Origin of the sequence: Ekhidna sp. (assembly GCF_039940915.1) — a bacterium.
GTDB lineage: Bacteria > Bacteroidota > Bacteroidia > Cytophagales > Cyclobacteriaceae > Ekhidna.
The window spans coordinates 1-55,115 of the sequence record NZ_JBDVFO010000003.1; the positions used below are offsets into that span (position 1 = coordinate 1).

Genomic DNA, 55,115 nt, shown 5'->3' on the forward strand with positions numbered 1-55,115 from the left:
CCTATGCCCAAACCACGATTGAGATTTTCCCAACCACCATCAGTGGCTCCATCAGTGGAAATAGTGAGCGGTGTGGTTCAGGTGTCGAACCATTCACGTTGAATGGAAACGTAGGAACGATTTTGAGGTGGCAATCGAGAAGTAAAGATGGTGCGGGAAGTTGGACAAGCTGGAGTACCATAGAAGAGACGGACGATGTGACGAGTGTGAGCCCGAGCCTGACACAATGGAGCAGCGGCGTTCGTACCTACGAAGTACAGGCGGTTGTTCAAAGCGGCACATGTACCCAGGCGTTGGTGCAAAAGACCATAACGGTTCACCCACAATCTGTAGGCGGCACGGTGGATGGTTCAAAAGACGATTTTGGCGTTTCCTCAGGAGTTCTTACGCTCAGTGGACATACCGGCAATGTGGTTAAATGGCAATTAAAGACTACCGAAGATTGGGTGGATGTAGCCAATACATCTATAAGTTTGACATTCACCAATGTCACCGTAGACACGCAATACCGTGCGATTGTTGCCAGCGGCACGTGTGGCGAAATTGCATCCTCCATTGCACTCATCAATATATTGAATGTGCCAAGTTTAGACCTGGGACTCACCACAAGTCTTAGGCCGGGTGTAGGAGATACCCTTACCGCAAGTACCGGACATTCCAATTATCAATGGTTTCTAGATAATATACAAGTTAAAAATGGGGCAGACAATACATTGATAGCAACCACACCTGGAGCATACAAAGTAACAGTGACATCTGTGGGAGGAGCTACCTACACTACAGGGGATGCCATATTGGATAGTCAACTGGAGTTAAATGAAAATGCCATTCTCAGCTACACATACCGCAAGGAAGTGCCCGCCACAAACCCGCCGGATGACTTTGATTTTAACTTAGATGAGCTAAGCATTGACGTGTCTGTCTATGACGGGCTGGGAAGAGCCGTGCAAAACATCAGTCTCAACAGCTCTCCCGATAGAAATGATGTGGTGGCACCGGTGGAGTACGATCCTTTTGGAAGAAAAGTGAAAGAATACCTGCCGTATATCAATGACAATGTTGGAGGAATATATAAGCCCAACGCCTTGGTGGAGCAACCTGGATTCTACTTTGATATTAAAGAATCCAGCAAAGCATATACAGAAACACGCTTTGAAGAGTCTCCACTCAATCGTCCGGTGGAGCAGGGATCTCCAGGAGACAATAGAGTGATTGGTGGAGGAAATACCGTAGCGATGGATTATGAGATCAATGGTGAAAATGAAGTCGTTGAATGGGACAACAGCGATCTGTCGAACCTTTCAGGAACATTCTATCCGCGAGGAGAGCTGTATAAAAGCATTGTGACAGACGAAGATGGCAATCAAACGATAGAATATACCAATAAGCAAGGGCAGACGATTCTGAAGAAAAGTCAGGTGGATGCCACTATCTGGGCAAGCACCTATTACATCTACGACGACTATGGACGGCTGAGGGTGGTGCTCCCACCGGAGGCTGTGCGCCAAATGAGCACGGACGTTTTTGGCAGTAACGATGGCACCTTGCTACTTGCAGACTATACCCTGACGCAGGCCGATGTGAACAGCAAATTCACCTATTTGTCAGGAGTGGTTGTGACAGTCCCGGCAGGATTGACCTTAGGTTCAAATTTTGAACTTGTGCTTCTCAATGAAGTAGGTGTTTCTACCCAAACACGTGATGATTTTGCGTTCTCCTATGAATATGACGGTAGAAATCGGATGATTTCCAAGAAAGTGCCCGGAGCACACCGGGTAGATATGGTGTACGATAGATGGGATCGCCTGGTGTTGACTCAGGATGGGAAGCAACGAAACGATGATGAGTGGCTATTCACCACCTACGATGTGTTGAACAGACCGGTGATGACAGGCTTCATTACCGATTCCAGAGACCGTGCCACGTTACAAACCTATGTTGGAGGACTCAATGATCGATTCTTGACATTCACCACAGCCACAGGAACAGGCGTGACGCGCGGCTATCAAAATGATGCCTATCCATTGAAAGATATCGATACAGGTACCCTCGGTGATATTCTCACGGTTACCTACTATGATCGCTACGATTTCATTGCGCAAACAGACCTGTCCGGGACTTCTTACGACCCTTCAAATACGGAACCAGAGGATAATTTCATAGCGACAGAAAATACCAAGGTAAAAGGACAGGTCACAGGATCTCTTACCAGAGGGGAAGGTGGTGACTTCATTACGACCATCACGTACTACGATGATAAGTATCGACCCATACAGATTGTTTCAGAAAATCATCTCGGAGGAAATGACATCATCTCCAATCAGTACGATTTTGTTGGCAATGTGATAAGAGCGAGAACGAAGCATACCGTTACCCCGGCAAATGCCACTGCAAGCCTTATGCATACCATCATTCGTGAATATGCGTATGACCACAGAGACAGGCTGTTAAGCGTCCATCATCAAATAGATGATAATGATAAAGCGCTCATTGCGACGAATGACTACAATGAGATAGGTGAGCTTGCAGCGAAAAACTTACATGGAGGTGAGCAGACCCTGAACTATGACTACAATATTCGAGGTTGGCTCGAAAGTATCAATGACCCAGCTGCATTGGGAACGGATCTTTTCGGAATGAAATTGCTTTACGACGAGCAAGATGCTACCCTTGGCAATACCCAACTATACAATGGGAACATCTCTGCGATGGAATGGAGCAATTACGATCCAGAGAATACGGGCATAGACGAGAGAGCATACACATATACCTACGACAAACTCAACAGGCTGAAAGATGCAGCTCATTTTGAAGACGGCTCGTCCAGCGCCAACGATTCATACGATGTAGCCATTCCAGAATACGACCTCAACGGCAACATCAAAAGTTTAGTTAGAAAAGATGCTGGAGGGAGTGCCATGGACGACTTGAGCTACTTCTACGATGGAAACCAGCTGACACAGGTGGATGATGCAGGAGATGATGGGGCAGGCTTCACCGAAACCACAACAGGGATCGACTACACGTACGATGATAATGGCAACATGCAAACGGATGCCAACAAAGGCATTACATCGATTACATACAACCACTTGAATCTGCCTACGAAAGTGGTACTATCCCCAACCGGTGAAGACGACAGAATTGAATACCTCTACGACGCAGCGGGCATTAAACTGCAACAGAAGGTTTATGAGGGTGGAAATTTGTCCAAGACCACTGACTATGTGGGAGAGTTTATCTATGAAGCCGAAGGCCCTACTGGAGAAGGAAAGCTACACCTCATTCAGCATGAAGAGGGCAGGCTCATTTACAAGACATTTGATGATAAATGGGACTACCAGTATCACCTCAAAGATCATTTGGGCAATGTGCGGTTGACGTTCAGTACCACGCCAGATATATATCCAAGAACTGCTACGATGGAGCTGAATGAAGAGCAGGATGCATTTGATCCGTGGGTTCAAAGCCCAAGAAATGGGCTGGCGACAACAGGTAACGCAAGCGCCAATGTGATGAGGTTGAATACCGATGTGCAAGGCAATGGTTCTGTGATTGAAGGAATTCTAGGCTTGTCAATCATGTATGAAGTACAGCAAGGAGATAAGTTTGATTTAGAGGTAAAAGCATATTATGAGCAAGCACCTGTGGCAGATGGTTTCTTTGCCAACAATCTTCTATTCAACATGCTGGTGACAGGAAGTACAGGATCCAGTCCATCCAATGAAAATACAATTACGAACAATTCGAACCTGAATGAAACGATTGTAGGAGGAATTCAGGCAGATAAAAACAGTATCGTGAATACCACTGTTCCGAGAGCATATATGAATTGGCTTCTTTTTGACAAAGACACCATTTTATTGAACGCAGGATTCAAGCAAATCGGTAGTGCATCGAACAATAATTGGGAAACGCTCATGACCGACGAACCCATCGAAATCGAGCAAAATGGGTTTTTCTTCGCATACGTTTCCAATGAAACTAATGCATCAAGTATTGTTGATTTTGATGATTTTAAGGTAACGTTGACCAAGACGAATGTTGTCTCGACGCAGGATTACTATCCATTTGGGCTGACGTTTAATGAGTCTCAGAGGACTGCTTCTGTGAAGAACTTCATGAATACTTTCCAAGATCAGGAATACGAAGAGGAGACAGGATGGGTGAAGTTTAAGTGGAGAAATCATCAGCCTGAGATAGGTAGGTTCTTTAATGTTGATCCGCTTGCTGAGGAATATGTACATAACTCAGTGTATGCTTTTAGTGAGAATAAGGTTGTCAGGCATATTGAATTGGAGGGTGCAGAAGCTCAGATAGCATATGTAATCGCAGATGCAATAAAAAATAAGGTCATGGAAAAAGCTATTGAAAGCGGAGCTAATCCAAGTGAAGCAGTAGTTCTTAGTAACACACCTATGGCTTGGTTGAAAAACAAAGAACTATCACAAAACCGTGAGACAGCTTACATTATATCTGCTAATGTGATGCAACAAGGTGGTGAAGATGGATTGCAAGATGCATTAAGGCATGGAATATTTACCGCGTTAAATGCACAAACACTAGGTAAAGAAACAGCTCTTGAGTTAGGAGAAGCGCATGAAAATCTTCCAGATAATCCAGACAACAAGAAAACCATGGATTTACATAATAATAATATTGGTGCAATAATTGGTGCTAAGAAGCCTAATGCTTCACCCAAGGAATTAATGGGATATCTACTTAATGCAATGAAAGCAGGTGGAATGAAAGTAATTGATAATGATGGAAATGTTGTTGGCACTAAACTTACAGGTAAGGATGCTCAGGTTGCATTTTATAACTTGCAAACTTTGAATAGTCAAGGAGTAGATCAGCAAAATCAAGAATCAGACGAGGAAAAAAGTAATTATGGAAGTGAGTAAAAACCTATATCATGTTGTGATCACCATACTGGTTGTTTTTACAACATCTTGTGGTAATTCCAATAGTGAAGCAAGTCAAAGTGAAGTCACTTTGTTGGATGCTGAATACTCTAATAAGCTGTATTCTGAAATAGCACTCAAAGTTGAGGGTGGGGATTCCTCCATTAATCTTACTGAAGTCTTTGATTTTGATTGGAACAAGCTGATTATTCCAAAAGCATACTCAAACCTTGAGTCTATAAAGAAGGAGTACAAAGGGATGAATAAGCAAATTGAAAGAATCAAATATGATGATGCTAGGTCTCTTTTACTTTTCGCAAAAGATGATCAAATTATCAAATATATTTTCCTTTCTAATGTTAAGAGCAATTTCAGTTCTATTCAAGAAGAAAGTGTTAGAATATATGAGAGAGGAGAAAGCCAATTTATGATTGATGTTCAAGTTAATAAGAATGGCAAGACCTCAACGAGGTTAAGGCCTCTTAAGGAATAAAGCTAAAGCACTACAGAACCCACTTAATAGTTTGAGTGGGTTTCCTGTTTTTATAGGATGATATTTTGAAATGTTTATTTTCGATTCATGATTAAATACATAACTCAACTAGCAATTATTTTTCTTTTTACTGGCTCAGTAAATGCACAATTTGAAGGAAGGATTAAATTTGATATTTCCTATCAATGGAAGTTGGATGATGGACTCACCACAGAACAATTCACTCAGTATATGGGTGATAAGATGGAGTACTTTTCAAAAGGTGCTTATTACAAATCCAACATAAATGGGATGATCTATACAACTCAGATTTATTCGCCAAAAGAGAATAGGTTGTATAACGTAATAAATGAAAATGACACCCTAGTTTGGATAAATGCTGCTATCAATACTGACACAGTTTTGAACTATTCAATTGAAGATTCTGATGAAGTTATTTTAGGTTACAAATGTCAAGTATTTGTAATTGAGACAACTAGAGGTACTGGTAAGTATTATTTTTCAAAGGAAATTGGAGTTGACCCTGAACTTTATAAAAATCATAATTACGGAAATTTTGCTCTTGTTACCTCTCGAACAAAATCTCTAAGTCTCAAGATTGAAATTGATAATGAGTCATTTAATATGTTGTTTGAAGCAGTTGAAGTCAAAGACATGAATATAGACGACTCATTTTTTAAAATTCCCGACTTACCAAGCAAAGAAACACCTAACTACTAAAACTCAACCCACCTGCATTTGTTGGTGGGTTTTTCTTTTGATAAGCTTATTCACCTAAAATTAAGTAGGTAATAATCGTCGCAATTCCAGAACTCACAACACCTATAATGAATGACCAAAACTTAGTCTTTAGATTACTTTTTTCATTTTTTAAGGTATACGCATCAAGGATGTTTGCAAGGGTTTCTTTTTGAACATTAACAATTGGTTCAATCTTCTTCTTCTCGTCTTCAAGGTCTTTGAGGATTTTCCTATTCATTAACATTCTTTCTGACTCCGTATTAAGAAAGTCCTGTAAATCATCCATAGATGTTTTCAATTCAGAAATGGCATTAGATGCATTATTGATCTTTGAAAGTTGTTCTTCAAACGATTTTGAATATTTAATCTTGAGACGATTTTCAAGCACCTTTCTTCTATAAAGGAGAATAAAAAACACAACGGAAAAGGCCATTAGCATTACACCGACTGTACCAATAATTACAAGTAGTATGGTTTTTCCTTCCATTATTAGAGTATTTCAGAATTTAATAATGCAAAAGATAGGAACATGAATTGTATTATTAATAACTATATTAGTTATAAGTAATTATTTAATTAATGAGATTAAGAGTACTACTATTAATTGCACTTCTTTCCTCAATTTATATTTCATATTCACAGGTAAAAGTCAAGGGGTATTATAGAAAAGATGGTACTTATGTGAAGCCTCACTATAGATCAAATCCCGATGGCAACCCTTACAATAATTGGAGTTACCCAGGGAACGTCAATCCGTATACTGGTAAAGTAGCAAAGGGTAATCCTGATACATATCTTAAAAACTACTACAAGGTCTATCCCAATTCAAATACTGAATCCAATAGTTATCGGAACTATGTTAAGTGTCTTAGCTATACTGATTATTCGGGCATAAAGAAGAATTACAATTATGATATCTCTAGTGATGATAAGAAAATTACTTACGGATATGTCAGATATTCACATGATGAAGTTTTTAGAATTTATAATCATGATAAGAACCATATAGGGTATGTTCAACTGAGGAAAAAAGGCAAGAGGTATAATGTTTATGATCTCGAAGGTTATGAAATAAAACCGAATAAGAAGTCAGGTAATGAAGGCCTGATTGTGTCATTAATATGAATATTTTACGTGTGCGGTTAGTGTTGAGAAGAAGAGAAATCACATCTTTGCCTATGCGTTTACTGATATGTTTATGCTTAATGATGGGGTGCCTGCACATGCAGGCACAAGTAAAGGTTGATGCGAAAGCAACAGGTAAGCATGCCAATGCACTCAATCGTGCCAAAGGTGCGAGGCAGACTGCCAAGCAAAGAAAGGAGCAGCTGGAACAACTACAGCAGCAAGTAAAAGCAAGAGCAAGTTTTAAGCAGCAATACGACAGCTTGAAGGAAGTATACACGAACGCTTCATTACGAGATAGTATTCAAGTTTATCAAAACGACAGTATCCACGTATTCTCATTCGATAGCCTGCAACAGTACCAGATGGATTCCCTTTTGGTTAGGGAGTTCACAAAGGAAGATTCCTTAGCCATTTCCAGGGAGATTTTGGAAAGCACTGATTTTCCTCCCGAATATCGAGAGCTCATTCTCAATCCCATCGTGTTGGAACCTGAGATAAATACAGAAAATGCAGACAGTCTGGCTTTGGCACAAGCCACCGCAATATTGGAAGAAGATGCACGGAAGTTTCTTCCTGCAGAGTTGGGAGATGCCAACAATCAAAACCCGCTCGATCAGTTGACGAATCCAGCACAAGGATTAGCGATACCCAGCAAACCCAATCCCAACCTAATCAAACCAGAGAAAGCGAGAGAGCTCTTCAAAAAGATAGACCCCAAGCAATTTCAAGAAGCACAGGCAGATATTCAAAAGCTGAAGAAGAAATACTCTGAACTACCAGACACACGCTATCCGGAGGAAGGAACGAAGCGAAACTCACTCGAAGACAAACCATTCAAGAATCGGCTGTACTTTGGAGGCAACCTGAGTTTACAATCCACAGACCCGGTGATCATCAATACCAACCTGCAGCTGGGGTATTGGATAAATAAAAAATGGCTCGGGGGTGTAGGGGTTATTTTCAGGGAGCAGTTCGGCAATGACTCCACATCACAAGTCACTGGCGATGGGTATGGCTACAGTTTTTTTACGCGCTATGACATCCCGAAAGGATTCTTTGCCTGGGCGGAAGTAGAAAGACAGATCAATAAATCACTTTTCGCATCCGAAAGCCCAGTAGGCACCAAATGGGATTCTGCGCATTTACTCGGTGTGGGTAGAGAGTTTAAAATCGGTAAAGTACAGATGCTCTCACTGATACTATACGACTTCAATTATCAAAGCAATGACTTAAATTCCTCACCCTTCGTATTTAGGCTTGGCGTACGTTTCAGTAAAAAGCCAGGATAACTTTTTTGAGGAGGACTATATATAAGGAGTAGCCCAATGGTATGTGTTCTGTTCGACTTTCACTTCACTTCATCAGGAAAAGGAGAGGTAGACTACTTACAATCAGATGTTTTTAAATAGATTTGCGCCTTTAATAGGCATGAAAAGGCCGATTTCCCACGTTATCAAAGGAATTCTAAATTATTCCAATTAATTCATCTTTTAACTTTTTGATATAATCTCAATATATCTATCTTTGCGTTCCCAAAATTTGGGACGATTAGAAATAATAGCGTATGCCAACTATACAACAATTAGTAAGGAAGGGTAGAAAGAAGCTGACTTCAAAGTCAAAATCCCCAGCGTTGGACTCATGTCCACAAAGAAGAGGTGTTTGTACTCGTGTGTACACAACCACTCCGAAGAAGCCTAACTCAGCGATGAGAAAAGTGGCAAGGGTAAGACTTACCAACGGTAAAGAAGTGAATGCTTATATCCCGGGAGAAGGACACAACCTTCAGGAGCACTCCATTGTGCTTATCAGAGGAGGAAGAGTAAAAGATTTACCAGGTGTGAGATATCACATCATTAGAGGTGCGTTGGATACGGCTGGCGTAAGCGGACGTCTACAAAGAAGATCTAAATATGGCGCTAAGCGACCTAAAAAATAATTTGCAGGAATAATGAGAAAAGCAAAACCAAAAAAGAGATACATCCTTCCTGATCCTATTTATCAGGATACCCTTGTTACCAAATTTGTAAACAACCTCATGTTGAGTGGTAAAAAGAGTGTCTCTTATAAAATCTTCTATAACGCCATTGAGCAGGTAGAAGAAAAAACAGGTGAAAACGGTCTGGAAACGTGGAAGACCGCATTGAGCAATATTATGCCATCTGTAGAAGTGAAAGCTCGACGAGTTGGAGGAGCGAACTTCCAGGTGCCAATTGAAGTAAGGCCTGATAGAAAAATTGCTCTTGGTATCAAGTGGATGATCAAATACGCTCGACTAAGAGGAGAAAAAACAATGCAAGATCGTTTAGCTGCAGAAATCATTGCCGCGTCCAAAGGAGAAGGTGCTTCTGTAAAGAAGAAAGATGACATGCACAGAATGGCTGACGCAAACAAAGCATTCTCACACTTCAGATTCTAAGAACCAAAATGGCTAGAGACTTAAGACTTACAAGAAACATCGGTATCGCAGCACACATTGATGCCGGAAAAACCACCACTACAGAGCGTATTCTTTATTATGCAGGTGTAAACCATAAAATTGGTGAAGTACACGATGGTGGAGCTACCATGGACTGGATGGAGCAGGAGCAAGAAAGAGGTATTACCATTACTTCAGCTGCTACCACTGTATTCTGGAAATACAAAGAAGAAGAGTATCACATAAACATCATCGACACACCGGGTCACGTTGACTTTACAGTAGAGGTAAATAGATCACTTCGTGTGTTGGATGGATTGGTATTTCTATTCAGCGCAGTAGATGGTGTAGAGCCACAGTCTGAAACCAACTGGAGACTGGCAGACAACTATAAAGTTGCTAGAATCGGTTTCGTTAACAAAATGGACCGATCAGGCGCAGACTTCCTGAAAGTTTGTAAGCAAGTAAAAGAAATGTTGGGTACTAAAGCAGTACCACTTCAGTTACCTATCGGAGCTGAGGATAATTTCAAAGGGGTTGTTGACCTTGTTGAGAACAAAGCGATTGTTTGGAGCGAGGATGACATGGGAATGACATTCGAAGAAATTGACATTCCTGCTGATATGGTAGATGAGGTTGCTGAATACAGAGAGCACCTTGTTGAGTCCGTAGCAGAATATGATGAAGGATTGATGGAGAAATACTTCGAAGATCCTGAAAGCATCACTAGAGATGAGATTGTAGCTGCTTTAAGAGCAGCGACTGTTGACTTGGCGTTCGTTCCAATGCTATGTGGATCAGCCTTCAAGAATAAAGGTGTGCAAACACTTCTTGATTACGTAATGGAATTGCTTCCATCTCCACTAGATAGAGATAGCATATCAGGAACAAATCCTGATACTGAAGAGCCAGTAACAAGAAAGCCTTCTCCAGACGAGCCATTCTCAGCTTTAGCATTTAAGATTGCCACCGATCCATTCGTAGGTCGTCTATGCTTTGTGAGATCGTACTCAGGAATGTTAGACTCAGGTTCTTACGTATACAATACACGAACCAGCAAGAAAGAGCGTATATCTCGGATCTTCCAGATGCACGCAAACAAGCAAAATCAAATCGACCAACTATACTGTGGAGATATCGGAGCAGTTGTAGGATTTAAGGACATCAAAACGGGAGATACCCTTTGCGACGAGAAAGGTAAGATCGTTCTTGAGTCAATGGACTTTCCAGATCCGGTTATCGGATACGCGATTGAGCCAAAAACTCAAGCAGATGTAGATAAGTTAGGCATCGCGATTGGTAAATTGATTGAAGAGGATCCAACACTTCAGGTTGAGACCAATCACGAAACAGGGCAAACCATTCTGAAAGGAATGGGAGAGCTTCACTTGGACATCATTATCGATCGTCTGAAGAGAGAGTTCAAAGTAGAAATCAATCAAGGAGCTCCTCAGGTAGCATACAAAGAAGCGATCACCAAGATGATCGATCACAAAGAAGTTTACAAGAAGCAGTCTGGTGGACGGGGTAAATTTGCTGATATCGTATTTGAGATCGGACCGAAAGATGAAGATCACGAGAAAGAAGGCCTTCAGTTTGAGAACAAAATCGTTGGTGGTGTTATTCCGAAAGAATTCATTCCAGCAATTCAGAAAGGATTTGAGCAAGCGATGGTGAATGGTCCTTTGGCAGGCTACCCTATCGACAACATGAAAGTGAAGTTGTATCACGGATCATTCCACGATGTGGATTCAGATTCACTATCATTCGAACTTGCAGCACGCGCTGGATTTAAATCTGCTGCTGCTCAGTGTTCGCCAGTGATACTTGAGCCAGTAATGGCTGTGGAGGTAGTTACCCCAGATGAGTATACAGGAACGATCACCGGTGACCTCAACAAAAGAAGAGGTATGATGAAGGGGATGGACACAAGAGGAACTTCTGCAGTAATTAAAGCAGATGTGCCATTGTCTGAACTATTCGGATATGTGACTGATCTAAGAACAAATAGTTCAGGTAGAGCAACGGCTTCATTGACGTTCTCTCACTACGATCCAGTACCTAAGAATATTGCTGAAGGTGTTATTGCAGATGTGAAAGGCACAGCTAGCGTATAACATTAAGCCAAAAGAATCGATAAAAGATCATGAATCAGAAAATTAGAATAAAACTTAAGTCTTACGACCACAACTTGGTTGACAAGTCTTCTGAGAAAATTGTTCGAGCAGTAAAGACTACTGGCGCAGTTGTAAGCGGACCAATCCCTCTTCCAACAGTGAAAGAGAAGTTTACTGTGCTTAAGTCACCACACGTGAACAAAAAAGCAAGAGAGCAATTTCAACTTTGTACGTACAAAAGGCTCGTAGATATCTACAGCAACAGTGCAAAGACAGTAGATGCTTTGATGAAGTTAGAGCTTCCGAGCGGCGTAGACGTTGAGATAAAAGTATAACCCGGTGTTAACCGGAATGGAGAACCAATTGGTCCATATCGATTGGTTCTTTTTTTGTCTAAAAAAAAATAACCGATCAAATTTTGATCGGCATAGGGATTTGCTATCTTTGCAGTCCTTTTCAAAAAAAGTTTGCCTGAGAGGGTAATTATAAGATATAAACGAGTAGAAAATGCCTGGTTTAATAGGAAGGAAAGTAGGAATGACCAATGTCTTTGACGAGAACGGTAAAAGCATCGCTTGTACCCTTGTTGAGGCTGGTCCTTGCGTCGTGACTCAAGTTAAGAACGAAGAGACAGACGGATACAGAGCTGTGCAGTTGGCTTACGGTGAAAGAAAAGAGAAAAATACGCCTAAAGCACTTCAGGGCCATTTTGCGAAAGCAAAAACTACTCCCAAACAAAAAGTTGTAGAGTTCAGAGATTTCAGATCTGAATTTGATGATAAAGTGAAGATGGGCAATGAAATCAAAATTGAAGATGTGTTTGCAGAGCAGGACTATGTCGATGCAATCGGTACATCTAAAGGTAAAGGATTTCAAGGGGTTGTAAAAAGACACGGATTTGGTGGTGTTGGTCAGGCAACGCACGGTCAGCACAACAGACTAAGAGCTCCGGGCTCTATTGGTGCTGCTTCATTTCCATCCAGAGTTTTTAAAGGCATGAAAATGGCCGGTAGAACTGGTGGAGATAGAGTGAAGGTGTTAAACCTGAGAGTATTAAAAGTATATCCTGAGAAAAACCTGGTACTAGTTTCAGGTGCAATCCCAGGCGCTAAAAATTCATTCGTAATACTTGAGAAGTAATCATGAAGGTAGCTGTATTAAATATTAAAGGGGAAGAAACAGGAAGAGAAATCAGCCTGGACAAGAGCATTTTTGGCATAGAGCCAAATGAGCATGCTGTCTACCTTGATGTAAAGAACTACTTAGCAAACCAGAGACAAGGTACCGCTAAGACAAAAGACAAAGGAGAAATCACTGCGTCTACACGTAAGATTAAGAAGCAAAAAGGTACCGGTACTGCAAGAGCTGGTAGTGTGAAGTCTGGTGTGATGAGAGGTGGAGGTACATTCTTCGGCCCACAGCCAAGAGATTATGGCTTCAAACTGAACAGAAAAGTGAAGAAACTGGCACGTAAGTCCGTACTTTCTTCCAGAGCTAAAGAAAAAGCCATTCAGATTTTGGAGGATTTCTCTTTTGAATCTCCAAAGACGAAAGAATTTATCAGTCTTCTTAATAGTCTTTCTGTAAATGATAAGAAGTCTTTGTTTCTAGTAAGTGATAAAAACAAGAATGTATTCTTGTCTTCTAGAAACCTTAAGAAAACACATGTTTCAACTGTTGACGAAATAAATACCTACGACTTGATAAACGCTGAGCGTCTGATCTTGTGCGAAGGAACACTCGAGCAACTAAAAGAAAGATTTAACTAAGATGGGAGTTTTAATTAAACCACTAGTTACGGAAAAAGTATCCGCTCTTAACGAGCATGGTAAGTACGGTTTTGTAGTTGCCAGGAATGCTAATAAGGTTCAGATTAAGACCGAGGTTGAAAAAACGTACGGTGTTACTGTAGAATCTGTAAATACAATGGTTCAACCTGGTGGGTCTAAAAGACGATATACCAAGTCAAGAGTCATTGAAGGTAGAACTCCAGCATATAAGAAGGCAATTGTGAAGGTGGCTGAAGGAGATATAATTGATTTTTATAGCGGAATATAATAGACAGAGATGGCTGTAAGAAAACTTAAACCAACAACTCCAGGACAGAGGTTCAGAATGGCCCCTGTGTTTGATGACATTACCAAGTCCACTCCAGAGCGGTCTTTGGTGACGACATCAAAAAGAAACGGAGGAAGAAATAATCAAGGTCGAATGACCGTGAGAAACGTTGGCGGTGGTCATAAGCGGAAGCTTCGACTTATCGACTTCAAAAGAGACAAGCACGGAGTTCCTGCTACAGTGAAAGCAATCGAGTACGATCCGAACAGGTCTGCAAGAATCGCATTGCTTTACTATGCTGATGGCGAAAAGAGATACATCATCGCTCCAGCAGGACTGGAAGTTGATACGGTTATAAACTCTGGAAAAGGAGTACCTCCTGAAGTAGGAAATGCACTTTTCCTTTCAGAGATTCCTTTAGGTACCATTATTCACAACATTGAGTTGAAGCCTGGTAAAGGTGGAGTGATGGCAAGAAGTGCTGGAACATATGTTCAGCTGGTAGCAAGAGAGGGGAAATATTCCACTGTGAAACTTCCATCAGGTGAAATGAGAATGGTACTTAATACGTGTCTGGCGACAGTAGGTACCGTTTCTAACTCAGATCACATGAGTGTTAGACTAGGAAAAGCGGGTAGAAACAGATGGCTGGGAAGAAGACCAAGAGTAAGAGGGGTTGCGATGAACCCGGTTGATCACCCAATGGGTGGTGGTGAAGGTAGATCTTCTGGTGGTCACCCACGATCAAGAAATGGTCAGTATACGAAGGGGCTTAAAACTCGTCGTCCAAATAAATATTCTGATAAGCAGATAGTTAAACGAAGGAAATAATGTCAAGATCATTAAAGAAAGGACCTTATATAGACTTCCGACTTGAAAGAAAAGTCGATGCGATGAATGACTCAGGTAAGAAGTCTGTGATCAAAACATGGTCAAGAAGATCAATGATATCTCCGGATTTCGTAGGTCACACTTTCGCAGTGCACAACGGAAATAAATTCATTCCTGTTTTCGTAACTGAAAATATGGTAGGACATAAACTTGGCGAATTTGCACCGACTAGGAACTTTAGAGGTCATATCGCGAAGAAGGATAAAGGTAAAAGATAATAGCACCAATGGAAGCTGAAAAGAAATTAAAGAAATCAGTACGAATCAGACTTCAGAAGGAAGCTGACAAGAAATTCCGGGAGGAGAATAAAGGAAAGCTTGGTGCGGTAAAATCGTCACTTCGAAATGTACCTACATCTCCTCGCAAGATGAGATTAGTAGCTGACATGATTCGTGGAGAGCGAGCAAGTATTGCACTCAACATTCTTCGATTTGATGCACATCACGCATCCAATACGTTGGAGAAGCTTCTCTTAACCGCTATTGCTGATTGGCAAGCGCAAAACGAGGACATCAGCATTGAAGAAGCTGACCTTTATGTGAAAGAAATCTACGTGGATAGTGCAAGAATGCTTAAGAGATTGAGACCGGCACCACAAGGAAGAGCTCACAGAATCAGAAAGAGATCAAATCATGTGACTATCGTTGTTGATAATCACAACCAGGAAGAAACTAAAGAAAGCAACAAGTAATGGGACAAAAAGTAAACCCAGTTGGATTTAGATTAGGAGTTATCAAAGGGTGGGATTCTGCCTGGTTCGATAGCAAGTCTTATGCAGACAAACTTGTAGAAGACAATAAGATTCGTAAATACATCATGGCGCGTATGCCTAAAGGTGGGATCTCCAAGATCGTAATCGAACGAACGCTTAAAAGAATTACACTGACTGTTCATACTGCTCGTCCGGGTGTTGTGATAGGTAAAGGAGGATCTGAAGTAGATAAGATCAAAGAAGAGTTGAAAAACTTGACAGGCAAAGATCTTCAGATCAATATTTTCGAAATCAAAAGACCTGAGCTAGATGCGAAGTTGGTAGGTGAGTCTATCGCTCAACAGCTTCAGGCAAGAATCTCTTTCCGAAGAGCAATGAAGCAAGCAATCGCTTCTTCCATGCGAGTAGGAGCGCAAGGGATTAAGATAAAATGTTCTGGTAGATTGGGTGGTGCTGAGATGGCAAGAAGTGAGCAGTACAAGGAAGGTAGAATTCCATTGCACACACTTAGAGCAGATATCGATTATGCAATTACAGAAGCACACACCATTTATGGTAAGATCGGTATCAAAGTTTGGATCTTCAAAGGAGAAGTTTTCGGTAAAAGAGACCTTTCTCCAAATGTAGGTCAGTCAGGTGGTGGTAATAACAACGCACCAGGTGGAGGAGCTCCGAATAGAAGGAGAAGAGAAAATAGAAGAAGAAAGTAAAGTTTTGTAAAGCATGTTACAGCCAAAACGAACGAAATTTAGAAAAATGCAAAAAGGCCGAGTGAAGGGTCTTGCTCAACGTGGGCATAGACTGGCATTCGGAACTTTTGGAATCAAGGCAATGGAGCCGGGGTGGATCACAGGTCGTCAAATAGAAGCCGCAAGGATTGCAATGACGAGAGCGATGAAGAGAGAGGGACAAGTATGGATCCGAATCTTTCCAGACAAGCCTGTGACTAAGAAGCCTGCAGAAGTAAGGATGGGTAAAGGTAAAGGAGCGCCAGAATACTGGGTAGCACCTGTAAAGCCAGGGACTGTTCTTTTCGAAGCTGCGGGAGTAGATATCGAGTTGGCAAAAGAAGCTTTAAGATTGGCTGCACAGAAGTTGCCAATTTCTACAAAATTCACATTAGCAAAAGATTATAAGCCAGAGTAATGAAAAATTCTGAATTAAGAGGATTGAGTCTGGACGAGCTGAAAAACAAGCTTGCAGTAGAAAAGGAGAGCTATAGCAAATTGAAATTTGCACATAGCATTACTCCAATCGAAAACCCAATGAAGATTCGCGAGAATAGAAAGTTGGTGGCAAGAATTCAGACAGAAATTAAGGTCAAAGAATTAAATCAAGTTGCTGAAGCAAGCAAATAATTTTCAGTGATGGAAAGAAATCTAAGAAAAGAAAGAATCGGACAAGTGGTGAGCAATAAAATGCAGAAAAGCATCACTGTGGCTGTTGAGAGAAAAGTAAAACACCCGATCTACGGAAAGTTCGTGAGGAAGACCACCAAGCTCACTGCTCATGATGAGAAAGACGATTGCAACATCGGTGATACCGTGAAAGTAATGGAAACTCGTCCAATGAGTAAGAGCAAGAGATGGAGGTTAGTAGAAATTATTGAAAGAGCAAAATAATGGTACAACAGGAGTCAAGATTATCGGTTGCGGACAACAGTGGCGCTAAAGAAGTGCTAGTAATCCGTGTGCTTGGAGGCACCAAGAAGCGATATGCTTCTGTAGGTGACAAAATTATTGTGACTGTAAAGCATGCACTTTCATCAAGTAGTTTAAAGAAAGGAACTGTCTCCAGAGCTGTAGTAGTACGAACGAAGAAAGAAGTTCGTAGAAAAGACGGTAGCTATATTCGATTTGAGGATAACGCCGCTGTACTTCTTACAGCAAATGATGAGCCTAGAGGAACAAGGATTTTTGGCCCTGTTGCTAGAGAGCTAAGAGAGAAGCAGTTCATGAAAATTGTATCATTAGCACCAGAAGTACTTTAACAATGAGCAACGTAAAATTTCACGTAAAAAAAGGAGATACCGTAAAGATCATTGCCGGAAACGACAAAGGTAAGACAGGTAAAGTGCTGGAAGTAAACACCGCGAAATACCGCGCGATTGTTGAAGGTGCAAACATGATCACAAAGCATGTGAAGCCTTCTGCTGAAAATCCTGAAGGAGGAATTCAGCAAACTGAAGCAGCTATTCACCTTAGCAACCTCAAGGTTGTTGATCCTTCATCAGGAGATGCTACCCGAGTAGGAAGAAAGAAAAACGCAGACGATAAGCTGCAGAGATATTCAAAAAAATCAGGAGAATTTATCACGAATGGCTAGTCCTAGATTAAAAGAAAAATACAGTAAAGAGATTGTTCCTCATTTGAAGGACAAATTCCAGTATAGCTCTGTGATGCAGGTGCCTAAGCTGACGAAAATCGCAATCAATAAAGGTATTGGTGCTGCTGTTTCCGACAAGAAACTGGTAGATACCGGAGTAGAGGAGTTGACTCAGATCACTGGCCAGAAGGCGGTGCCTACAATAGCAAAGAAGTCTGTATCCAACTTTAAGTTGAGAGAAGGAATGCCTATTGGCGCAAAAGTGACTCTTCGAGGAGACAAGATGTACGAATTTCTTGACCGATTGATGACAGTAGCACTTCCTCGAGTAAGAGACTTTAAAGGAATTAGAGAAAAAGGATTTGACGGAAGAGGTAATTATACACTTGGTGTACAAGAGCAGATTATCTTCCCTGAAATCAGCATCGATAAAGTAAACAAAATCACAGGTATGGACATCACGTTTGTGACAAGCGCACAAACTGACGAGGAGAGTCTTGAATTATTGAGATCTTTTGGAATGCCGTTTACTTCAAAGAAGAACTAAGAAATTATGGCTAGAGAAGCAGTAAAAGCGAGAGAAAGAAAAAGAGAAAAACTTGTAGCAAGATATGCCGAGAAAAGAGCCGCTTTGAAAGAAGCAGGTGACTATGAGGCTCTTGATAAACTACCAAGAAACTCTTCGAAAGTAAGATTGCATAACAGATGTAAGCTTACAGGTAGACCTAAAGGCTACATGAGAAGGTTTGGTATCTCTAGGGTGACATTCAGAGAAATGGCATCTGATGGAAAAATACCAGGAGTAACAAAAGCAAGTTGGTAGATTTTCAATCTTCCTTTCGTTTAAAAATATAAAGTATTATTTTTGCACCCCCTTTTTCGAGGGGGATAAGTGTGTTTAAGAAATGGTAACAGACCCGATAGCAGATTATTTAACAAGGATTCGTAACGCAATAGGTGCGAACCATCGTGTAGTAGAGGTGCCTGCTTCTAATTTAAAGAAGGAGATCACTAAAGTATTGCACAGTAAGGGCTTCATCAGAAACTACAAGTTTGAGGATGACGAAAAGCAAGGTATTATCAAAATTGCTTTGAAATACAATCCGCAAACAAAGCAGTCAGCAATTACTAGTTTGGAGAGAATAAGTACTCCTGGACTAAGAAAGTATGCTGGAGCGGAAACCCTACCAAGAGTACTTAACGGTCTTGGTATCGCGATTCTATCCACCTCAAAGGGAGTGATCTCTGACAAAGAGGCGAGGAGAGAGAATATAGGTGGAGAAGTTTTATGTTACGTGTATTAATTGATTTGAGATGTCAAGGATAGGAAAAGCACCAATAAATGTACCTGAAGGAGTAACCATTACAGTTGACAACAATGTTGTGAATGTGAAAGGACCCAAAGGTGAGCTGACTCAGCAAGTAGATCCGGATATCACTTGTAAAGTGGAAGATGGAGTATTGACGGTAGAACGTCCTACAGAACAGAAAAGACACAAATCTCTTCATGGACTTTACCGCTCATTGGTAAACAACATGGTAGAAGGTGTGAGCAATGGATATAAGAAGGAGATGGAGCTTGTTGGAGTAGGTTATAAAGCTGCAGTACAAAACAACGTTTTGGAGCTTAATCTCGGATACTCTCACAGTATATATTTCGCTGTTCCTGAAGAGATCAAAGTTTCAGCGGAAACAGAAAAAGGAAAAAATCCAAAAGTGACTGTAGAAGGTGTTGACAAACAACTTGTTGGTCAGATATCTGCTAAGATTAAGGAACTGAGAAAAGTAGAGCCTTACAAAGGCAAAGGTATTCGCTTTGTGGGTGAACAAGTTAGAAGAAAAGCTGGTAAAACTGCTGCTAAATAATAAACCATGGCAATCACTAAAACAGCAAGAAGAAAAAGACTTAGACTGGGTATCAGAAGAAAAATTTCTGGTACGTCTGATAGACCTAGAGTTTCTGTATTCAAGAGCAACAAAGGCATATACGCCCAGTTGATTGATGATGTAAGCGGAAAGACACTGGCTTCAGCCTCTACCAAAGAGCTTGGAAAAGCAAGCTTGAATGTAGAAATAGCAAAAGAAGTAGGAAAGAAATTGGCTGAAAACGCTAAGAGTGCAGGTATAGAAACTGTGATATTTGACAGAGGCGGATACCCATACCATGGTCGTGTCAAGTCTTTGGCTGAAGGAGCACGTGAAGGAGGATTAAAATTCTAAGAAGAAAATTATGTCACAGAGCAATATAAGATCTATTAAAGCAAGTGAAATCGACCTTCAGGAGCGAGTAGTTGCGATCAAAAGAGTAGCGAAGGTGGTGAAGGGTGGACGTAGATTCAGCTTTTCAGCAATCGTAGTAGTAGGAGATGGAAACGGTGTAGTAGGATACGGACTAGGAAAAGCAAACGAAGTTACCGATGCGATCACTAAAGGAATTGATGATGCTAAGAAGAACTTGGTGAAAGTGCCAGTATTCAAAGGAACAGTTCCGCACGAAGCGTTAGGTAAATTTGGCGGAGGACTTGTTCTTCTTAAGCCAGCTGCTCCGGGTACTGGAGTTATTGCCGGTGGTGCAATGCGTGCAGTGTTGGAGAGTGCTGGAGTACATGATGTACTCGCAAAATCAAAAGGTTCTTCCAACCCACACAACGTGGTAAAGGCGACTTTTGATGCCCTAAATAAAATGAGAGACCCATTTGCTGTTGCTCAGCAGAGAGGCGTGTCTTTAGATAAAGTTTTCAATGGCTAAGACAATGGGAAAAGTATTAATCACACAGAAGAGAAGTACGATCAAGCGTCCTGAGAACCAGAAAAGAACAATTGTTGCTCTGGGCCTTGGGAAAATTAACAGATCCGTTGAAAAAGAATTAACTCCTTCTATTAGCGGGATGATCAAAACGGTTAATCACTTAGTAGAAGTTAAAGAGCTGTAAACATGAGACTGGAATCACTAAAGCCTGCAGAAGGCTCAACAAAGAATAGAAAGAGAATCGGTAGAGGACAAGGCTCTGGACGAGGTGGTACATCCACAAAAGGTCACAAAGGAGCTCAGTCACGTGCTGGATACTCAAGGAAGACAGGTTTCGAAGGCGGGCAAATGCCTTTGCAGAGAAGGATTCCGAAGTTTGGTTTCAAGAACAATAACAAAATTGTATCAAAAGCAATCAACCTTGATGACCTTCAAAAACTGAGCGAAACAAAGAAGTTGAAGGAAGTAACGCCTGAAATTCTGAAAGAAAATGGTCTTGCTCAAAAGAAAGACGTAGTGAAAGTATTGGGTAGAGGCGAATTGAAAGTAGCACTTAAAGTTACAGCACATAAATTCTCAAAAACAGCTCAAGAAGCGATTGAGAAAGCTGGTGGATCTATTACCATAGTAGAATAATGAAGAAATTCATAGATACCATACGAAACATTTTTTCCATCGAGGAACTAAGAACCCGAATCCTAAACACAATAGGATTCTTGGTTATTTTCAGAATAGGTTCGTTCGTGGTACTCCCAGGAGTTGATCCTAGCAATCTTGGAGGAGATGCATCAGGTATTTTTGGATTGTTGGATACATTCTTAGGTGGAGCATTTAGTAATGCATCTGTATTCGCATTAGGTATTATGCCTTATATCTCTGCATCCATCGTGTTGCAGTTGATGACAGTGGCAGTACCTTATTTCCAAAAGCTTCAAAAAGAAGGAGATAGCGGTAGAAAGAAAATTAATCAGCTGACAAGAGTATTAACCATTGCCATTTGTATGGCACAAGGGTTTAGCTACGTTTCTGCAGCTATTCCAGCAGAAGCGATCATTAGCAATACATTCTTTTTCAAGTTTACATCAGTAATCATCCTTACATCAGGTACGATCTTCTGTATGTGGCTTGGTGAGAAAATTACTGATAAAGGAATTGGTAACGGAATTTCGATGCTGATCATGATTGGTATCATTTCAAGATTCCCTGGAAGTATTGCTGCTGAAGCAATCACGAGAGGAATGAGTGAAATGCTGCTGTTTATTTTGGAATTAGTAGCGTTATTCTTCGTAGTACTGGTTACCGTAGCTTTAGTACAGGCCGTTCGAAGGGTACCTGTGCAGTATGCAAAACAAGTTGTAGGGAATAAAGTATATGGAGGTCAGAGACAATACATTCCTTTGAAAGTAAATGCTTCTGGAGTAATGCCGATCATCTTTGCTCAATCCATCATGTTCTTGCCGGCAATGCTCGCAGGGCTTTGGAGAGAGGAAAGTGATTTTGCCAACTACATTGGCACCACATTCTCAGATTTCACTTCATGGCAGTATAACCTTACGTTCGCGATTATGATTATCGTGTTCACGTTTTTCTATACAGCTATTACGATCAATCCGAATCAGATTGCCGACGATATGAAAAGAAATGGTGGTTTCGTTCCAGGTGTTAAACCAGGTAAGCAAACCGCGGATTATTTAGATAATATTTTATCAAGAATCACTTTGCCAGGTGCGATCTTCCTAGCGATTATCGCAATCCTTCCAGCTTTCGCAATGATAGCAGGAGTCAATCAAGGCTTTGCTCAGTTTTATGGAGGAACGTCACTATTGATTATGGTAGGTGTGATTTTAGATACCCTTCAGCAGATTGAGAGCTACCTGCTCATGAGGCACTATGAAGGAATGATGAAAACAGGTAGAGTAAAAGGAAGAACTCAAGCAGCATAATGGCAAAACAAGCATCCATAGAGCAAGACGGAACTATCGTGGAAGCATTGTCAAATGCAATGTTTAGAGTCGAACTTGAAAATGGTCACGAAGTGATAGCGCATATTTCAGGAAAGATGAGAATGCACTACATCAAGATTTTACCAGGAGATAAGGTGAAATTGGAGATGTCTCCGTATGACCTGACCAAAGGAAGAATAGTTTATCGCTATAAATAACAGCTAAGGCTGATAAAGTAGAAAAGAAAATGAAAGTAAGAGCATCCGTAAAAAAAAGAAGCGCTGATTGCAAAGTGATCAGAAGAAAAGGGAAGCTTTATGTGATTAATAAAAAGAATCCAAAGTTTAAACAAAGACAAGGATAATTATGGCAAGAGTTGCAGGAGTAGATATTCCCGATAACAAGCGAGGCGAAATTGCCTTGACTTACATCTTTGGTATTGGAAAGACATCAGCGCAAAGCATTTTAGCTGAAGCAGGTGTGGACCCAAACAAAAAAGTTCAAGATTGGACAGATGATGAGGGTGGTAAAATAAGAACCGCCATTCGAGAGAAGTACAAAGTAGAAGGTGTACTAAAGGGGGAAATCCAAATGAGTATCAAGCGCCTATTGGATATCGGATGTTACAGAGGTCTTCGTCATAGAAAAGGATTGCCTGTAAGAGGTCAGCATACGAAAAATAATGCGCGAACTCGAAAAGGAAAGAGAAAAACGGTTGCTAATAAGAAGAAAGCTGTTAAGTAATAGATAGATGGCACAAAAGAGAAAAGATAAAGCTAAAAAGAGAGTTGTTGCAGTTGATGCAGTTGGGCAAGCCCACATCAAAGCATCATTCAACAACATTATCATATCGATGACCAACGGAACAGGTCAGGTTATCAGCTGGGCATCAGCAGGTAAAATGGGATTCCGAGGATCAAAGAAGAATACGCCATATGCAGCACAAGTGGCCGCTCAGGAGTGTGCGCAAAAAGCATATGATCTTGGATTGAGAAAGGTTGAGGTTTTCGTTAAAGGACCTGGATCTGGTAGAGAATCTGCGATTAGAACCATTCAAAATATTGGTATTGAAGTTACAATGATCAAAGATGTGACTCCACTGCCTCACAATGGTTGCAGACCTCCAAAAAGAAGAAGAGTTTAAGATATTATAAACAGTAATAGATAATGGCAAGATATACCGGGCCTAAGACTAAAATTTCGAGACGATTCGGAGAGCCTATTTTCGGAGCAAGTAAAGCTTTGCAGAAAAAGGCATATCCTCCTGGACAGCACGGACGTGGCAGAAGAAAAAAGCAGTCTGAATACGCAATACAGCTGGCTGAAAAACAAAAAGCGAAATACACTTATGGTGTATTGGAGCGTCAGTTTGCTAACGTTTTTGATAAGGCTTCAAGAAAAAGTGGTATTACTGGAGAAATTCTTCTTCAGTTATTAGAAGCAAGATTGGATAACACTGTTTTCCGTTTGGGAATTGCTCCAACAAGAAGAGCAGCCAGACAGCTTGTTTCTCATAAGCATGTTACTGTAAACGGAGAGATCGTAAATGTTCCTTCGTATACGTTAAAAAATAATGACATCATTGGTGTAAGAGAGAAGTCAAAATCTCTTGAAGCTATCACTGATAGTCTTGCGTCAAATGCACGAAGCTACTCTTGGTTGGAGTGGGATTCTTCCAGCATGGCTGGTAAGTTTCTTAATTCTCCAAGCAGAGAAGAAATCCCTGAGAATATCAAGGAGCAGTTGATTGTAGAATTGTACTCTAAGTAAACACTCAAAATATAAGATATATGTCGATCCTAGCATTTCAAATGCCGGAAAAAGTGGTAATGGATAAAGCAGATGACTTCCATGGCCTCTTTACGTTCAAACCACTGGAAAAAGGATACGGTGTTACTGTAGGTAATGCGTTGAGAAGGATTCTTCTTTCTTCGTTGGAGGGTTATGCGATTACTGGAGTTAAAATCCCAGGTGTATTGCATGAATTCTCTACAGTCGAAGGAGTTGTAGAAGATGTGAGTGAAATGATCCTTAATCTTAAGATGGTAAGGTTCAAAAAAATTGAAGATGTAGCTGATAGCAGCATCACCGTAAGCGTTTCAAACATGAAGAAGCTTACAGCAGGTGACCTGGCAAAAGCAACTACGTCTTTCGAAATCCTTAACCCTGATCACGTGATTTGTCACCTTGACGAGTCAGCTAAGTTCGAAATAGAGCTTACCGTTGAAAAAGGAAGAGGATATGTAGGCGCAGATGACAATAAGCCTGCAGAACAAAACTTTGGCTTCATTGCTATTGACTCAATCTTTACACCAATTAAGAATGTAAAGTATAGCGTTGAAAATACACGTGTGGAGCAGAAGACGGATTATGAGCAGTTGACGTTAGATATCCAAACTGACGGATCAATTCACCCTGAAAATGCGCTCAAGGGAGCTGCTAACATTTTGATTCAACACTTCATGTTGTTCTCTGATCAGAATATGATTCTAGAGACACAGGAAGCTGGTGAGCCAGAGCAGGTGGATGAAGAGCTACTGCACATGAGAAAGATGCTTAAGACAAATCTTAATGATCTTGATCTGTCGGTTAGAGCATACAACTGTTTGAAAGCTGCCGATGTAAGAACGCTTGGCGATCTTGTATCTCTTGAGATTTCTGATATGATGAAATTCAGAAACTTTGGTAAGAAATCGTTGGCTGAACTTGAGCAATTAGTTTCTGACAAAGGTCTTACTTTCGGTATGGACCTTGGAAAATACAAATTGGAGGAAGAATAATGAGACACGGAAAGAAATTTAATCACCTTGGTAGAAAGACCGCACATAGAAGTGCGATGCTTTCAAACATGGCTTCTTCTCTTATCATACATAAGAGAATTAACACGACTGTAGCTAAGGCGAAAGCGCTGAAGAAATACATTGAGCCACTTCTTACCAAGTCGAAGACCGACGATACAAACTCCAGAAGAGTGGTATTCTCGTACCTTCAGGATAAGGAGTCAGTAACTGAGTTATTTAATACTGTAGCGGAGAAGATTGCCAGCAGACCAGGCGGATACACAAGAATCATTAAAACCGGAGCGAGACTTGGTGATAATGCGGAGATGTGCATGATGGAGCTAGTAGACTTCAATGAGCTATTACTAGGAGATGACGCTGCTGGAAAAGCGAAGACTAGAAGATCAAGAAGAGGTGGATCTAGCAAAGCGAAGACTGAAGCTCCGAAAGCTGAAGCAACGGAAGAGGCAGTAGTAGTTGCTGAAGAAGCAGTAGAGGAAGTAAAGGCTGAAGAAGTAGTAGTTGAAGAAGTTGTAGAGGAAGTTGCGGAAGAGACTCCTCAAGTAGAGGAAGTTGAAGCAAAGGCAGAAGAGGCGTCTGAAGAGACTGAGGAGCCAAAAGAAGAGGATAACGAAGAAGAGAAAAAGGACTAGATTCCTAATTAAGAATATTGAAAAAAAGCCAGCTTTTAAGTTGGCTTTTTTTATGAACTATTTATAAAATGTTAGCTACGGATTCAGCCTCTGTAAGTCCGGTGGATTGAGTGAGCAGGTGCTCAGGTAATAGAAAGGCTAACCAATTTGGTTAGCCTTTCTATTTTGTGATTCGTTATTTATTGCTTTTCTACGACGATTCTTCTGACGGCTGATTCACCTTTTGAATCAAGCTTTAGGAGATAAATTCCGTCACTAAGTTCGGATACATCAATTTTTGTTTCATTCGAATCTATTTCTCCTTTTATAACTACATTTCCCGTAAGATTAAGAATACGGTAGTTACCTGTAGTAACAATGCCTGATTTAAGTGTGACATAATCTTCCGCAGGATTTGGATAAATGGATAAAGAGCTTTCCAAAACACTGTTTACAATTAAACTTCTTGTTTCTACCTGACAGGATCCAATAGTCACTAAAACGGTAAATTCACCACCATCTCCAACAGTAACGGTAATTGATGTGCCGGTTTCCCCATCGATGATTTCTCCGTTTCTAAGCCATTGATGCGAATCTCCGTCTGTTACCGTAAGTGTGTAAGTCCCATCGTTGTTGAACGTTTGAGAAATAATTGGTTCATGCAGTGCAGATGTAGTTATTACATCTACTTTTTCTTCAGCAGTAATCCCATTTTCAGGACTTGTCACGGTTAGAGTAACAGTACTGGTACCATCTCCAGAGTATGTAACCACATGAGGCCCTAGACCGGTGGCTGTTGCTGGGCTTGCATTTGCACCAAAGTCCCATTCTATCTGTGAAATGGAACCTGTCGATGTATTGGTGAAAGTAACTTGTTGACCTTCACAGCCGCTCATATTTGCTACCGTAAAATTAGGTACTGCAGGTCCGGCAATTGGTCCTTCCAATTTAAAATCATCTATCGCAATACCTACATCAGTGCTGGCTCTGTCAGATAACCAGTGAAATCTAAACGCGATCTCACCTTCACCACCAAATTCAGAAATATTTGTTTTCTTAGTTTCAAATTGACCATTGGTAGTGCCAGTAAATAGAGGAATGGCCGGCCAACCCTCGTCTGGGTTATTTTCTGCTAATCTGTCGTACCAGTCACTTCTAATTTGAGTATCCAATTGCTTCCATGTTACTCCCAAATCATCTGTATATTCAATGATGAATCCATCCCATCCATCTTCCGTTGCATAATTAGCTGAGAAACTTAACTCATAGTTTCCTAAACTAGAGAAATCAAACAAAGGTGTAAATAAGAAAGCTTCGGATTGATCGACATATTCAGCATTGCTCAATCCCGTTACCCATGCGAAATCACCTGAAGTAGTTCCGTTTTTTCCTGTAATGTTCGAATTGCCTCTTTCAAACCCTGTTCCAGCAATATTGCCAGCAATGAAGTCTCCATTATCTGACTCAAAGTTCCCACCATCAGCTAGTGCATAACTTGAACCTTCCTTAGAAATTACTGATATAAAGCTCGTTTTAATTTCAACATCAGAACCCCCGGTGTAGTTAATAGTCAGCGATACGTCATAGAGACCACCCGTGCTATACATATGGATTGGATTCATATCTGTCGACGTATTACCATCTCCAAAATCCCATAAATAAGATGTAGCTCCGCTTGAGATATATTCAAAACGAACTTCGTCGCCTGGGAAATAGAGTGGGGTAGAATTTGCCACTATAAAGTCTGCAGAAGGGGATTCTTTAGCAATTTCGAAATTATCAATCAATACGCCATCAGAAGCATAGCCCTCATCAAGAAAGTCTGATTCTACATGAAAGACGATCCTGAAAGCAACTGATTCATTGCCAGCAAATTCGGATATATTGTATTGCACAGCAACAGAATTGACACTGTCGAGGATCCATCCTGGCTCATTTTCGAAGACATTGGTGGAAAAAGTTCCCCCACCATCATTCTGGAAGTTGTACCATTGATTTCCCTTTGAATCATTTTTCTGACCAAGAACAGTCCAAGTCTCCCCTCTATCAGTCGTCACTTCTACATTCGCACCAACTGGCCCAGATTCAAATGAAGCCCCTTCTCTTTCACCTAGCTCCATTCCAAGTTCAAATTTCAAAAGATAATTTCCCTCCGTGTCAAGCATGTTGAAGAAAGGACTTACCAAAGCGCACTTATATGCAAATTCGCTATCCTCAATGTCATTTGATAAACGAGTCTTCCAAACATTTGCTGGGGAGCTACTTGTAGTTAGCGCATTTTGAGGTTGACCAAGTTCCCATAAATCCAAGCCTCCCTCTAAAGAAATGGAGAAGAAACCAGCAGCGCCGCTTTCAAAATCACCATCTGAAAGCGTGAATGGAGTAGCAACAGATTGGATGTCTTCAACAAAAACAGAATAATATTTATTGGCTGTCATGGGAGACCTTACTTGTCTTCCTAAACCATCCGATATCCCCTCGAAATAGTATTTAACTTCTCCAGCAGAGCCTGGGTTTGGAATACTCCCACTAAACAGATTTGATGTAGTCTCTGTCATTGCAGATTCATTTGAAGTTTGAAAGTCATCCGTTGAGTAGACAACTTTCAGATTGTTTGTTACAATATTGGTGTCTGTTCGAAGCACTACCTCTAGGGCTATATCGTCGGTCAGGTTATCGATGACTCTCTTATTAATGGAATGATCCAGAACGCTAATAAACCATCCCATGTCCGCGAAGATGTCTAATGAGACACCCGGGTCGAAAATAGATTCGCCGAACCCAACTTGAGGAGACATTAAGGAATTGGGATTTCCTGCCGGAAAGGTTGCTTCATCAAGATGCGAAAAAGAAGAACCACCATCGTATGTTGATGGAGCAAACATCTTAGGTCTGCTACCTAGTTTTTGAACAGCACGAATTCCATCAAAAAATAAGTTACCACCGGTAATTGCATCCCCGACTTGAGTGCTATTATTTTGCAGGTCGAATAGTCTTGTTCCATCTCCTAACTCTACAAATTCGTTATACCTTGCTGATTTTAGACTGAAATAGTCCCAGGTCCCTCTTCCTGTTTGATCGTCAACCCCTTCAACCCCAGCAAAGCCAAGTCCATGACCCAATTCGTGAAGTACTATTGTTACAAAATCGAACTGGCTCGCTGGTGTATTGCCGTCGGTACCAAAGTAAAAGCCAAACGAACTGCTAAACGAACAGTTGATTTCCGGCTCCCCTGGTAAATTAAGCTGCTCACCTGCAATTTTTTCTGCCAACGCTATTGGGTAAAATGTGGTGTCAGAAGGAGCGTTTTTAAAGTCTCTTACTAAAAAAGAAGCTCCGGCGGATCCAAGTACCCCAGCACCTAAATTTGTAAAATTTGCATTGATAACGATATCCACATCTGACGATATGAGACTAGCCCAAATATCTACTGCAAATTGAAAAGCTTCTTGAGCCTCCGCGGTGAATCCATTATAGTTGACCTGAAAATTGGATTTAAATTCTGAATTAACTCTTGCACTTTTTGACTCCCTTAAGTAATTGAGTTTTTCCTGTAACGGTACTCGGGTGTCATATGAATGGGGATCGATAGGGCAGATAATTACCGGAGCTTTTCGGAATTCTTGAGCAGAAACGCTACTTACCGATGAGCCGATTAAAATGATCATTGATAGAGAAAGTAGTAACTTGAACTTCATATTTATTGAATCTGATGAGAAGTTTAATACAAATAATTTTAGTGATCTGCGCTCTAACTTCATGTAAGTCTCAGAAAAGCAGCCAAGAATCATCTTTTAAAGATAGTCTCGAAAAATACAATAGTCTAAAAGACAGGAGCCATTTTAGTTTAAAAGCAGGTTCATGCATGGGTACATGCCCGGTATTCGAATTCTTTTTTGTGAGCGATTCCCTTGTTCTTTTAACTGCGAAGGAGAATATTCTTTCAACAGGCAACTTTTATTACCAGCTTAATGAAAAGGAAGCGAAGGATTTGACTGATTTATTGCTACTTGATTGGGACAAATATGAATCTGAGTATACAACAACCATGAAAGACCTGCCATCCATGGACTTTAAAATCAAATCGAAAGACGGAATAAAAAGAATACGCGTTGCTGGCACCGACCCTGAAATTCTATTCTCGATAAAAGAGGAAATAATCAAAAAAATAGACGCATATGAATGGGAGAAAATGGAAATTTCGAAAAAATAGATTTTTATAAAGGCCACTCTCAGTTGTGGCTTTTTTATTGCCCAATCCATAGCTATTTTTGCTCCCCAGTATGAAATACCCTACGCGTAAGAAAGCCACACTTCTACTTCAAGACGGCACCACATTTACTGGACACTCCATTGGCAAGCAAGGCACCTCGGGAGGTGAGATTTGCTTTAACACAGGAATGACAGGATATCAGGAAATTTACACCGACCCGTCCTATTATGGACAGATCATTGTGAACACCACTTCTCATATCGGAAATTACGGAGCTGTGGATGCAGAGGTCGAAAGTGATCAACCAACCATTAAAGGATTGGTGGTAAATGATTTTTCAGAAATCTATAGCCGCACAAAAGCGAGCGAAAGCCTTCAGGATTTTTTGGAAAGAAATAACACCGTTGGAATAGCAGGTGTTGATACACGTAAAATTGTACGCCACATCCGAACAAAAGGTGCAATGAACGCCATCATTTCTTCTGAGTTAGAAGGAGATGCTTTACAAGCAGAGCTTGATAAGATTCCAAGCATGGAAGCTTTAGAGTTGTCTACTGTGGTTACTACGAAAGAACCTTATGAATTGGGAGCAGAAAATAAAGGTTTTAAAGTAGCAGTGCTTGACCTGGGAATTAAAAAATCCATCCTAAAGAATTTGGTGAATAGGGATTGCCACTGTAAAGTTTTTCCAGCTCAGACATCTTTTGAAGAAATGGAAAAATGGGCTCCTGACGGATACTTCATATCCAATGGCCCAGGTGATCCTGCGGTTATGGATTATGCATCGGATACAGTAAAAGAGATACTTGCTAAAAGTAAACCTACTTTTGGAATTTGCATGGGAAGCCAGATTCTGGCGAAGGCTGTTGGTATCCCCACATATAAGATGCATCATGGCCATAGAGGACTCAATCACCCCGTTAAGAATTTGAACACAGGATATAGCGAAATTACTTCTCAAAATCACGGTTTTGCTGTGGATATGGATGCCTTGAAAAGCTCCAAGGAAGCTGAGTTAACACATATTGACCTGAACCACAATACAGTCGAAGGTCTGAAACTAAATGGTAAGCCAGCATTTGCTGTGCAATATCATCCCGAGTCTTCCCCAGGGCCAAATGATTCAACATACCTATTTGACGATTTTATCAAACTAATAAAAGAGCATAAATAATGAGCGTAATTGAAAGCGTTTTTGCCCGCCAGATCATGGATTCCAGAGGCAATCCAACCGTGGAGGTAGAAGTTATCACAGAATCCGGTTACATCGGAAGAGCTGCAGTTCCTTCAGGTGCATCTACCGGTGAACACGAGGCTGTTGAGCTAAGAGATGGTGATAAAACTAGATACATGGGTAAGGGCGTGCAGAATGCTGTAGATAACGTTAACAATATCATAGCACCGGAAGTTGAAGGACTTTTGGTTGTGGAACAAGCCTACATTGATCAATTGATGATCGATCTGGATGGTACGCCAAATAAGTCAAAGCTTGGGGCTAATGCCATCTTAGGTGTTTCCCTGGCTGTTGCAAAAGCTGGAGCGGACGCTTGTCAGCTTCCGCTATACAGATACATCGGAGGTGTCAATGCAAAAGTATTGCCGGTTCCAATGATGAATATCATCAATGGAGGATCCCACTCTGATGCACCGATCGCATTTCAGGAATTTATGATACGCCCAGTTGGAGCTCCAACATTTACTGAAGCTTTGAGGATGGGTGGCGAAATCTTCCATAATCTAAAAGCAATCATTCATGAAAAGGGCTTGAGTACTGCGGTAGGTGATGAAGGAGGCTTTGCACCAAACTTTGAAGGCGGTACCGAAGAAGCTTTGGAAAGCATTCTGGCGGCCATCAAGAAGGCGGGGTATAAAGCAGGAAAAGATGTCACCATAGCTTTGGATTGCGCATCTTCAGAGTTCTTTGAAAAAGGCGTTTATAACTATAGCAAGTTTGAAGGTGAGAATGGAGCTAAGCGATCGAGTAAAGAACAAGCTGAATATCTAGCCAAACTTGTCAATGACTACCCGATTGATAGTATTGAAGATGGATGTGATGAGAATGATTGGGAAGGATGGAAAATGCTGACTGAAAAGGTCGGGGATAAGTGCCAGCTGGTAGGCGATGATCTATTGGTTACCAATGTGAAATTCCTTAAAAAAGGGATCAAAGAAAAAGCAGCAAATTCAATCTTGATTAAAGTAAATCAAATTGGTACGCTTACTGAGACACTTGATGCCATCGAGATGGCGCACAAAGCTGGCTGGACGGCAGTGGTTTCGCATCGATCTGGAGAGACCGAGGATGCTACGATTGCAGACATAGCTGTAGCGACCAACGCAGGACAGATTAAGACGGGATCAATGAGCAGATCAGATAGAATGGCGAAGTACAACCAGTTGCTTCGCATTGAGGAAGAACTTGGCGATGTAGCCATTTACCCTAGTAATTAATTTAGCCTCTGACAGATAGAAATTTATAGGCCTCTTATGAGGCCTTTTTTATTTCGCTTGAATGGAATCACGTCTTACCGGTACCAAACCGCAGCTTACCGATTTACTATGGAAGCTCTCACTTGATATATGCAGCTTTGGGTATCATTTTAAACTCAAAGGTTATGACACGACACGAAAATTCTAACTCAAAAGTATGGCTAGGGGTTCTTCTGGTATTACTTGGAAGCTATTTCTTGCTACGAAATCTGCACATGATTCCTTCATTTTTACCTTACTGGCTATTTCAGTGGGAAATGATCTTCATCCTCATAGGTGGTACCATGCTAGTGACAGGAAGAAGAGAAGGGCTGGTATTTTTTGGTATAGGAGCGTTCTTTATTTTGCCTGATATTCTTGATATTCCCCGCTTTCGCATGCGTGACTGGTGGCCGCTGATATTGATTGCGTTGGGATTGTCCATTTTTATCAGAAGACGGAATTATAGCAACAGTGAACCCGACGTATCCAGTGATGAATACTTTGAAAGTACTTCCATTTTTGGAGGATCTGATAAAACGATCACCTCGCAGAACCTAAAGGCTGCACGAATCAACTCCATATTTGGAGGCTCAGAGCTAAACTTGATGGGCGCTAAGCTGGGACAAAAAGAGGTGGTTGTAGATTGCTTATGTCTCTTCGGTGGAAACGAAATCACCATACCTAATGATTGGACAGTGGTGAACGAAATGATTGTCCTTTTCGGAGCATATTCAGATAAGAGAGTAACCACATCAGGAACAACTCGGGATCCGGAAAAAGTTATACGACTAAAAGGGATGGTGCTGTTTGGCGGATCTGAAGTAAAAGGTGGATAGACCTGGCAATCGTTTTATAACTTTAGCGATAATTTCACCTAATCAACAATGAAGCACCCAATTCTAAGCGGTTCTGGCTACAAACTCTACACAATGATTTGGTTTGTAGTCATGACTGCTCATGGATCGGTGCTTTATTTTTATTACGATTTTTCCATGGCTATTGCAGTAGGTGATAGCCTTATTTACAATTTGATTTTTGGGGTTATCACACCCGGTCTTTGGTTTATAGTCACATTTGGTAGCTTAAATAAAGATGAACTTTCCCTGATAGGGACACACACCGGAGCTGCATTTCTTACCATCGTTGTTTGGCTCTCGCTATCAAGCTACAGTCTCAAGTTAATCTTTGCTGCAGAATCAGCATATCTCCAGTTTTTGACAGATTCTAAAATCTGGAGGATGATTATTGGAATTCTGTTTTATAGCATAAGCGTCTTGATATTCTATTTGATTAAATATTATCAGGATATGCAGAAACGCTTGAATCGCGAATTGGAGCTTCAAAACTTGCTGAAGGATTCGGAGTTAAGAATGCTGAAGTCACAAATCAACCCTCATTTCATTTTCAATAGTTTGAATTCGGTGAGCGCTCTGACTATTTCTAAGCCTGAAAATGCGCGTGAGATGGTCATTAAGTTGAGTGATTTTCTTCGATATTCTTTAGGAAAAGAAAACAGTGAGTTGAATTCACTCGAGCAAGAAATTAACAATGCTACGCTTTACTTAGATATTGAAAAAGTCAGGTTTGGAGATAAACTCAGGTTTGAGAAAGAACTAGCAGCAGAATGCGCTAACGTCAATGTTCCGAATTTGATTTTGCAGCCGCTCTTCGAAAATGCGATCAAATATGGTGTTTATGATAGTATCGAGCCTATCACCCTTCGGCTAACGTGTGAGCGAAGGGATGGAATGCTTCAGCTCCAAATAACCAACAGTTTTGACCCAACTTCAATTACTAAAAAAGGAGAAGGGATAGGATTAGAAAATGTAAGAAAGAGGTTGGCTTTGGTATATGGGAGATACGATTTACTTGAGGTTGAGCAGGGAGAAAAGGATTTTGCAGTGACAATAAAAATACCAGTGGATGAAGCTAATTAAAACACTGATCGTCGACGATGAGCATCTCGCACGCGAGATTATCAGGGGATATTTGCATGAAGATGAAGAGATAGAGGTTGTTGGTGAATGCAGCAATGGTTTTGAGGGGTTCAAGCAAATCTCTGAGCTAAAGCCAGACCTTGTGTTTCTGGATGTGATGATGCCTAAGCTCACAGGTTTTGAAATGCTGGAACTTTTAGAAAATCCACCGGTAATAATTTTCAGTACAGCTTATGATGAATATGCAATCAAAGCCTTCGAACAGAATGCCGTAGACTATCTTCTGAAACCTTACCCCAAAGCGCGTTTTGAAGAAGCTTTGAATAAAGCGAAAGCTAAATTGTCTTCGAAAACATCAAACCAGGAGTCACTGGCTAATGTGCTGAGGCAGCACGTTGAAAAAGTAGAGACTTTGTCTCGAGTAGCAGTAAGAACCGGAGCGAAGATTGATATAGTATCTGTAGATGAAATAAAATATCTAGAAGCACAAGATGACTATGTGAAGCTGTACACAGAAAAGGGCAATTTTTTGAAGCAGCAAACCATGAAATATTATGAAAATCATTTACCAGAAAATGACTTTTTGAGAATCCATCGTTCCTACATAGTAAGACTCAAGGAAATCAATCGAGTTGAACTCATGGGGAAGGATTCGCATGTGGTATTGCTTCATGATGAGATACAATTGTCTGTTAGCCGATCTGGCTACTCTCGGTTGAAAGAAGTACTTGGTTTCTAGCGCTTTTCATATCTTAAAGATTATAACTATAAAAATAGTTGTATAATTATAAATATAGTTATAATATTGTCTTATGAAGGAATTGACCAAGGCAGAGGAGCAATTGATGCATTACCTCTGGACACTCGAAAAATCGTATCTAAAAGACATTGTAGAGCGGTACCCTGAGCCAGCCCCAGCCTATACTACTATTTCCACGGTAGTAAACGTACTGGTTAAGAAGGGATTCATTGGCTTCAATACCCATGGTAAGTCGCGTGAATACTATCCGCTTATCACAAAAGAAAAATATACACAGCAGTCCATGAATGGACTAATGAATAGTTTTTTTGACAATTCCACTAAGAAATTTGCTTCCTTTTTTACCTCACAAAAGGATTTATCTGTTGAAGAACTTCAGGAAATAAGAAAGCTCATTGATGAACAAATAGCTCAGCGTAAATCATGAACGAAGTGATTGTCTATATCATTAAAGTCATGGCCATTCATGGACTTTTGTACTTATTTTATAAGCTTTTGCTTAGAAATACAGGACGTCACGTCTTCAATCGAGGCTTTTTACTCCTTGCGCTAGTTGCCGCTTTTTTCATTCCCTTCATTGAATTATCGCTACCCGAAGAAGTTCAGGGCCAAGAAGAGATATCGGTGATTATGTGGCTATCTGAGCCAGCGACAGAAATAGAAGAGTTTGACTTGGTTCCTGTGGCTAAGCAAACGGCCAGCTCTTATTGGTATATAGTTCCATGGCTGTATGGTGCCATAGCATTCGTGCTCCTTATCAGGTCTGTCTTCTATCTGGCGCTACTTTCTAGGCTCAAAAGAAATTCAGAATACGTAAAGAAACGTTGGTTCAAACTTTTTAAAATATCACAAGATCGTCCGTTTAGTTTTTTCTCAAATATTTTCATGCCCAGGTCTCTTTTTGAAACCGAAGCTTTTGAGCAAATACTGGCGCACGAATGTGAGCATGTACGGCAGTTTCACTCAATAGATAGACTGTTAACCGATTTTGTTGTTTCGCTGTTTTGGTTCAATCCCTTCATGTATTTGTATCGAAATGCACTCATCGAAATCCATGAATTTCAGGCAGATGAAGTAGTTCTTAACCGGTTCAAAGATCCGGTAGGCTATCAGGAAATTTTGTTTTCACAACTTCAGTCTGCTCAGTACTCAGGTTTGGTGAGTCATTTCAATTTTTCAATGATTAAAAAAAGGATTGTAATGATGAACAAACAACGTAAAAAGTCCGGATGGGTCTATGTTTTGACTGCTCCGGTCACACTTATGGTGGTATTTGCTTTTTCAAGCAAAGAAGCCATAGAGCCGATCGAGAAAGTTGGCAATGAGATTGCCGAGCTTTTAGAACCAGAACCCAATCATGGGATATTTCCAATTTGGGACATGTCTGAACCCCAAGGAAAAACTCAAATAGTTAATGATGTTAGGAGTAGTGTGCCTTCCATTTCACCCGTTCGAGCAGCAGATCTGAAGCGACTTGCATCTGGTTTTGGTATGCGAACGCATCCCATCGACAAGACAAGAAAATTCCATAAAGGAGTTGACTTTTCCTGCAAATCGGGTACAGATGTATTGGTGGCCGCAGACGGAAAAGTATCCTCCTTGGCAGATAATCCTGATGGATATGGCAAAATGGTGTCCATCGATCATGGCAATGGGTATGTAACCAGGTACGCTCAGCTCTCTAGTTTTAAGGTGAAAGAAGGAGACAAGGTCAAGAAGGGTGATATCATTGCACTTTCTGGAAACTCCGGACAATCAACAGCTCCCCATTTACATTATGAGATTATAAAAGATGGGGAACACATTAATCCAATGTCTCTTATTGAAGGTCACAACCTTCGTAAGGCTGATAAAGTCGTAACTGATAAGCAAGGACATACACCAGCTGTTTTACCACTGAAAAACACGAAAGACGTGCGAATGACTTCCGGCTTTGGCAGGAGAATGCATCCCATTGAGAAGGTCATGAAAAACCACAAGGGAATGGATTTCTCATGCCCTAAAGGAACAGAAGTCATTGCCACTGCCGATGGTAAAGTAGTTGCTGTAAAGACTTTTGATGGTGGATATGGAAAATTGATCACAATCTCTCATGGTGATACATATCAAACAAGATATGCGCAGCTGTCTCAGTTTAAGGTTAAAGAGGGAGATGAAGTAAAGAAGGGAGATGTAATTGCCTTGTCAGGTAGTTCAGGAGCGTCAACGGCTCCTCACCTTCATTATGAAGTTCTTCAGGACAATAAGCACGTCGACCCGATTCACTACATCAAGGACTACAATTTTATCGCGAAGATGGGTCGCCAGGAAGAGCAACTAGCTGCACAAGAAAAAGCACTTGCCGAACAGGAAATAATCTTAGCTGAGCAAGAGAAAGCACAGATGCAACAGGAAAGGATACTTGCAGAGCAAGAGCAAATGAATGCATTGGAAGAGGAGAAAAATGCTCAACAGGAAATATTGTTGATCGAAAGAGAAGCAATGCTCCAACAACGTGAGCAAGAGAGAAATCAAGAAATGCAACAAGCTACCTCTCAACTTCAATTGGAAAGAGAAAATGAGGAGCGTAGGCTCATAGAGCTTCAAATATTGAATGAGAAACTTCAACTAGGCGATGATAAGCAGTATCAAAGGATTGAGTTCGATGGAAGCGGAGGAAGTCCCTTGTTTGTAGTGGATGGAGAGGTTGTGAATGAAATTTCTAATCTGGCACCTGATGAAATAAAAGAGGTTACTGTACTGAAAGGGAAGAGTGCCACAGAAAAATATGGTGATAAGGCAAGTGACGGGGTGGTTGAAATTTACACGAAAGACAAGGAAAAGAGTAAGCAAAAAAGGAAGAACAAGGAGAAATCCAAAAACAAAATCAAGCAGGCTCAGGCTGTGAAATTCAGCAGGTCTGAGCTATTGCAAACTCAGCGAGCACTTTCACAGCTTGGATATTTGTATTCTACAAAAATAACGTCACCAGCAGACCGCTAATCAGCGTTACTTTTTCAAAATCTCATTTACTTTATCCCGGTAGGACTGACCTATCGGGATTTTTGTTTCTCCAATTTTTGCTTGATTGCCTTCCAGATACTCCAAATGTGGAATTGAAATAATGAAGGATTTGTGCACCCTGATGAAAATGGATGGAAGTAGCTCTTCAAGTTTTCTTAAGGTCTCGTTGATGATGAGTGTTTTTCCCTCCTTAAGATGAGCTTTCACATAGTCACCAATGGATTCGAAGTAGATCATCTGGTCAAAGTTGATTTTATGGTTCTTTTTATCAGCCTTCAACATAATGAAGTCAGTATGTGAATTTTCAGAAGTATCCAACCTTACCTTATTGACTGCTTTAACAAACCGCTCGAAAGAAAAAGGCTTGAGCAAATAGTCAATGGCTTCAAGCTCAAACCCCTCAACAGCATGATCTGAGTAAGCAGTGGTGAAAATTACTTTCGGTTTTTTTGTAAGCGATTTATAAAAATTTATCCCAGAAAGCCTAGGCATATTGATGTCGAGAAATATGAGATCGACCTGATCTTGATTGATCCAACCAAGTGCACTTATTGCATCTTCGCAACTTGCAAGCAGCTGCAAAGAGGGAAAATCTTTGACATAAGATTCCAACACTTCGCGTGCTAGCGGCTCATCATCTATTATCAAACATCGTGTCATGACCATGTTATTTTTATTGAAACTTCAAACCGCTCAGCGGTTTCAATGATCTCCATTTTTGACTTTTTCCCATAGATAAGATTCAATCTTTTTTTCACATTTTCAAGTCCAATGCCTCCATAATCCCCTTCTTCTGTGCTATCTGCTTCCCCTTTGTTGTTGACGATGTGAAATGCTAAGTGATTGGCATAGTTACCCAAACTTATTTTCACATAATTTTCGCCTTTTTCACCTTTGAGTCCATGCTTGAAGCTGTTTTCTATGAGTGGAAAAAAAAGGAGTGGGGCAATCATTTGCTCATCCATGTCTCCTTCTTTTTGAAAATCTATAGTGGCATCTTCATTAACCCTCAATCTGTGGAGATCCAAATAGTCATTGATTGAGTCAACTTCTTTCGAGAGGGGTACATCTTCGGATACCTCGTATATCATATACCTCATTAAGTTAGATAGTCGCAATATCGCATCTGGAGCTTTGTCACTTTTCTTCCGAGCCAGTGAATACATGCTGTTCAGGCTATTGAAGAGAAAATGGGGATTGATCTGCATTTTAAGCGAGTTTAACTCAAGCGAAAGCTTCTCCTTTTCCAGTTGCTGCAGCTGATACCATGATTTTGAGAGCTTCAAAAGTGTGGTGAGCAGCCAGTAGATTCCAAATATCGTCATGAGCACAGACATGTCCGTAAAGGACACCATGTAGAAATCTGTAGGCAATATGGGGATCAATACTTCGAAGACCACCTGATGCAGGAAATAAGCAAAACTGATATTAAAGAAGCTGAGGAGTAGATATGCAACGTAGCGTTCTTTCAACAAAAACTTAGGTACGTGATATCGCAGATTTATATATGTAAGAGCAACCAATGGAATATGAAAAAACGCAGCGTATATGAAATCGATGATTTTCAATTCATTGGAGATTGAGAAATAGCTTCCTATAGCATAGAAAGACAACACCCAAAATGTCAGGTGTTGTAGCCATTGGCTGGTCAAGATGCTCTTGATTTTTCTCATTACAGCGATGCTCTTTTATACGTCTCAGTGTTATCAAAAACGGATTCATCATCTGCATACTTGTCAAAAAACTTCTGGAGTTCCTTCGGTTGAGCGGTAATCAGAATGGTTCCTTGAACATTCTCATGTCTTAAGCGAATCAGATTACTTTCAAACAAGTCGTTAAGCTTGTCTAAATCGAAATGTATCATGGTGAACGTATCCTCTGTGATTTCCACTTTATAGAAGGTGTGTACGGGAAAATAGTTGTCTGAAAAGTCTTTGGAACTGTAATTTGTAATGGGGTAAAGGTCTAAAAATAAATCGCCACCTATATCAGCAAGATGGGCAGTGTAGGCAGTTTCTGACCCCTTTTCTTCATCGACCACTGTTAGTTGATAGCTCTTTTCTTCAAATACAGTAATACTTCCCTCATATTCAAGCTTTTTCCTCTTCGCTACTGAAGATCCCCTATCAATGAGCTTTGAAGCACCCTTGGATTCAGGGGTATTTTTCCCCTCATTCTTCGCCATTCTCCTGAGCATCTCTTCCCTTATTAGATCCTCATCGTATACTGTATCTCCCTTGATCACCATGGAAATCGGATCATTGGAACTCATGGTGAATCCTTCTTTTATTTTTATTGAATATTTATAGGCATCTTCTCCCTTCTCTTCTTCTTGATCATCCTCATCGGTGCCACGTTGAAAGATCATGTATGAGTTGTCTCCAAGATCCCACATCCCAAGAAGCTCCTCTTTAAACACCAAGGTATCTTCGGTATAGATTGGAAAAAGCGAATACACACACGAGTTTAGAAGAACGGCCAATACGGCCAGAAGTACAATTGATCTCTTTTTCATTTGTTTCAGTTTTGATGATGCCTCAAAAGTGATCGAATGACAAAGTAGACAAAAATATTATCTGTGAACACACAAAATTTTAGGGTGAACAATAAAAAAGCCCCAATATCATTGAGGCTTTCAAAAGACTTGCAGCTTTTTTATCTAAGCATGTATTCAAAAAGGCCTGTCAGAACTTCTGAAGCACCAATGTAGATGCCCACACCGTACGTTACGTGTCTCACCGAAAGATGCTTAATTACATAGGGCAGTCCACTGATATTGGCCATTGTAAAACCAGCTCCAATGATGAGAGCAGCCAGTATGGTCACATATGGACTGGATGAAAAAATCATGACCAAAACACCAACGGCCAGGACGATAAAGCTGCTGATAATTACGTTTTTCAAATCAGCTCTGGAGATGCGTTTACTTATAAGAAATCCTGAAATGGCGCAGAGACCAAGAATGGCAAATGAGATATAGCCTTCGTATTCTGTGAAATTAGGAAACCGTGTAGCAAAATGCTCGGGCAAAAACTCCACGAGAAATGCTTTTCCCAACCCTAAGAATAGTCCAACCATGACAATTGCCAGGTAAGAAATGGGCGTTTGTTTTTTCACTCTGTCATTGGCAATCAATTCAGATTTTCGCTGCATTACTTCATCTCTCGAAACCTTATGAAAGATGAATCCTGTCACGGAGATCAGGACACCTCCAACCACAAACGTCAATGTGTCCCCGAAGAAGAGTACCAAGGCGACGACCACAGGCTCCAGTGCGTACAATAGCTCCGTCACAAGAAAGAGAACTCCAACAACAATGGGAAGTTGCTGCACTGGCGCAAACGCTTCAATCATTGAATTAGCTGGACTTATAAATAGGTTCATACTGATCAGCCAGATCACAATCATAAATGGGACAATGGTTGTGACATCCATGATATGAGAAGTGCCTATCAAAGTGGCGACAACCATGAAAACCATGGCCGTAGCTCCAATTCCTACAGTGAATATGATTAGGTATTTGCCGTTCTTTTTAAGGATTTTATCAGAAAGCCATCCGGCAATTGGCGGAATAGTTACCAGAATGATTGCTTTAGCGATAATCATGAAATCAACCAGGTGTGTGATGCCCAGATTCTTCATTAAGACTGGCTGGTACTCATGATATGCAATCCAGCTAATGACTACCGCGGCATTAAGCGCGGCAAGACTATATACTTCCCTCCATTTAAGGGTGTTTGTTTTTTCACTCAACATTTATTTAGCTTTTAATGATAGATGTATATACATACGCAATGGGCATACTTGTTGGATTTCGCAAAATGAATAGGATAAGTTATGATATTCCGAGGATGAAACCAATCACAGCGATACTTAAGCAGAGTGGCGAGTAAAAGAGCGTATCCTTTCTTGCAAAGGCTGTCGTCTTCACCTTTTTAGTAAACCCGATATATCTAAAATCACCAATCGCTCGAAAAAGAAAAATAATGGGTATCATCCAACTGGTAGCTTTGATGGCGAATGGAGGAAGTGAAATCTGGAGAATATTTCCCGTGATCAAATAGAAAAGGCCAAAGAGTAAAAGGCCTGCCCCAACGATGAGGCTATCGCGTTTTTTGGGTTTAAGCATCCATTCACCTTTGTCATTTTTAGGAATGGCATCTTCAAATCCCCATGAGCTGCCCAGAGCCCAGCTGACATGAATGATTGAAAGGCATAAGAAAATAGCAAAGAGTAGGTAGTTCAAGATGATCATCCAAGTTTATTTTAGGTATTTAATCAAAACTTGCTTCAAGGTATCTGTCTTAATTGGCTTTAAGACATAGTCACTCATTCCTACAGCAAGACATTCCTCCATACTTCCTTTCATCGCATTTGCCGTGAGAGCGATGATTATTGGCTTTTGGCTAGCTTCTTTATAGTGTGCTGTAATTCTCTTTGAAGCTTCAAAGCCAGAAATATCTGGCATCTGGAGATCCATCAAGATAATGTCATACAATTTTTCTTGAGCTTTTTGAACTCCTTCTGTACCATTTATGGCAATATCAACGTCTTTTATTTTTAAACTGGACAACATTTTTGAAGCCACCAATCTATTAATCTCGACATCTTCTACAATCAAAACCTTTAGGTTGCTAAGGCCTGGTATTTCGACTTGATCAAAGTCTTCAAAGTCGTCCTTTTGCGAAATGCCTAAGGGTAAAGTGAAAAAGAAGGAAGATCCTTCATGTGGTGTGGATTGAAAATCAATCTTACCCCCCATGAGCTTCACGAGCTTTTCTACAATTGAAAGGCCAAGTCCGGTGCCCTCATACCCATCAGTATCAGTGCCTTTGTAGAAGGTTTCAAAAAGATGAGGTTGTTTATCAAGCGGAATTCCAGCACCTGTATCTATGATTAAAAATTGGATAGAGACAACATCACCAACTTGACCTAATACATCTACCTTCAAAGTTATTGAACCTTTATAGGTAAACTTGACGGCATTATTCATCAGGTTTACCAATACCTGTCTGATCCTCGCAAGATCACCTGTTACATATTTAGGCAGTTGATCATCTAAATCAATTACTATTTCTAAATTCCTGTTCGCGCTGGTTTTTTTATTAAAGACCTGCCAGACACTTTGCAGCTCGTTCAGTATGTCGAATGAACTTATTTGTAACTTCAGTTTACCTGCTTCAATCGTTGTAATGTCCAGTACATTGCTAATCAATCCGTGTAGGATATTGCTGCTGTAAACAAGACTGTCTATCAACTCATTTTGTTCACTGTTAATTTTTGTCTTTGACAATAATTCGGTCATTCCTACAATGCCGTTTAAGGGAGTTCGCATTTCATGCGAAATGGTAGCAAGGAAGGTGGTTTTAGCTTGATCCGTAGATTCAGCGTTTCGCTTTTCTTGTTCCAATTCTTTATTTCTTCTCCTAAGTTCATTTCGGTCATCGATATACTTTTTCTTAAAAACATAAAGGCAAATACCCATAATTGCCAAAGAGGTTAATGTCGCAATAGCTAGGTCTTGCATAAGCAAATCATTGCTTAGGTAGGGTGCTGCACTTGATGGATTCTGAATCTCAAACAGTGTTAAACCCAGGACTAGGGCGAAAGTGGCAAGGATAAAGATGAGGTAGTCTTTGAGTGGAAGAACCAGTAGGCCGGATAGAAAAACAAGAACAAGGAACGTAGGGATAGCGGCTTTTATTCCTCCGGATGGTAACCATGAAATGCCGAGGAGAAATAAAATAAGATAATAGTAAATCAGGGTAAGCATACGAAACCCAACTCCTTTTTTCTGGAAAAAATATAAGGAGGCATAAATGAATGTACCACTTATATAGACAGTCTGAACAAAGTATTGATACCCAACAACTAGCCCATAGATTGACCAAAATAGAAAGACCAAAACGGTCAATCCTAGGGTGATCTCAAATAATCGATTCTCGATCTTAAGCGACCGATCAGTCGCTGGCAGTATTTTTCTAATTAGCTGGTTCAATGGTTAGCACTCACATGGGTGAAGTTAATTTATTCAGGATAATTCGTCGACATTAAATATCATCGATGTGGCAAAGACCGAGAAGGGAAAAATTATGCACGTCGGAATTACTCATTGAATTGCAAATTCGCGTACGAGCTACTTGCTGAGGAGACGGCTAATGAAATTCAATCGCACGTAGTTGCAGCAATTTTTACATTTTTGTTTCTTACAATCTAATGATTTGATCATGGCAGAAAATATTTTCACACTTTTAATGCTCATTCTCTTGCAAGCCGTTCTCGGTTTTGACAACCTATTATACATCTCACTGGAGTCCAAACGCGCACCTTTAGAGAAGCAGCGGATGGTACGATCTGTAGGTATTGGTATCGCTATCGCGTTGCGAATTATTTTGCTATACGTATTGGTGAGTGTGATCAAATATTTTCAAGATCCATTTTTGGAACTTGATTCTCATTTTATTTCCGGAGCTATTAGTGTTCATAGCTTAATAGTACTTTTTGGAGGGGCTTTTATTCTATACACAGCTGTCAAAGAGATATTTCATCTCGTGTATCTGGAAGAGCACGCTGGAGATGAAAAAAGGGGGCAGAGTGTGACTAAAACCATCACAATGATTGTGTTAATGAACCTTATATTTTCATTTGACTCCATCCTAAGCGCAATGGCGCTGAGTGATGTATTCTGGGTAATGGCCACAGCTATTGTCATTAGCGGCGGACTCATGATCTGGTTGTCAGACGGTGTTTCAAAGTTTTTGGCAAAGAATAGACTCTATGAAGTGCTTGGGCTTTTCATTCTCTTTTTGGTAGGAGTGATGCTTCTTTCAGAGGGAGGGCATTTAGCTCATCTGAAGATTTTTGGAAATGAGATTACACCAATGAGTAAGACCACTTTTTACTTTATCATTTTTATTCTGGTAGTGATTGATATCGTGCAAGGAAGGTATCAGCGAAAGCTCGTACAGAAAAAACTCAAGCATTGATTGACTCGTTTTACGTAGTTTAACAATTGAAACCCACTACTTATGAGAATTTTTCCGCCAGTTTTTTTTCTACTATGCGCAATGCTGGCTTTTGCTCAGCCTGCGAAAGTTTCAACATTGGATTTTGTGCAAATACAGAATGACAACAGAGAGGAAGCTGTTTTCTATTATGAAAATAATTGGTTGATTCTTCGTAAAATGGCACTGGATAGCGGATATATTACTTCGTTTGAAATAATTGAAGTTGAAGCAAGTGATGATGCCCCATTTCACCTTATTCTTAAAACGACATACCCTGATAAAGAGGCCTTTGATAAGTCTGAGGAGCGATTCGCCAAGCTGATTGAGGAGAAGGGACCGCTTAAACTCTTAAATGGAAAGGAGCCCGGAGAATTTCGAAAAATTCTATTTTACAAGCTTGAAGGAAAGCATTTGTTCTAAAGACTGATTCTAAATATCTTTTTACGAAAACATTCTCTGGTAGTGTAGGTTATGCTTCGGCGCATTGTCACTTCGAAGAAAAAGCCAAATTGGAGTGAGAATCAGATTAGTTAGTAGAAAGAGAAAGTTCTAAATGAATCGAATCCCTATCTTTAATAGCATATGTCAGAGCAAGACCGAATAGAGGAGCTAAGGAGTTTGGGTATTCTTGATTCAGAATCTGAAAAAGATTTTGATGAGATAGTCGAGCTGGTATCTGACCTGTGTCAGGTGCCAATTTCTCTTATTACGCTTATAGATGAAAAAAGGCAGTGGTTTAAGGCCAAAAAAGGGATAGATATCAGTGAAACGGCCAGAGAGCATTCTTTTTGTCATTTTACGATAGAAAACCCGAATGAGGTGATGGTGGTGGAAAATACCCTGGAGGATCCACGCTTTTCCAATAATCCTTTTGTGATAAACGACCCCAATGTTAGGTTTTATGCAGGTTTCCCATTGGTGACAAAAAACAATTTTGCTTTAGGAACGCTATGCATCATTGATGATAAGCCAAGAAAACTTAGTGAAAATGAATTGCGGGTGCTGCAAATTCTTGGAAGGCGGGTGGTAGCCTTAATTGAACTGAGAAGAGAGAATATCCTTCAGCGGAAGCTGATTGAGGATGGAGATAAAAAGCTTAGTCTAGTCACGCAAAGACTGATTAAAGCACAAGAAGTGGCAAAAGTGGGTAGTTGGGATTGGGATGTCAAAGATGGAACTCTCTATTGGTCACCTCAGATGTATGAAATATTTGGACTGGATGAGTGTGGTGCGGAAGCTTTAATTGAAAAATGGCAAAGTGCCGTTTATGAGGAAGACTTAGCGCTTGTGAAAAATACGCTCGCCGAAGGGTTGAATGGAAAGCACAATGCTATCCAGTACAGAGTAAAAAGAGGAACAGAATTTATATGGGTTGAAACCGCAGGACAAGTCACAGTGGACAAGAAAGGAGCGGTCGTTCGAATGATGGGTACGGTACAGGAGATTACAGAGGTAAGAAAAGCGTTTGAGCAAAAGCAGCTTTATTCTGAGGTTTTGGAACAGATGCTTTTTGACTTATCGCACAAAATCAGAAGGCCATTAACTAATTGTATTGCACTGTCCTCATTACTGCAGGATCCTGAATCGTTGGATGGGAGAGAACGTGAGTTTGCCCAATATTTAGAAAAGTCCGCGAACACCTTGGATGCATACCTGAAGGAAACGATAGATTTCTTAAACAGGAACAAGGTCAATATAGAAGATTTATCAGCTGAACCAGGAGGCGTACCAAAACCTCAAGATTCATTTTCATAATAAATCTTATAAAACTTACGCCCATCAGAGTCAATGCCTTGTTCGATCAACTCTCGATTGCCATGAATATAAACGTGAAAGTTTTTATCCAGCTTTAATACACTCTTGAAAATCCGAGCTTGCTTTTTGACTGACTGAACCGCAATCTTGAAATTATCTTCAAGTTCTAAATCCATGTCTTCCTGATACTGCTGATCAAAATAGCGAAATGATTTAACGGCTTCCTCTTCTTGCCCAAAAACGGATAGTTCAAACTCTCCCTTATCAAACGTTTCTGCCTCTTTGAAATACTTAATGGATTTATTTAACAGATCAATTTGATCTGTTTTGGATACTTCAAACTCTTCTGGCATTTGATAAGTAATGTATGATTTGGTCATTTCCAGAAAATGATTGGTGTTGTTTACATGATCTTTCTTAAAGTCGAGGTTGATGAAATCGTTTTTCCAGTAGACTGCTTCACTATTGTTGTTATCATAAGCAAGAATGGTGAATGGGTCCTCATCAAATAGAATGAGACAAGCTTTATCAAGTTTCTTTTCACCTATGCCTTCCTTAAAAAGTAAAGTTGGCTCCTTGGTCCAATCTGGAGTTTCAATGAACGGATCTTTCTTTTCTATTTTAAAAATCCCGAGCCCATCCACTGTCTTATCCTCAATAAAAATGTCGCTAAAACGTACGATGAATAATTCGCCTTCTTTGATGTTTGGGTGTCGAGAACTGGTCCTCAGGTGCGAAATGATTCCTTCATAGGTTTCACCAATGGTTTCCTTGTTTTTTATTTCCTGCGAAAGCTTGTATAGCACGTTAAGCTCCAAGTCCACATTGTGTGCAAACTGATAAGTGTTTGTTGAGGCTGTAAACGGTTTAAGGAACACATTTTTAAGGGTCTCCTCCTCACTTGGCGAAAACTCCTCCTGCTTGAGGTAATGATCGGTACTTTCTTCTTCAATTTTTTGAAAGAAAAGTTCCTGTATGCTAGCTCCCTTATGTTCGATCATCGTTTGCGCGTTTGCCTCGAAATTAAATCGATTAATCACATTTATGTCAAATCCGCACCCGCATTTTTGAGTAAGTAGAAATGGAACAGCGGGTGATTTTTAATATTTTTATCTAAACTGGGTAGGGTGGTTGCGTTAAAATTTGTACTAATACTAAAATTTACCACTATGAAATATTTTAAATTATTATTCTTATTCGCTGGCTTTTTGTTTCTGACATCATGCGGGAGTGATGATGAGGTTAAAAGCTCAGTAGACATTCCATCTGATTTTTCAGTAGAAATTCCTCAATCCATCAGTGCAAATGCAGGAGGGTTGAGTGGTAGAGTTTCCGGGGATGGAGATGGTGTAATCGAAGGCAATGAAATCTATGAAAGCCTACGACACTTTATTAACATAGGCGAAGAGTCTGCCGAAATCATCGAATTCACTTTACTGGTGGGAGTGGCCTTGGAAATTCAAAATATAAGATCATACACATTTGAAAGTGAAGACGACGAGCGAGAAAAGCGGATAGACATTACTGAAGGAGTTACACGCGGAGGTGTTTCTTACGATTATGAAATGACCATGATAGATGTGGCAGCCAATGAGATGGCGCTTCAGCTCTTGTGGAACAACGACCCGGTGGAGGGATTTGCCATTCTAAAACCTTACAATATTGATCGATCTGATCAAGATAGTGAGCCAAATGCATTGGTTAGAATCGACTATAGCGAAGATGATGCAACGTATGATGCTACAATGATTGTCTCTATAGCTGGAATTGAAGTAGTTGAAAACGGAGATATTGACAACCTGAAGATGTTTGTAGGTAAGAAAGGCGACGTGGTTGATGTAAGGGGCAATTCCAATCACCCAAACATTGAGATAATTGATCCCAACTTCACCGGAGGACGTAATTATGCCTTTGTAGCTAGAGGAGATGAATCAACGGATTTGGGTGTGGCAAACCTATGGCTTCCACCATCATCCGTCACTGTCAATACTTTTGAGCCGGGAGATCAATACTCTGTATTTAAAGTACTGGAGGCAGAGATCAATGAGGTAGCAAACCTGGATCAAGCGATCATTGATGCAATACTCGCAGAGGCATTGTCTCCTGCGTACTTCAATAATGACGGATTCATTACTTCCGGGACGGACAATAAGCCAGCAAGCTTCAGCGATAGCTTCGTTGACCTTTCAGGAATGAGTCCATTTGTACCGAATGATATCAAAAATCTGGAGATTGACTTTATCCAGTAGTAGAGTTTAAGTCGTATGAAATCCCTACCTTCTGGTTGGGATTTTTTTTTGGTTAACGAGTGAGAGAAGTCAATTGCAGGAATGCCGTTCGAGTGGCAGATACGTACATGCAGGACGGTTTGAATTCCTGTTCATCATTAAATATCCCGTTCAAATATTAAATAAACCATAGGCTATGATTTTGCGTGAACTTGCAGCGTATGATCAATGGTATAAAGAGATATTTTGGGATGCTGCCCATTCGTTTTAGCAGCGCATTGATAGCTACTATTGTTGTAGCAATTCTTACCGGACTACAGACCTACCTGCTACTATCTGTCAAATCTGACCCGGAATCAGTAGCAAATCTGGATCAAGCAGTGTACATCTTTCCTATATTGAATAACAGTGTCTGGCTTGCGCTTTCTCCGCTACTTTTTCAACTGCTCTTGAAAGCGAATAAAGTAACGGATGTAGTGAGGAGAAATGCTGCATACGCAGTGCTTGGAATTGCTATTACATTGGCACATGAGATACTCGGCCTCTTCATTTACAATGGAGGGTGTTACACTGCATATGTTTTAGATTTCGCAGGCCAGTTCCAATTAGATGTCAAGTCTGGTGTTCTTGGTTTGTCAAAGACTTTCGTAGAGTACTGGGTTATTTCATTTTTACTCATTCACTTTCATTCTAAGAAAAAATTAAGAAAAGCCAAACTACGCAATGTGCAACTTGAAGCTCATTTAGTAAAAGCCCAGATGAGCGCACTCAAAAATCAATTACATCCGCATTTCTTATTCAATTCGTTCAATACAATTTCAGCTCTTATGGAAGAAGATATCCCATTGGCGCAGCGCATGATAGCAAAACTCGGATTGCTTTTGCGGAAAATTCTGAAAGATGGAGACATTCAAATGATCACGCTGGAAGATGAAGTCGATTTGGCGAAGCTTTATCTGGAGGTTGAGCAAATAAGATTTAAAGGAAGGTTAGTTACGCGATTTGCGATTGATGCTAAGGTAAAACATGTCCTTGTACCTACACTTCTCCTGCAACCAGCTGTTGAAAATGCAGTAAAGCATGGATTTTATAATAAGATAGGCGAATGTGAAATAGCAATTAAAGCTTACGAAAATGAAGAATCTGTCATAATTGAAGTCCAAGACAATGGCGAAGGAAAAAAGAATGATGCTGGCTTTTCCTTTGGGATTGGTTTATCCAACATAAATCAAAGGCTCGCAGCATCTTATGGAGAGGGATACGAGTTGAATGTCAACTCCAAATCTGCAACTAGTGGATTTATTGTGGAAATCAGGATAAGTAAGAAAACCCTAGAAAATGAAAATATCAGTAGCCCTAGTTGAAGATGAACCCTATGCTTCAGCGAGAATCAAGAAACTGATTAAGAATGATCCAACTTTTGAAATAGTGGGTGAGGTCACCGGCGTGGAAGAAGCGCTGAAGATGCTCCAATTCAAAAAGCCGGATGTGGTGTTTTTAGATATCAAAATGCCAGATGGAACGGGTTTTGATGTGCTTTCTCAATTGCCGTCAGATTGCAATCCGTATGTGGTTTTTGTCACTGCCTATGATGATTTTGCACTGAAGGCATTCGAGTATAATGCCATTGACTATATACTAAAACCATACGAAAATTCAAGATTTTATAAGGTGACTGAGAAAGCAAAGGAATTTGTATCTCTTCGAAGATCCTCGGTCATCAATCAGCAAATTTCTGACCTCATGAAACGAGAAGAACAGCCTTCTCAGTCAGAGGTCAATCAAATAAAGATCACAGAAAAGGGATGGGATGTATTCATTGACTATCCGGATATCCTACTTTTTGAAGCACATGGTAATTATTGTAAGGTTCATCTGAAGAGCAGATTCTACATTTATAAGGAGACCATGAAGAAACTCGAAAAAGAGTTGAGCAACATGGAATTTATTCGCATCCATCGATCGTATATTGTCAACCTGACAAATATCAATGCTGTCCAATACATTGGAAAAGGGGAGTATGAATTTGAGTTATGCAATGCAACAAAACTTGTCTCAGGTAGGAGTTTTGCATCAGATATCAAGGAATACTTATCGATAAAAGTAAAGACATAGCGGAAGTTTTTTATGTCAATGGGAGGTCATTGAACTTTTCATCACTTCATTTCCTGTTTGTCCCTTCCTATTGGCTGAATGATATGCGTATGCGTTTCAGCTAGTAATGATTCACAAAACGACAATAGCTTTTTTGATTGGTTTTATCCTAAGTGGATGTACCAGAGATGCGGTATTGGAGTCGGGGAAAGAAAATGCTTCGGTGGATTTTGAAGTCCATCATAACATCATCATCGTAGAGGCTTATGTAAACGATAAATGGTCAAAATTTATCGTCGATACAGGAGCGAGTGTTTCACTGTTAGATTTCACGCAATCGAAGAAATACGATTTCACCTATTCAATAGATGTAGATAATAAATTGACCGGTTTTGGCGGTAGATCTCAACTCATGAAAACCTCCGAGGTATCTTTTGCCATGCAAGGAGCACTAGCTAGCAGTTCCTTCAGTTTTTCTGCATCAGACCTAAGTCGTCTCAATCGCATTTTATCTCAAAGTCATCAGCGTGTTTTAGGAATCCTGGGAAACGATTTTCTTCGATCCCATGGAGCGATTATCGATTATCAGCAGCAAAAATTAGTGATGTCAAGTTATTGAAGAGTTTTAAAAAATTCGATGCAAGGGTGGGGGAATTATCATAGTAGAGTATCATAAGAACCCACCCGCATCGAAATGTTTATTAGTCTCGACTTCTTTTTCAATTAAATATAACAAGTACACAAAATGTACACATTTCCTATAAGTGTTTTCTAATTGATGGATTTAGATTTATGACTCATTCGCATTCTAAAAAGTTGCAACTGGGTTTCCGATTTTCAGCGAATAATAAGAGAAACTATCGAGCTTTTGTAACTGATTGGTTAGAGATTCGATGCAAGGGTGGGGGAATTATCATAGTAGAGTATCATAAGTAACCCACCCGCATCGTAATCTACCAGGGTGAAAATTACACTTCCATCTTCATTGGATTATTTAATGGGATTTCTCAAAAGAACTGATGGTGTTAGGGTCATCTACTGAATGTTATTATGTCTGGCAAAGAATGCAATCGAGAGTCTGATAAACTCTGGCAAAGTCATGGGTGAAAAAGTAGAGCAAAGAATGCATATCCTTTGCTCTACTTAACTTAAGCTTAAAGCGCTGCCTCGTAGGCTTCTTTAAGCCACCCCGCCAAGTCATCATCTACCTGGTCTACAGAAGTGAGTTGAACCCTGTGCGTACACATGCTGCCAAAAGGCCCGGAATCACCCAGCTTTTCGGTTGTCGGCTTTCCCTTGAGTTTTAATCCAAGATCTATTCGCGTTTTTGTAGCGGGCTTGATCAAGGCAAATTGCTTCTTTCGAATCACACTTACACTGTCTTTCTTAGGCGTTTGTGTGATGTCATTTCCGAATGCAGAAATAACCGATACAAGTTTGTCATAAATCGGGCGAAGTACTTCTTTCCCCGCGTATTGATTCGCAAGTAAATCTTCCGGATTATGTGAGGCTGCATCCGCTTTGCGTGCCTTCATGGCTATGAAGTTCGCATACCCATACGTAAAACCATGCTTTGCCTTTAAGAAATCAATAATTGCTTTGTGTTTCTCGATTTTCGAATCTGCAACCACCTGAATCCAGTGTTCTAGCGGCTTTCCTGTTTTTTCTAATAAACCCTTTTCCATTTTCTTGATGTTTTTGGTTACCAGCTTCCAAGTATGAGTCCCATCAATGTGAGCGAAAGCACACAATATCCTGCATTGATCAGGTAGACTTTAAGCGACTGCATTTCGAAAAGATATAATATGCCTAGAAATGTGGCGACCCACCCAATGCCAGCGAAAAAGCCTGCCATGGTTCCAAATACTATGTCTGCTTCCGGTCCTATGAACATCTCCAGGATGAGAGATGCCACAAAAGCTAAGAGGAGAGACCCACCAAATGTTTTGGGAATGCTGCGTCTTTTTAGATACTCTTCCGTGTATCCAAAAGCTTGCATCCAGGCTTTGCCAAAAAGAGGACCGTACCAGATGCCTCCAACTAAAAATGTTGAGATTGCGGCTATAATTACAGATAGCCAATTGATGTTTTGTAGTGCTGTTGTTAAATCCATGTCATTTATTTTTTTGACAAGGTTAGCAACAGGCTTTGGGTCACCATAGTAAAAAATTAACCTCTCCGATCCAGGGGAAAAAAATTGGGATCATCCTCTTGATTAAAATCCTGTTCGATGAACTCTTCAGGATTGAACCCTGAAAAAAGTCTGAACTCCTTGATAAAGTACGATTGATCAGTAAAACCGCATTGATAGGCGATCTGTGCCCATGAAATCATTTCTTTTTTGTGGACTTTTAGAAGAATCTCATTGAAACGGAGGATACGCTGTGATACTTTAGGCGTAAGACCCACATATTTCTTGAATTGATCTATTAAATGCTTCTGTGTATTGGGATAGTTTTCCACAATCAATGGATAATTAGCTGCCGGAGCTTTTTGCAGTTCTTCGTAAAACTCAACGAATACTTGAGGAGGTGCCATATGCTCATGAAACCTGGTGAGCAGCCACTCTTCAGCCTTTAAGAATTTGTCGGCAGAACTTTCTTCATTCAGAATAGCTTCTCGAAGCAAGCGCATTTCATCACCAAAGATGTCTTCTGCGGGCACTACTTTTCCAGTGATTTTCTCCAGAGGAATGTGTAGGAAAGGATGGGCGCCAAACGGTTTGAACTGCACGACAAACATCTCGGAGTTTTCGTGAGCAGATATAGAGAGGTAATCTTTATGTGCTCCTGATACCCAAGCCTGCTCATAGGTAGCGTTGGGCTTTAGCGTTTCGTTATCAAAGGTGTTTCGCGTGAAACCATCCAGCTCAAAGATGACGAAGATATGCCCTGTAGGAACGACTCGCTCGATGGAGTGATCTGGGATGAAATTTTTAAAATGAAAAATAGATTCAACATATAGGGATAGCTGATCTGGTAATTGATGGGCTTCAAAAATCATTTACTGAGATTGAGTGACTGTCTGTTTTCTGAAAAATACGAATTGAATTTTAAATCAAAGAAATTCCATTCAGATCAGTTGTTAGGATTTCTGTCATGCAATCGAAAAAGGGACGCATTTGTTGAAAAGCGCCTGACATTTTTTTAGGAAAATCCGAAGAATGCATGTCCGACAAAGCAAAACCATGTTTGACAATAAACTGCTTGTAGCGCAACAAGTCAACATCAGGATGATCTTTTTCAAACCCTCGTGGAGCAGTTTTTAGCTGATCGCCATGCAAGTCGCCGAAAAATTTCCTGAATGAATTGGAATCAATTACCTCTCGAAAAAAATCGGCGTCCTGGGCTATTTGATTTCGAATGTGGAGTAGATCCTGTGCATTTGGATTGAAGAAGCCGCCCATGACGTATGCTCCATCTAGACCAATCCGATAAAAATAGCCCCCGCGTCGATCTGCTCCCGTTCGCCGTAGGTAGCCTGCCCAGTGTGTCTTGTAAGGAGTTTTATCCTTTCCAAAACGAACGTCTCTATAAATGCGGAAAAGACTTTTTTTGCCAGTAGGGGTCTCTATCACATCGTGTTTGTTCATCTCTGCCAGAAGCTGATCAGCAAAGGCAATCATTTCCTGATGAGCCTCGTCATAGCGGTCTCTATTGGCTTGAAACCATTCCCGGTTATTGTTTTTACTAAGATTTTCTAGGAAAGATATGGTGGTTTGCATCGGCTCGATTGATTTTTTACCTAACTCATC

The 55,115-nt window shown here is 40.5% G+C and carries 65 protein-coding genes; 52 read left to right on the forward strand and 13 right to left on the reverse strand.

The window, feature by feature from the left end; all coding sequences use genetic code 11:
- The 3 genes from ABJF57_RS14745 to ABJF57_RS14755 all read left to right on the forward strand — a co-directional run.
- The coding region (locus ABJF57_RS14745; protein ID WP_462232038.1) for a DUF6443 domain-containing protein at window positions 1–4,904 on the forward strand (4,904 nt) is incomplete at its 5' end.
- On the forward strand, window positions 4,897–5,397 hold the full coding sequence (locus tag ABJF57_RS14750) for a hypothetical protein (RefSeq protein ID WP_462232040.1): 501 nt from the start codon (window positions 4,897–4,899) through the stop codon (window positions 5,395–5,397). The genes ABJF57_RS14745 and ABJF57_RS14750, both read left to right, overlap by 8 nt.
- 87 nt (window positions 5,398–5,484) lie before the next feature.
- Window positions 5,485–6,117 carry a hypothetical protein gene (locus ABJF57_RS14755; protein ID WP_462232042.1) on the forward strand — a complete coding sequence of 211 codons (633 nt, stop codon included), beginning with the start codon at window positions 5,485–5,487 and terminating at the stop codon, window positions 6,115–6,117.
- A gap of 46 nt (window positions 6,118–6,163) precedes the next feature.
- Here the strand turns inward: ABJF57_RS14755 and ABJF57_RS14760 are convergent, their stop codons facing one another.
- Window positions 6,164–6,625 (reverse strand): hypothetical protein, encoded by a 462-nt coding sequence (locus ABJF57_RS14760; RefSeq protein ID WP_462232044.1) that lies wholly within the window; start codon window positions 6,623–6,625, stop codon window positions 6,164–6,166.
- A 92-nt stretch (window positions 6,626–6,717) separates the two neighbouring features.
- Here ABJF57_RS14760 and ABJF57_RS14765 point away from each other — a divergent pair, with 92 nt between their 5' ends.
- The 34 genes from ABJF57_RS14765 (at window position 6,718) to rplQ (ending at window position 25,913) form a co-directional block, all read left to right on the forward strand.
- The gene (locus tag ABJF57_RS14765; protein WP_462232046.1) at window positions 6,718–7,263 is read left to right on the forward strand and encodes a hypothetical protein; all 546 of its coding nucleotides are present in this window, start codon (window positions 6,718–6,720) and stop codon (window positions 7,261–7,263) included.
- A 53-nt stretch (window positions 7,264–7,316) separates the two neighbouring features.
- A complete protein-coding gene (locus ABJF57_RS14770; protein WP_462232048.1) occupies window positions 7,317–8,555 on the forward strand; it encodes a hypothetical protein in 1,239 nt (412 codons plus the stop codon).
- A gap of 275 nt (window positions 8,556–8,830) precedes the next feature.
- Complete coding sequence (rpsL, locus tag ABJF57_RS14775) at window positions 8,831–9,205, forward strand: 30S ribosomal protein S12 (protein WP_462232050.1); 375 nt, start codon at window positions 8,831–8,833, stop codon at window positions 9,203–9,205.
- A gap of 12 nt (window positions 9,206–9,217) precedes the next feature.
- The gene (gene rpsG / locus ABJF57_RS14780; RefSeq protein ID WP_462232052.1) at window positions 9,218–9,685 is read left to right on the forward strand and encodes a 30S ribosomal protein S7; all 468 of its coding nucleotides are present in this window, start codon (window positions 9,218–9,220) and stop codon (window positions 9,683–9,685) included.
- An 8-nt stretch (window positions 9,686–9,693) separates the two neighbouring features.
- A complete protein-coding gene (fusA, locus tag ABJF57_RS14785) occupies window positions 9,694–11,802 on the forward strand; it encodes an elongation factor G (RefSeq protein WP_462232054.1) in 2,109 nt (702 codons plus the stop codon).
- 29 nt (window positions 11,803–11,831) lie between these two features.
- Complete coding sequence (gene rpsJ / locus ABJF57_RS14790; RefSeq protein ID WP_089356797.1) at window positions 11,832–12,137, forward strand: 30S ribosomal protein S10; 306 nt, start codon at window positions 11,832–11,834, stop codon at window positions 12,135–12,137.
- A gap of 172 nt (window positions 12,138–12,309) precedes the next feature.
- Complete coding sequence (rplC, locus tag ABJF57_RS14795) at window positions 12,310–12,942, forward strand: 50S ribosomal protein L3 (protein WP_462232057.1); 633 nt, start codon at window positions 12,310–12,312, stop codon at window positions 12,940–12,942.
- A gap of 2 nt (window positions 12,943–12,944) precedes the next feature.
- Window positions 12,945–13,571, forward strand: a complete 627-nt coding sequence (rplD, locus tag ABJF57_RS14800) for a 50S ribosomal protein L4 (protein ID WP_462232059.1) — start codon at window positions 12,945–12,947, stop codon at window positions 13,569–13,571.
- A 1-nt stretch (window position 13,572) separates the two neighbouring features.
- A complete protein-coding gene (gene rplW / locus ABJF57_RS14805) occupies window positions 13,573–13,860 on the forward strand; it encodes a 50S ribosomal protein L23 (RefSeq protein ID WP_436515305.1) in 288 nt (95 codons plus the stop codon).
- A 9-nt stretch (window positions 13,861–13,869) separates the two neighbouring features.
- Entirely contained in the window at window positions 13,870–14,691 is an 822-nt protein-coding gene (gene rplB, locus ABJF57_RS14810) for a 50S ribosomal protein L2 (protein WP_462232061.1), read from the forward strand.
- The gene (gene rpsS, locus ABJF57_RS14815; RefSeq protein WP_462232063.1) at window positions 14,691–14,969 is read left to right on the forward strand and encodes a 30S ribosomal protein S19; all 279 of its coding nucleotides are present in this window, start codon (window positions 14,691–14,693) and stop codon (window positions 14,967–14,969) included. The genes rplB and rpsS overlap by 1 nt, the downstream gene beginning before the upstream one ends.
- A gap of 8 nt (window positions 14,970–14,977) precedes the next feature.
- Window positions 14,978–15,442 carry a 50S ribosomal protein L22 gene (gene rplV / locus ABJF57_RS14820; RefSeq protein WP_462232065.1) on the forward strand — a complete coding sequence of 155 codons (465 nt, stop codon included), beginning with the start codon at window positions 14,978–14,980 and terminating at the stop codon, window positions 15,440–15,442.
- Complete coding sequence (rpsC, locus tag ABJF57_RS14825; protein ID WP_348280429.1) at window positions 15,442–16,173, forward strand: 30S ribosomal protein S3; 732 nt, start codon at window positions 15,442–15,444, stop codon at window positions 16,171–16,173. The genes rplV and rpsC overlap by 1 nt, the downstream gene beginning before the upstream one ends.
- A 13-nt stretch (window positions 16,174–16,186) precedes the next feature.
- Window positions 16,187–16,609 carry a 50S ribosomal protein L16 gene (gene rplP, locus ABJF57_RS14830; RefSeq protein ID WP_462232068.1) on the forward strand — a complete coding sequence of 141 codons (423 nt, stop codon included), beginning with the start codon at window positions 16,187–16,189 and terminating at the stop codon, window positions 16,607–16,609.
- A complete protein-coding gene (gene rpmC / locus ABJF57_RS14835) occupies window positions 16,609–16,821 on the forward strand; it encodes a 50S ribosomal protein L29 (RefSeq protein ID WP_462232070.1) in 213 nt (70 codons plus the stop codon). The genes rplP and rpmC overlap by 1 nt, the downstream gene beginning before the upstream one ends.
- 9 nt (window positions 16,822–16,830) lie before the next feature.
- Window positions 16,831–17,085 carry a 30S ribosomal protein S17 gene (gene rpsQ / locus ABJF57_RS14840; protein WP_462232072.1) on the forward strand — a complete coding sequence of 85 codons (255 nt, stop codon included), beginning with the start codon at window positions 16,831–16,833 and terminating at the stop codon, window positions 17,083–17,085.
- Window positions 17,085–17,453 (forward strand): 50S ribosomal protein L14, encoded by a 369-nt coding sequence (gene rplN, locus ABJF57_RS14845; protein ID WP_348280433.1) that lies wholly within the window; start codon window positions 17,085–17,087, stop codon window positions 17,451–17,453. The genes rpsQ and rplN overlap by 1 nt, the downstream gene beginning before the upstream one ends.
- A 2-nt stretch (window positions 17,454–17,455) precedes the next feature.
- Window positions 17,456–17,788 carry a 50S ribosomal protein L24 gene (gene rplX / locus ABJF57_RS14850; RefSeq protein ID WP_462232075.1) on the forward strand — a complete coding sequence of 111 codons (333 nt, stop codon included), beginning with the start codon at window positions 17,456–17,458 and terminating at the stop codon, window positions 17,786–17,788.
- Window positions 17,781–18,335 carry a 50S ribosomal protein L5 gene (rplE, locus tag ABJF57_RS14855; protein WP_462232077.1) on the forward strand — a complete coding sequence of 185 codons (555 nt, stop codon included), beginning with the start codon at window positions 17,781–17,783 and terminating at the stop codon, window positions 18,333–18,335. Before rplX ends, rplE begins: the two co-directional genes overlap by 8 nt.
- A gap of 6 nt (window positions 18,336–18,341) precedes the next feature.
- Window positions 18,342–18,611 carry a 30S ribosomal protein S14 gene (rpsN, locus tag ABJF57_RS14860; protein ID WP_462232079.1) on the forward strand — a complete coding sequence of 90 codons (270 nt, stop codon included), beginning with the start codon at window positions 18,342–18,344 and terminating at the stop codon, window positions 18,609–18,611.
- 82 nt (window positions 18,612–18,693) lie between these two features.
- On the forward strand, window positions 18,694–19,092 hold the full coding sequence (gene rpsH, locus ABJF57_RS14865) for a 30S ribosomal protein S8 (RefSeq protein ID WP_462232081.1): 399 nt from the start codon (window positions 18,694–18,696) through the stop codon (window positions 19,090–19,092).
- Between the two features lie 10 nt (window positions 19,093–19,102).
- Window positions 19,103–19,654, forward strand: coding sequence for a 50S ribosomal protein L6 (rplF, locus tag ABJF57_RS14870; RefSeq protein WP_462232083.1), 552 nt, complete (start codon window positions 19,103–19,105; stop codon window positions 19,652–19,654).
- 6 nt (window positions 19,655–19,660) lie between these two features.
- Window positions 19,661–20,008: a 50S ribosomal protein L18 gene (gene rplR, locus ABJF57_RS14875; RefSeq protein ID WP_462232085.1), complete on the forward strand. Its 348-nt coding sequence runs from the start codon at window positions 19,661–19,663 to the stop codon at window positions 20,006–20,008.
- Window positions 20,009–20,018: 10 nt separating this feature from the next.
- Window positions 20,019–20,537: a 30S ribosomal protein S5 gene (gene rpsE / locus ABJF57_RS14880; RefSeq protein ID WP_348280440.1), complete on the forward strand. Its 519-nt coding sequence runs from the start codon at window positions 20,019–20,021 to the stop codon at window positions 20,535–20,537.
- A gap of 4 nt (window positions 20,538–20,541) precedes the next feature.
- On the forward strand, window positions 20,542–20,721 hold the full coding sequence (gene rpmD, locus ABJF57_RS14885; protein WP_436518063.1) for a 50S ribosomal protein L30: 180 nt from the start codon (window positions 20,542–20,544) through the stop codon (window positions 20,719–20,721).
- 2 nt (window positions 20,722–20,723) lie between these two features.
- Complete coding sequence (rplO, locus tag ABJF57_RS14890; protein ID WP_462232088.1) at window positions 20,724–21,173, forward strand: 50S ribosomal protein L15; 450 nt, start codon at window positions 20,724–20,726, stop codon at window positions 21,171–21,173.
- On the forward strand, window positions 21,173–22,480 hold the full coding sequence (gene secY / locus ABJF57_RS14895) for a preprotein translocase subunit SecY (RefSeq protein ID WP_462232090.1): 1,308 nt from the start codon (window positions 21,173–21,175) through the stop codon (window positions 22,478–22,480). The genes rplO and secY overlap by 1 nt, the downstream gene beginning before the upstream one ends.
- A complete protein-coding gene (infA, locus tag ABJF57_RS14900; RefSeq protein WP_089356818.1) occupies window positions 22,480–22,698 on the forward strand; it encodes a translation initiation factor IF-1 in 219 nt (72 codons plus the stop codon). Before secY ends, infA begins: the two co-directional genes overlap by 1 nt.
- A gap of 29 nt (window positions 22,699–22,727) precedes the next feature.
- On the forward strand, window positions 22,728–22,844 hold the full coding sequence (gene ykgO, locus ABJF57_RS14905) for a type B 50S ribosomal protein L36 (protein WP_348280443.1): 117 nt from the start codon (window positions 22,728–22,730) through the stop codon (window positions 22,842–22,844).
- 2 nt (window positions 22,845–22,846) lie between these two features.
- On the forward strand, window positions 22,847–23,224 hold the full coding sequence (gene rpsM, locus ABJF57_RS14910) for a 30S ribosomal protein S13 (protein ID WP_462232093.1): 378 nt from the start codon (window positions 22,847–22,849) through the stop codon (window positions 23,222–23,224).
- 7 nt (window positions 23,225–23,231) lie between these two features.
- Complete coding sequence (gene rpsK / locus ABJF57_RS14915; RefSeq protein ID WP_348280445.1) at window positions 23,232–23,624, forward strand: 30S ribosomal protein S11; 393 nt, start codon at window positions 23,232–23,234, stop codon at window positions 23,622–23,624.
- Between the two features lie 23 nt (window positions 23,625–23,647).
- Entirely contained in the window at window positions 23,648–24,250 is a 603-nt protein-coding gene (gene rpsD, locus ABJF57_RS14920) for a 30S ribosomal protein S4 (RefSeq protein WP_462232096.1), read from the forward strand.
- A gap of 20 nt (window positions 24,251–24,270) precedes the next feature.
- Entirely contained in the window at window positions 24,271–25,260 is a 990-nt protein-coding gene (locus ABJF57_RS14925) for a DNA-directed RNA polymerase subunit alpha (RefSeq protein WP_462232098.1), read from the forward strand.
- Window positions 25,260–25,913 carry a 50S ribosomal protein L17 gene (rplQ, locus tag ABJF57_RS14930; protein WP_462232100.1) on the forward strand — a complete coding sequence of 218 codons (654 nt, stop codon included), beginning with the start codon at window positions 25,260–25,262 and terminating at the stop codon, window positions 25,911–25,913. Before ABJF57_RS14925 ends, rplQ begins: the two co-directional genes overlap by 1 nt.
- A gap of 179 nt (window positions 25,914–26,092) precedes the next feature.
- On the opposite strand, the gene ABJF57_RS14935 is transcribed toward rplQ, so the two are convergent.
- Complete coding sequence (locus ABJF57_RS14935; RefSeq protein WP_462232102.1) at window positions 26,093–29,590, reverse strand: PKD domain-containing protein; 3,498 nt, start codon at window positions 29,588–29,590, stop codon at window positions 26,093–26,095.
- Between the two features lie 14 nt (window positions 29,591–29,604).
- On the opposite strand from ABJF57_RS14935, the gene ABJF57_RS14940 reads away from it, so the two are divergent.
- The 8 genes from ABJF57_RS14940 to ABJF57_RS14975 all read left to right on the forward strand — a co-directional run bounded on the left by ABJF57_RS14940 (window position 29,605) and on the right by ABJF57_RS14975 (window position 38,256).
- Entirely contained in the window at window positions 29,605–30,105 is a 501-nt protein-coding gene (locus ABJF57_RS14940; protein WP_462232104.1) for a DUF6438 domain-containing protein, read from the forward strand.
- A gap of 70 nt (window positions 30,106–30,175) precedes the next feature.
- Window positions 30,176–31,279: a glutamine-hydrolyzing carbamoyl-phosphate synthase small subunit gene (gene carA, locus ABJF57_RS14945; RefSeq protein ID WP_462232106.1), complete on the forward strand. Its 1,104-nt coding sequence runs from the start codon at window positions 30,176–30,178 to the stop codon at window positions 31,277–31,279.
- Window positions 31,279–32,556 carry a phosphopyruvate hydratase gene (gene eno / locus ABJF57_RS14950; protein WP_462232108.1) on the forward strand — a complete coding sequence of 426 codons (1,278 nt, stop codon included), beginning with the start codon at window positions 31,279–31,281 and terminating at the stop codon, window positions 32,554–32,556. Before carA ends, eno begins: the two co-directional genes overlap by 1 nt.
- Before the next feature lie 164 nt (window positions 32,557–32,720).
- Window positions 32,721–33,413 (forward strand): LiaF transmembrane domain-containing protein, encoded by a 693-nt coding sequence (locus tag ABJF57_RS14955; protein ID WP_462232110.1) that lies wholly within the window; start codon window positions 32,721–32,723, stop codon window positions 33,411–33,413.
- A gap of 48 nt (window positions 33,414–33,461) precedes the next feature.
- Entirely contained in the window at window positions 33,462–34,514 is a 1,053-nt protein-coding gene (locus tag ABJF57_RS14960) for a sensor histidine kinase (RefSeq protein WP_462232112.1), read from the forward strand.
- Window positions 34,501–35,253, forward strand: coding sequence for a LytR/AlgR family response regulator transcription factor (locus tag ABJF57_RS14965; RefSeq protein WP_462232114.1), 753 nt, complete (start codon window positions 34,501–34,503; stop codon window positions 35,251–35,253). The genes ABJF57_RS14960 and ABJF57_RS14965 overlap by 14 nt, the downstream gene beginning before the upstream one ends.
- 73 nt (window positions 35,254–35,326) lie before the next feature.
- Window positions 35,327–35,701 carry a BlaI/MecI/CopY family transcriptional regulator gene (locus ABJF57_RS14970; RefSeq protein ID WP_462232116.1) on the forward strand — a complete coding sequence of 125 codons (375 nt, stop codon included), beginning with the start codon at window positions 35,327–35,329 and terminating at the stop codon, window positions 35,699–35,701.
- Window positions 35,698–38,256 (forward strand): peptidoglycan DD-metalloendopeptidase family protein, encoded by a 2,559-nt coding sequence (locus tag ABJF57_RS14975; RefSeq protein ID WP_462232118.1) that lies wholly within the window; start codon window positions 35,698–35,700, stop codon window positions 38,254–38,256. The genes ABJF57_RS14970 and ABJF57_RS14975 overlap by 4 nt, the downstream gene beginning before the upstream one ends.
- Before the next feature lie 6 nt (window positions 38,257–38,262).
- On the opposite strand, the gene ABJF57_RS14980 is transcribed toward ABJF57_RS14975, so the two are convergent.
- The 6 genes from ABJF57_RS14980 to ABJF57_RS15005 form a co-directional block, all read right to left on the reverse strand.
- A complete protein-coding gene (locus ABJF57_RS14980) occupies window positions 38,263–38,937 on the reverse strand; it encodes a LytR/AlgR family response regulator transcription factor (RefSeq protein WP_462232120.1) in 675 nt (224 codons plus the stop codon).
- Window positions 38,934–39,950 carry a sensor histidine kinase gene (locus ABJF57_RS14985; protein WP_462232122.1) on the reverse strand — a complete coding sequence of 339 codons (1,017 nt, stop codon included), beginning with the start codon at window positions 39,948–39,950 and terminating at the stop codon, window positions 38,934–38,936. The genes ABJF57_RS14980 and ABJF57_RS14985 overlap by 4 nt, the downstream gene beginning before the upstream one ends.
- Entirely contained in the window at window positions 39,950–40,792 is an 843-nt protein-coding gene (locus tag ABJF57_RS14990) for a hypothetical protein (protein ID WP_462232124.1), read from the reverse strand. Before ABJF57_RS14990 ends, ABJF57_RS14985 begins: the two co-directional genes overlap by 1 nt.
- A 140-nt stretch (window positions 40,793–40,932) precedes the next feature.
- The gene (locus ABJF57_RS14995) at window positions 40,933–42,033 is read right to left on the reverse strand and encodes an MFS transporter (RefSeq protein ID WP_462232126.1); all 1,101 of its coding nucleotides are present in this window, start codon (window positions 42,031–42,033) and stop codon (window positions 40,933–40,935) included.
- Window positions 42,034–42,112: 79 nt separating this feature from the next.
- Entirely contained in the window at window positions 42,113–42,532 is a 420-nt protein-coding gene (locus tag ABJF57_RS15000; protein ID WP_462232128.1) for a DUF3995 domain-containing protein, read from the reverse strand.
- A gap of 6 nt (window positions 42,533–42,538) precedes the next feature.
- Window positions 42,539–44,275 (reverse strand): ATP-binding protein, encoded by a 1,737-nt coding sequence (locus ABJF57_RS15005; RefSeq protein WP_462232130.1) that lies wholly within the window; start codon window positions 44,273–44,275, stop codon window positions 42,539–42,541.
- Window positions 44,276–44,504: 229 nt separating this feature from the next.
- On the opposite strand from ABJF57_RS15005, the gene ABJF57_RS15010 reads away from it, so the two are divergent.
- From ABJF57_RS15010 to ABJF57_RS15020, 3 genes are all read left to right on the forward strand, one after another.
- The gene (locus ABJF57_RS15010; protein ID WP_462232132.1) at window positions 44,505–45,263 is read left to right on the forward strand and encodes a TerC family protein; all 759 of its coding nucleotides are present in this window, start codon (window positions 44,505–44,507) and stop codon (window positions 45,261–45,263) included.
- A 42-nt stretch (window positions 45,264–45,305) separates the two neighbouring features.
- Entirely contained in the window at window positions 45,306–45,704 is a 399-nt protein-coding gene (locus ABJF57_RS15015) for a hypothetical protein (RefSeq protein WP_462232134.1), read from the forward strand.
- A gap of 162 nt (window positions 45,705–45,866) precedes the next feature.
- The gene (locus ABJF57_RS15020; RefSeq protein WP_462232136.1) at window positions 45,867–47,039 is read left to right on the forward strand and encodes a GAF domain-containing protein; all 1,173 of its coding nucleotides are present in this window, start codon (window positions 45,867–45,869) and stop codon (window positions 47,037–47,039) included.
- Here ABJF57_RS15020 and ABJF57_RS15025 read toward each other — a convergent pair.
- Complete coding sequence (locus ABJF57_RS15025; protein WP_462232138.1) at window positions 47,021–48,040, reverse strand: nucleoid-associated protein; 1,020 nt, start codon at window positions 48,038–48,040, stop codon at window positions 47,021–47,023. The two genes, ABJF57_RS15020 and ABJF57_RS15025, sit on opposite strands and share 19 nt — an antisense overlap.
- Window positions 48,041–48,208: 168 nt before the next feature.
- Here ABJF57_RS15025 and ABJF57_RS15030 point away from each other — a divergent pair, with 168 nt between their 5' ends.
- From ABJF57_RS15030 to ABJF57_RS15045, 4 genes are all read left to right on the forward strand, one after another.
- Complete coding sequence (locus ABJF57_RS15030) at window positions 48,209–49,288, forward strand: hypothetical protein (protein ID WP_462232140.1); 1,080 nt, start codon at window positions 48,209–48,211, stop codon at window positions 49,286–49,288.
- A 200-nt stretch (window positions 49,289–49,488) separates the two neighbouring features.
- Window positions 49,489–50,631 (forward strand): sensor histidine kinase, encoded by a 1,143-nt coding sequence (locus ABJF57_RS15035; protein ID WP_462232142.1) that lies wholly within the window; start codon window positions 49,489–49,491, stop codon window positions 50,629–50,631.
- Entirely contained in the window at window positions 50,606–51,382 is a 777-nt protein-coding gene (locus tag ABJF57_RS15040) for a LytR/AlgR family response regulator transcription factor (RefSeq protein WP_462232144.1), read from the forward strand. Before ABJF57_RS15035 ends, ABJF57_RS15040 begins: the two co-directional genes overlap by 26 nt.
- Before the next feature lie 106 nt (window positions 51,383–51,488).
- Window positions 51,489–51,980 (forward strand): aspartyl protease family protein, encoded by a 492-nt coding sequence (locus ABJF57_RS15045; RefSeq protein WP_462232146.1) that lies wholly within the window; start codon window positions 51,489–51,491, stop codon window positions 51,978–51,980.
- Between the two features lie 535 nt (window positions 51,981–52,515).
- On the opposite strand, the gene ABJF57_RS15050 is transcribed toward ABJF57_RS15045, so the two are convergent.
- Genes ABJF57_RS15050 through ABJF57_RS15065 form a run of 4 tightly spaced genes read right to left on the reverse strand, consistent with a single transcriptional unit; the run spans window position 52,516 to window position 55,085 of the window.
- Window positions 52,516–53,046 carry a DUF5655 domain-containing protein gene (locus tag ABJF57_RS15050; protein ID WP_462232148.1) on the reverse strand — a complete coding sequence of 177 codons (531 nt, stop codon included), beginning with the start codon at window positions 53,044–53,046 and terminating at the stop codon, window positions 52,516–52,518.
- 17 nt (window positions 53,047–53,063) lie between these two features.
- Window positions 53,064–53,474 carry a DUF1761 domain-containing protein gene (locus ABJF57_RS15055; RefSeq protein ID WP_462232149.1) on the reverse strand — a complete coding sequence of 137 codons (411 nt, stop codon included), beginning with the start codon at window positions 53,472–53,474 and terminating at the stop codon, window positions 53,064–53,066.
- A 56-nt stretch (window positions 53,475–53,530) separates the two neighbouring features.
- Complete coding sequence (locus ABJF57_RS15060) at window positions 53,531–54,364, reverse strand: DUF6597 domain-containing transcriptional factor (protein ID WP_462232150.1); 834 nt, start codon at window positions 54,362–54,364, stop codon at window positions 53,531–53,533.
- Window positions 54,365–54,413: 49 nt separating this feature from the next.
- Window positions 54,414–55,085 (reverse strand): DUF2461 domain-containing protein, encoded by a 672-nt coding sequence (locus tag ABJF57_RS15065; protein WP_462232151.1) that lies wholly within the window; start codon window positions 55,083–55,085, stop codon window positions 54,414–54,416.
- Between the last annotated feature and the right edge of the window lie 30 nt (window positions 55,086–55,115).

What these genes read in the sequence shown, in the direction of transcription:
- ABJF57_RS14965 (WP_462232114.1), top strand. Translation starts at nt 34,501, where the DNA reads ATGAAGCTAATTAAAACACTGATCGTCGACGATGAGCATCTCGCACGC.
- eno (WP_462232108.1), top strand. Translation starts at nt 31,279, where the DNA reads ATGAGCGTAATTGAAAGCGTTTTTGCCCGCCAGATCATGGATTCCAGA.
- ABJF57_RS15050 (WP_462232148.1), bottom strand. Translation starts at nt 53,046, where the DNA reads ATGGAAAAGGGTTTATTAGAAAAAACAGGAAAGCCGCTAGAACACTGG.
- ABJF57_RS15060 (WP_462232150.1), bottom strand. Translation starts at nt 54,364, where the DNA reads ATGATTTTTGAAGCCCATCAATTACCAGATCAGCTATCCCTATATGTT.
- rpsM (WP_462232093.1), top strand. Translation starts at nt 22,847, where the DNA reads ATGGCAAGAGTTGCAGGAGTAGATATTCCCGATAACAAGCGAGGCGAA.
- rplC (WP_462232057.1), top strand. Translation starts at nt 12,310, where the DNA reads ATGCCTGGTTTAATAGGAAGGAAAGTAGGAATGACCAATGTCTTTGAC.
- infA (WP_089356818.1), top strand. Translation starts at nt 22,480, where the DNA reads ATGGCAAAACAAGCATCCATAGAGCAAGACGGAACTATCGTGGAAGCA.
- ABJF57_RS14980 (WP_462232120.1), bottom strand. Translation starts at nt 38,937, where the DNA reads ATGACACGATGTTTGATAATAGATGATGAGCCGCTAGCACGCGAAGTG.
- rplF (WP_462232083.1), top strand. Translation starts at nt 19,103, where the DNA reads ATGTCAAGGATAGGAAAAGCACCAATAAATGTACCTGAAGGAGTAACC.
- rplB (WP_462232061.1), top strand. Translation starts at nt 13,870, where the DNA reads ATGGCTGTAAGAAAACTTAAACCAACAACTCCAGGACAGAGGTTCAGA.
- ABJF57_RS14985 (WP_462232122.1), bottom strand. Translation starts at nt 39,950, where the DNA reads ATGAGAAAAATCAAGAGCATCTTGACCAGCCAATGGCTACAACACCTG.
- ABJF57_RS15040 (WP_462232144.1), top strand. Translation starts at nt 50,606, where the DNA reads ATGAAAATATCAGTAGCCCTAGTTGAAGATGAACCCTATGCTTCAGCG.
- ABJF57_RS15010 (WP_462232132.1), top strand. Translation starts at nt 44,505, where the DNA reads ATGGCAGAAAATATTTTCACACTTTTAATGCTCATTCTCTTGCAAGCC.
- ABJF57_RS15025 (WP_462232138.1), bottom strand. Translation starts at nt 48,040, where the DNA reads ATGATCGAACATAAGGGAGCTAGCATACAGGAACTTTTCTTTCAAAAA.
- ABJF57_RS14935 (WP_462232102.1), bottom strand. Translation starts at nt 29,590, where the DNA reads ATGAAGTTCAAGTTACTACTTTCTCTATCAATGATCATTTTAATCGGC.
- rpsN (WP_462232079.1), top strand. Translation starts at nt 18,342, where the DNA reads ATGGCTAGAGAAGCAGTAAAAGCGAGAGAAAGAAAAAGAGAAAAACTT.
- ABJF57_RS14760 (WP_462232044.1), bottom strand. Translation starts at nt 6,625, where the DNA reads ATGGAAGGAAAAACCATACTACTTGTAATTATTGGTACAGTCGGTGTA.
- rplN (WP_348280433.1), top strand. Translation starts at nt 17,085, where the DNA reads ATGGTACAACAGGAGTCAAGATTATCGGTTGCGGACAACAGTGGCGCT.
- ABJF57_RS15020 (WP_462232136.1), top strand. Translation starts at nt 45,867, where the DNA reads ATGTCAGAGCAAGACCGAATAGAGGAGCTAAGGAGTTTGGGTATTCTT.
- rpsK (WP_348280445.1), top strand. Translation starts at nt 23,232, where the DNA reads ATGGCACAAAAGAGAAAAGATAAAGCTAAAAAGAGAGTTGTTGCAGTT.
- ABJF57_RS14990 (WP_462232124.1), bottom strand. Translation starts at nt 40,792, where the DNA reads ATGAAAAAGAGATCAATTGTACTTCTGGCCGTATTGGCCGTTCTTCTA.
- rpsL (WP_462232050.1), top strand. Translation starts at nt 8,831, where the DNA reads ATGCCAACTATACAACAATTAGTAAGGAAGGGTAGAAAGAAGCTGACT.
- ABJF57_RS15015 (WP_462232134.1), top strand. Translation starts at nt 45,306, where the DNA reads ATGAGAATTTTTCCGCCAGTTTTTTTTCTACTATGCGCAATGCTGGCT.
- rpsE (WP_348280440.1), top strand. Translation starts at nt 20,019, where the DNA reads ATGTCACAGAGCAATATAAGATCTATTAAAGCAAGTGAAATCGACCTT.
- ABJF57_RS15030 (WP_462232140.1), top strand. Translation starts at nt 48,209, where the DNA reads ATGAAATATTTTAAATTATTATTCTTATTCGCTGGCTTTTTGTTTCTG.
- rpsC (WP_348280429.1), top strand. Translation starts at nt 15,442, where the DNA reads ATGGGACAAAAAGTAAACCCAGTTGGATTTAGATTAGGAGTTATCAAA.
- fusA (WP_462232054.1), top strand. Translation starts at nt 9,694, where the DNA reads ATGGCTAGAGACTTAAGACTTACAAGAAACATCGGTATCGCAGCACAC.
- rpsH (WP_462232081.1), top strand. Translation starts at nt 18,694, where the DNA reads ATGGTAACAGACCCGATAGCAGATTATTTAACAAGGATTCGTAACGCA.
- rplX (WP_462232075.1), top strand. Translation starts at nt 17,456, where the DNA reads ATGAGCAACGTAAAATTTCACGTAAAAAAAGGAGATACCGTAAAGATC.
- rpmC (WP_462232070.1), top strand. Translation starts at nt 16,609, where the DNA reads ATGAAAAATTCTGAATTAAGAGGATTGAGTCTGGACGAGCTGAAAAAC.
- ABJF57_RS15000 (WP_462232128.1), bottom strand. Translation starts at nt 42,532, where the DNA reads ATGATCATCTTGAACTACCTACTCTTTGCTATTTTCTTATGCCTTTCA.
- ABJF57_RS15045 (WP_462232146.1), top strand. Translation starts at nt 51,489, where the DNA reads ATGATTCACAAAACGACAATAGCTTTTTTGATTGGTTTTATCCTAAGT.
- carA (WP_462232106.1), top strand. Translation starts at nt 30,176, where the DNA reads ATGAAATACCCTACGCGTAAGAAAGCCACACTTCTACTTCAAGACGGC.
- secY (WP_462232090.1), top strand. Translation starts at nt 21,173, where the DNA reads ATGAAGAAATTCATAGATACCATACGAAACATTTTTTCCATCGAGGAA.
- ABJF57_RS14925 (WP_462232098.1), top strand. Translation starts at nt 24,271, where the DNA reads ATGTCGATCCTAGCATTTCAAATGCCGGAAAAAGTGGTAATGGATAAA.
- ABJF57_RS14975 (WP_462232118.1), top strand. Translation starts at nt 35,698, where the DNA reads ATGAACGAAGTGATTGTCTATATCATTAAAGTCATGGCCATTCATGGA.
- ABJF57_RS15035 (WP_462232142.1), top strand. Translation starts at nt 49,489, where the DNA reads ATGATCAATGGTATAAAGAGATATTTTGGGATGCTGCCCATTCGTTTT.
- rplR (WP_462232085.1), top strand. Translation starts at nt 19,661, where the DNA reads ATGGCAATCACTAAAACAGCAAGAAGAAAAAGACTTAGACTGGGTATC.
- rplV (WP_462232065.1), top strand. Translation starts at nt 14,978, where the DNA reads ATGGAAGCTGAAAAGAAATTAAAGAAATCAGTACGAATCAGACTTCAG.
- ABJF57_RS14940 (WP_462232104.1), top strand. Translation starts at nt 29,605, where the DNA reads ATGAGAAGTTTAATACAAATAATTTTAGTGATCTGCGCTCTAACTTCA.
- ABJF57_RS15065 (WP_462232151.1), bottom strand. Translation starts at nt 55,085, where the DNA reads ATGCAAACCACCATATCTTTCCTAGAAAATCTTAGTAAAAACAATAAC.
- rpmD (WP_436518063.1), top strand. Translation starts at nt 20,542, where the DNA reads ATGGGAAAAGTATTAATCACACAGAAGAGAAGTACGATCAAGCGTCCT.
- rplO (WP_462232088.1), top strand. Translation starts at nt 20,724, where the DNA reads ATGAGACTGGAATCACTAAAGCCTGCAGAAGGCTCAACAAAGAATAGA.
- rplE (WP_462232077.1), top strand. Translation starts at nt 17,781, where the DNA reads ATGGCTAGTCCTAGATTAAAAGAAAAATACAGTAAAGAGATTGTTCCT.
- rplD (WP_462232059.1), top strand. Translation starts at nt 12,945, where the DNA reads ATGAAGGTAGCTGTATTAAATATTAAAGGGGAAGAAACAGGAAGAGAA.
- rpsQ (WP_462232072.1), top strand. Translation starts at nt 16,831, where the DNA reads ATGGAAAGAAATCTAAGAAAAGAAAGAATCGGACAAGTGGTGAGCAAT.
- ABJF57_RS14765 (WP_462232046.1), top strand. Translation starts at nt 6,718, where the DNA reads ATGAGATTAAGAGTACTACTATTAATTGCACTTCTTTCCTCAATTTAT.
- ABJF57_RS14970 (WP_462232116.1), top strand. Translation starts at nt 35,327, where the DNA reads ATGAAGGAATTGACCAAGGCAGAGGAGCAATTGATGCATTACCTCTGG.
- ABJF57_RS14960 (WP_462232112.1), top strand. Translation starts at nt 33,462, where the DNA reads ATGAAGCACCCAATTCTAAGCGGTTCTGGCTACAAACTCTACACAATG.
- rplP (WP_462232068.1), top strand. Translation starts at nt 16,187, where the DNA reads ATGTTACAGCCAAAACGAACGAAATTTAGAAAAATGCAAAAAGGCCGA.
- ABJF57_RS14995 (WP_462232126.1), bottom strand. Translation starts at nt 42,033, where the DNA reads ATGTTGAGTGAAAAAACAAACACCCTTAAATGGAGGGAAGTATATAGT.
- ABJF57_RS14770 (WP_462232048.1), top strand. Translation starts at nt 7,317, where the DNA reads ATGCGTTTACTGATATGTTTATGCTTAATGATGGGGTGCCTGCACATG.
- rpsG (WP_462232052.1), top strand. Translation starts at nt 9,218, where the DNA reads ATGAGAAAAGCAAAACCAAAAAAGAGATACATCCTTCCTGATCCTATT.
- ABJF57_RS15055 (WP_462232149.1), bottom strand. Translation starts at nt 53,474, where the DNA reads ATGGATTTAACAACAGCACTACAAAACATCAATTGGCTATCTGTAATT.
- ykgO (WP_348280443.1), top strand. Translation starts at nt 22,728, where the DNA reads ATGAAAGTAAGAGCATCCGTAAAAAAAAGAAGCGCTGATTGCAAAGTG.
- ABJF57_RS14955 (WP_462232110.1), top strand. Translation starts at nt 32,721, where the DNA reads ATGACACGACACGAAAATTCTAACTCAAAAGTATGGCTAGGGGTTCTT.
- rplQ (WP_462232100.1), top strand. Translation starts at nt 25,260, where the DNA reads ATGAGACACGGAAAGAAATTTAATCACCTTGGTAGAAAGACCGCACAT.
- rplW (WP_436515305.1), top strand. Translation starts at nt 13,573, where the DNA reads ATGGGAGTTTTAATTAAACCACTAGTTACGGAAAAAGTATCCGCTCTT.
- rpsS (WP_462232063.1), top strand. Translation starts at nt 14,691, where the DNA reads ATGTCAAGATCATTAAAGAAAGGACCTTATATAGACTTCCGACTTGAA.
- ABJF57_RS14755 (WP_462232042.1), top strand. Translation starts at nt 5,485, where the DNA reads ATGATTAAATACATAACTCAACTAGCAATTATTTTTCTTTTTACTGGC.
- rpsD (WP_462232096.1), top strand. Translation starts at nt 23,648, where the DNA reads ATGGCAAGATATACCGGGCCTAAGACTAAAATTTCGAGACGATTCGGA.
- rpsJ (WP_089356797.1), top strand. Translation starts at nt 11,832, where the DNA reads ATGAATCAGAAAATTAGAATAAAACTTAAGTCTTACGACCACAACTTG.